Origin of the sequence: Mesorhizobium sp. M0601, assembly GCF_040320845.1 — a bacterium.
Classification (GTDB): Bacteria; Pseudomonadota; Alphaproteobacteria; order Rhizobiales; family Rhizobiaceae; genus Mesorhizobium.
This window is the reverse complement of the sequence record NZ_JAMYQK010000018.1, coordinates 57258-110939: the sequence shown is the minus strand read 5'-3', so window position 1 is coordinate 110939 and position 53682 is coordinate 57258. Positions and strand designations below refer to the sequence as shown.

Sequence of the window (53682 nt, the reverse complement as noted above, 5' to 3'; positions counted from 1 at the left end):
CGTTGATCAGGACGATCTCGTGGCTCCAGTCGAACTGGTAGGCCTCGCCCGGCGCGAAGAATAGCGGCACATAGGCGTCCGCCGTCGCCGACCCCTGCGCCTTCGCCCAGCTCTTCGCGTATCGGCGGACGGCGTCATAGCCTCCCTCGTAGCCGAGGCTGCAAAGCTCTTCGTAAATCCGGATCAGTGTCAGTTGCTCGCGCGCCACCTTGCCACGGTTGCCATTCAAAAACCCGTCAAGCTGATCCTGCCACGGACCGATCTTCGGCTTGGGCTGCCGCTCGCGTTCGTAGGAGAACGATGTCTCATCGGATCTGAGAATCTTGCGGACGGTGTTCCGCGACACATGCAGTTCGCGGCAAATCCGCTTGAGCGACCATCCCTGCACATGGAAGGCGCGCCGAACCCGGGCAATCGTATCCACCGACTTCATCCCCACACCATCCGCTCGCTACGACGAGCTGATGGTCGCAAATCAAAGCATCAGGGGGGTCAAAATTGGACGCCGATTCCCCGGCTTATGGGGTCAATTTTGCACGCCGATTCACACACCTGGGCCAGACCTGCTCCACCATCCGCAACTACATTGCGTCGCCCGAGGCGGCCGCCTTCTGCCGGCGGCCATCGACGGATCGCTGAAAGCCGGCCTTCTTTCTGCCGGGCCGGGTGCTCTCACGCCTGTTCCGACGATTGTACCTGGAGCGACCGCTACGAGCACCTCACCGGGCATACCCTCAGGCAATGCCCCGCCTGTCGTCAAGTCCAGATGACCATCATCGAAACATACCTGATGATGCTCGACGAAAGCCTGTAGACGGTACGCCGGAAACCGCCCGGAACTCGTTCGATCTTCGCGCCGACCGCGCAATCTGAACCTTACAAACGGGACCGTGTGGTTGGAGTGCGTCATTTCCTGGCTGAGAGAGGGGAGAACGGAAGGCAATCGCAGTTTTCGGACGCGCAGAAGGCTTTCGTGATCACGCCGGGCAAAGACGGTACGCCGGTGACCGAAATTTGTGGCAGGGCAGAAGGACGCGATCCCGAACACCCGTGAGTAGAACCGACGGCAAGTCGACCTATTCGGGCACTGCCTCCGCGACATCAGACAGCCGCATTGTAATAATGCCGTTCTTTGTTATAACAGATCAACGTTTCGCGACTTTTTGGAGGGTTTTACAATTCAATAATTCTGAATTTTAGCGCTTTTATAGCCGCTGTTGTTCTGCTGGCCGCATCCATTTTTCGCATTACGTTTTTTATGTGGAAGTTAACAGTATCTACTGATATTCCTAAAATCTTACCTATTTCCCACGACGATTTCCCTTTCGCCGTCCATAGGATGCACTCTTTTTCTCTAGGAGAAAGATTAGGCATCTCCTCGAAGTCACTCGAATTAGCGAACTTACCGACTCTCAGATGGAAATGTAACGCAGCAAGCTGCAAGTATGTGATTGCTCTATTTTGGAATTCACCGTCCCGCGCTTGAGCAAAGTTCATGATTGCAAAGCGGCCGTCGGGGCCGTGCAATGGAACGCTAATGCCCGATCTTAAGCCGAACGCCGCCGCCTCGTCGAAAACGCGCCGTTCGTCTTCGGTCGTGCTTTTGTCGTTGTACACGTCGCTCCACCGAAAGGCTTCTGCTCGCCTCCGACTCCTCTTGATGGTGGGGTCTATCCTGTCATAACCCATTTCGAAATAGCGCTCCTGCCATTCATGAGGATAATTCAGCATGACCGCCGGATCGCCTCGGACGGGCTTTAAGCCTTTTTGGTCTGGTGCAAGAGAGCCATACGCGATCCACGGACAATCAAAATTCAGGGCAAAATCAGATAACAGGTCGAACAAATGCTCGGATTTTGCAACACGATCGGTTTGGTCGAGAAATCGGCCAAACTCGAGCGCAAATGCCTGCCTGGCAGCCCCAGGGAAATGCATCGCCGGGACCGAAAAAAACTGGTCGGACACTCTGGTTGGGAGCCCTCGAAGTTGAGAGGCAGCAGTTATCCGTGGACGTTCCATAGTCTCTGCTCCGTAGCCATTTGCGATGGATGTTGTCCCCGCCGCACCATCTTCCGGCTGTGCGGCCACAGAGCCGCGCGCCGTCCTCGGGCAGGCCAACATCGTCAGAGCTCTAGCATCTCATTGCGACTGGCGGAGTTATTTTAAATTTGAATTTCTGTTTCACTACTGTAACGGGAGCGCAAAAAAAGAATTATTCCAGGTTATGATCTTTCGCCGGCTTTCATGTCAGGATTAAATCGGCGTTTTCAGACCGACATTCAGTCTCAACCTAGCGACTTCACATCGGCGTATCAAGCTACACTTGCAGCAGACAGTTTCTTGAAACTGCGTGCTTCTGCTGCGGGTGCATCAATTTGCATTGAGCTGCAAGAAGGTGAAGCAGTGCACTGCACATTGATCCATGTCCACCAGAGACGAAGTATATTTTACTCGATATTGTGATATGTCTCACATTGCTTTTGCTCAAATCATCTTCCGTTCGTGTTTGCCTCCGCACCGGGAACAATCGAACGCTGGGAGCTGTTAGACTTACGCTGAGGAAGGGCCCGAAAACAAAGAGTCTGTGGCTGATCTTGCCGGGTCCCTATATTTATGTGATCAAGCAGGGAGAAAAGAGGCTTATGTTACCTGCGCAATAGGCATTCACGCGGGCAGAAAATCGCCATCATGTCGGAGACCGCAGCGTTTAAAGAACCAAGGGCTTCATTTTGATATAGGTCTTTGGATCAGCCCAGCCCTGTGACCAGAGGGAGCTCGCCGTTTGCGTTCTCTCACGGCCGAAGCCGGTTAGTGGCTGCCACATCCAACTTCAGGTCCACCAGAGAACAAGATCCGGGCGAGCAAACCCGAAAAAGCTGTTCAGCACCAGGCGACGCTTTCCGTTGCCTGATTGACCGGTGACCCCGTGAACGAAACCGCCATCGATTAGGCCGATATCCCCCGCCCTGAGCTGGAAGTCGCGACAAGGAACGCCCTCGAGATAGGCTGCCGAATAGGGATAGCCCGTAGTCTCCACACCTTGAGACTTTCGGTCGTTGACTGTCGGCTTGTGGCTCCAGAGCCGCAGATTGCCACCTTCCTCGGGCATGCTGGGATAGAAGTTGAGTGCTGCGACGGTGTTGTGCGCCACCGCAGAAAGCTCGTAATCGTTTCCAGCACATAATACTTGAGCGACGTCGTCGTGGGGGTCCAAGGAGAACGTGCCGCTGCCAGACCAACTGAGAGCGCGACAAACATTAGCCTGACCGTGCTCCGAACGGGCCAGCCGCAATTCAATGCCCTGGCTGTGAAGCTCGCGCTTCAACGCGTCAAACAGTGCTCGGACGGGATCAACCAAATTGCCGAAAAGGGCGTCGACGTAGGGTCGCGCAGTTTCTGACTCTGCGAAATACGTTGCTGCATCCTTCCTGTAGTGGGATGCGCCGACATATTGTCCGGGAACGCCATCTTTACGCTCCCTGAGACCGGTGCTGTCAACAAAGTTCGCAGTGATTTCTTCGGCTATTTCAGAACTGAAAGCTTGCTTGACGTGCAGAGCGGTGATCTCACCTTTCAGGACTGAGATGATGTCCGCAGTGCTGATCGAGCCGGTTCGTTCTCTGATCGCAACAGGCGAGGTGGCTGGGGCTTGGGATACTTGATTAGTCTCCATTGGCTTGCTCCTTTAGTGCGTGATCAAGGATGGCGATGCCATGATCGAGTTCGTCATCGGTGATGGTTATCGGTGGGAGGAGTTTGATGACGTCGCGATTTGGTCCTGAGGATTCGATCAGCAGGCCATTTTCGAATGCGACATCGTGCACACGGCCGACAACGGCCTGCGAACCGCACTTGAGGCCGGCCATCAGACCGCGGCCGCGCTTTTGTTCGATGCAGTTGGGAAATTTCGCAACGAGCCTGTCCAGGTGTCTTTGCAGTCTCGCGGCTGTCCGCTCAACGCCTGCAGTGAACTGCGTGTCGGACCACAGTTTGCACATCGCTCCCGCAGTCACGAAGGCGAAATTGTTGCCTCTGAAGGTCCCGCTATGTTCGCCGGGATTCCAAATGTCCAAGTCGGGGCGAATCAGAACGATGGAGAACGGACTACCTGATCCGCTTAGGGATTTTGAAAGGCATATGATGTCGGGATCAATACCCGCGAACTCGAATGAGAAGAACTCGCCCGTTCGTCCCGCACCCGCCTGGATGTCGTCGACGATCATAACAACACCGTGCTTGCGGCAAATGCGCTGGATTTCCGTTAGCCAAGCTGCTGATGCGGCGTTCATGCCGCCTTCTGCCTGAATGGTCTCCAGAATGATTGCGGCGGGCTTTTCAATGCCGCTTCCCGGGTCGCCCAATGAGGAGTCTACGTAACTCGCGGAATCGAAATCTTGGTTCGGGTATCCGTCATAAGGGACACGGATCACATCGTGGCGAGCAACGCCGCCTAGTTCCCTGGTCGACGCCGAACCCGAGACCGCCAGAGAGCCGAGCGACATACCATGGAACGCATTCGTGAAGGCCATGACGCTTGAGCGGCCGGTATATTTTCGCGCCAGGGCCAGCGCCGCCTCGTTTGCGTTTGTGCCGGTCGGCCCAGGAAATTGTATCTTGTAGGAAAGCCCCCTGGGCTTCAGGATCGAATCCACGAACGCTTCAATGAAGTCACGCTTTGCCGCTGTATACATGTCTAGGGATAGGAGAATGTTCTCGCCAACCATATATTCGATTGCTGGCGCAATAATATCTGGATGGTTGTGTCCGTAGTTGAGTGCGCCGGACCCTACAAGGAAATCGATATAAGGGTTACCGGCCTCGTCCCAGATTGTCGCCCCAAGGGCCTTCGTAAAGACTGTAGGAAACGACCGCCCGTAGCGACGAACGTTGGACTCATGAGCCGTAAAAATTTCAGTGTTCATTTCAGGGTCCCTCTGCGTGTCGCGTTCAACGAGCAAGTGATAAAAATGTGTTTGGTTTGTTGCGGTTGTTTTCAGCTTCACTTCAAGGTCGGAACGGCCCAGGCGGAACTTTGGACGGTCGTGACCTCCCAAGAATGTGTTCGTAATGCCGACACGCTCCTCAAAAAGGTCCGCGCCAAAAGGGAGACCGCACTGGCGCGGCAGCTCAACTGCTGCACTGACGCACTTCGGAACCTCCACCGTAGTCACGTTGCTCTGCATGGCGATATCTCTCGTCTATGCGTTGGAACGAACTCAGTCCTAGAGTTTTCGGGGAGGCGTCGATACTACGGTATTTGGTAGTTGACGCACGTGTACTCGGCGAAACGCCCTACCAATCATATCAAGCTCAGCGCTAGCACCGGCTCATGGGTGACAGGCGCTTCTGCCATGCAGCAGCATGCTAAAGTGTTGCAGGCGCTCCGGCAGCAACACGAACCATCGTGCCCCTGGCTTGTGGTGTAGCTCGGCGGTAGCGAAGCCGCTCGCGAGCGCGCCCTCAACAGCGCTGTAGCAAGCGAGCGGCGTAGCGGCGAGGATCGGCGTTCTTCGATGTCGGGGCCGCTTTCGGACCGCTTCTGAAGCGTCTCGACCAATTGTCTCTGAATAAGGATCAGGGTCCCGAAAAGCCGACGGCGGAGGATATTGCGGTCTATATGTGGGACCAGACTAAGCCGGTTCTGCCCCCTTTTAGGCCAACAAAGTTTACCAGACAACCTTGTGCTGGGAGATGCGACCACAGGTCGGTCGGAGCCGCGTAAGACATAGGCGACTAGACTCGTCGACCGGGCCCACACGAGCCCGCCTTATGCAGTCTCAAGAGGATCGACATTCGCTCGCGCTTTAAGGCGGTTTGCCGACCTCCAGTCAGGATGCGGACGCCCTTGGATGGGCATATTCGCACATTCTGCAAAGCAGAAAGCCATCCGTCCCATTCATGCGGTCTACGATTTGGCTAAAAACTGGCCCTTCAAAAAGATCTGCGTATTCGTCGCGCAGAAGATTGCCCAATACGTGGCGCCGTTCAAAATCCATGCAGCAGAGCGTAACGTCACCGTTTGGGAGAAGAACATTCCGATACTGCCGTCCGTCAACGCATGTCAGCGCGCCGACGACTGGCTGCCGTGGTTCGACGACCTTCGGATCAACGCTTCCACCCCTGCTGCTCAGAGGCCGCGCGCGAACTAGCGCTTCGGCGGGGATTATGCCGGCGATATCCGGATGAACCTCGCCAAGGACTATAAACCAAATTGAGGCGATGTCTGTATTGACCACTTGACGAATCAAAGCGAGATACTTGTCTCCGACAAGACGGCTATTCATGTATGCGCCATCATCGAGAACATGGACCACGAATACCCTTGAGCGCAGCGCTTGCAAGCGGTGTAAATCCCGCCCCTTCATTCCTACAAGCGTCGTGAAAATCCGGATGCCATGGCCTGGGGCGTAAGCGTGCTCGACCATTTGGGTGCAATCCGGATTGAGCCAAGGCTCGGAGTACCCGGCGAAACTAATGTCGACGGAAGTTGGAACGCGCGCCAGACATCGCTTGAAATCTTCAATATGAAGATGCTTCACATGGGAGACCGCTCTTTGCCGACGGGCGAACTTGTCCTGCGGACAATAAGAACATCCGACGATGCAGCCGGTGGTCGTCGTTATTTCCAAAATGCTGCCGCCAGGGATGGCAGAGCCCAGTTCCTGTAAGATCATCGGATATGCCTCCACTTTTTTGGCACTCTTGGCGAATCCTTCATGTTCAAATAACAATTTACTTCTTTGGTTCAGACGGAAATTGTCGCATCCTAGGGTATATTTGGTTATTTCTCTCATCGTGGCAGACATATCAACCACGCCCCTAATATTCGATGATAATAGTCTGAGCGATTTTCGGTTTCCGCGGAATATCCATCGGTCAAACTTTCCAAATAAACTCCGTCAGCTTCGCGTTGGGCGGCAATCAACCCCCGGCTCCATCGGTTTGCTGGGCGGCCCTCGCACCTAGTTTGGGCGCTTCGCCGGCACGACAGGACGGCGAGATCGCAATCTGTCCAGCGTCAGCCGTTGCGGAAGGTGTAGCTGTACCCGTTGATGGCCGGCCCGCCGCCGAGATGCGCGTAGAGCACCCTCGATCCCTCCGGAAAGAAGCCTTTCTGGACGAGGTCGATCATCGCTTGCATGGATTTGCCCTCGTAGACGGGATCGGTGATTACACCCTCGAGCCGCGCACACAGGCGGATGGCCTGCTTCGTTGCCTCGGACGGAAGGCCATAACCGGGAGACGCGTACCCCTCGATCAGCACCACGTCATCGTCCACGATTTCCATGCCAAGCTTGACGAGCTTCGCAGTATCCCGGGCAATACTTAGCACCTGCGCCTTGGTTTGGGCGGGGGTGGCGGAGGCATCGATGCCGAGCACGTTGCGCTGTCGACCGTCCTTGGCGAAGCCAACGAGCATGCCGGCATGCGTCGAGCCCGTGACCGTGCAAACGACGATGTAGTCAAAGCCAAACCCAAGCTGTTTCTCCTGGGCGCGCACCTCCTCCGCGAACCCAACGTACCCAAGCCCCCCACATTTGTGAACTGAGGCCCCGGCCGGTATCGGGTAGGGCCTGCCGCCCCTTGATTTGACTTTATCGAGCGCCTGTTCCCAACTGCGGCGGATGCCGCCGATATCGAAGCCCTTGTCGACGAGGCGTACTTCTGCTCCCATGATCCGGCTCAAGAGAATGTTGCCGACCCGGTCGTAGACGGCATCCTCATGGGGTACCCAGCTCTCCTGAACCAAGAGACATTTCATGCCGATCTTGGCGGCGACCGCGGCGACCATGCGCGTATGGTTGGACTGCACGCCGCCGATGGAGACAAGCGTATCGGCATTTGACGCGATCGCGTCGGGGATGATGTATTCGAGCTTGCGGAGCTTGTTGCCGCCGAACGCGAGACCGGAGTTGCAGTCCTCGCGTTTGGCGTAGATTTCCACCTTGCCCCCCAGATGCTTGGAAAGGCGGTCGAGCTTCTCGATGGGCGTGGGTCCAAATGTGAGCGGATAGCGTTCGAACTTTTCCAGCATTTTCTCTCCGGCAACACGCGATGGAGATGAATGATCCATTCACGATTCATCTAGGGGCGTCTTTGATTTGACGTCATCTGCATTTTCCGGCGCCAGAAGAGTCCCATCACGATTCCAGCGCCTCATTCGTCATTGAGAGTAGCAACCGCACGCCGGCCTGCGAGAGAACAAATGCGTATGGGATTCAAGAACTGCATCTCCTGGATTAAGTAGAATGAGCGGATTGCGGTCACCAACTCAAGCACAGTATTCATTCTATATCTGCTCAATGTTTGTGTTGGTCCAAAGTTTGTCAGCTTGAGCACTGACCTTGTCATGGCGCCTCAAGGCAGCAGCAGCGATATGGCCAGCATTTGATCGCGCTGGAGCAAATTTGCAGATTCATTCGTCACCTCATCAAGGTCTGGCGGCTCGGACCCGACTTCCTTGCAACTGTCGAGATGCTCAGCCCTTTGGCCAGCTCGGCTAACGCGGCCAGACCGCCAGATCAGAAAGAGCACGCTTGCGAAATACGCCAGCTGAAGGAGCAGCGAACAAGCCAGCGTCGTGACGACTACTGTGCTGATGGAATGAGAAGCGAAGTAGACGGTCAGAGCGGTGCTGCAAAGCACCATTGCCAGGACGCGACAGAAGATTCTGAAGGGCAATGCCGTTCTCCTGGATTGTCCACCAGATCATGCAGCGACATTGTCGTCCGCAACATGGGTCTGGCAGTTCTTCGGGCAGACGCGGGCGCAGGCTCCGCAGCCAATGCAGCGGCCGGGATGGTCGACGACCATGATCATGCGATTGAGCTCGCCATCGAAATCGTCGTCTTCGCCGTCGCAGGCGCCGAGGATTTCACCCACGTCATCGACGCCGTAAAGATGCATGACCTCGCGAGAGCAGACTTTGAAACAGCGGCCGCAGCCGATGCAGGTCGTGCCGTCTATAGCGGTGAGATATTGCGGCACCCATCCGGAGCCGTCGCGGGTGGTGAATGTGCTCGTCATCGTAACTTCTTCATTGCAGCGAGCTCTCTCTTGGCACCATCCAACTCGGCAAAAACGGCGGACGTTTCCTCGGCAACTTCCTCTATCTCCCTCCATTTTCCCGGGAGATTCTCTGCAAGGTCGCGCAATTTCATCTTGGCAACTGCCGCGCGCAGCTGAAGCTTTCGGACTTTCTTCCCTATCTCATCTAGGTTTGACATAAATCCTTCCTCAAAATCGGTCTCATCAGGCCGGCGCCACGTCGGGATAGGCTTCGATGGCTGCAGTCGCATCGTCGACCAGTTCGTACCGGCCTCCGCGAGCTTCCTGAACGTCTCGAAGCCGAACCGTGGGATGTCTCGACAGAGCGACCAACCGCCCGCCAGTGAAGAGCAATCGTCCGAAGCCCCATGGGTCTCATCTCCATCGTTGGCGATGTCATCAGGCCGGAGCGCTCCTCGATCCTTAAGCCCGACGGCCGTGTAGAATATATCGACCCTCCACAGCACGTCCGGATCGGGATCGCCGATAATGGGATCGCACGGCGCTGTTTTCTGGTGATGCTAAGGTCGCCCAGCAGTTCGGCGTCCGATTTGCCTTCCCGTGACGCGGAGGCAGCCTGAGCACGGATCAGACGCACGAGGCATCTGACAAAAGGCATGGCAATGGCCCCTCGTCCCCGTTGACAGCAGGGCTGACCGCGGCTTCAGGCATTTCATATTCTCCTTATTTCAGTCCTCTTCCTCGAAGGACGATGTCTGTTTTCTGGGACGCCTACTTCGGGCACCCTTGCGCAGCCGACGCCCGGCTCGGGGCGGCCCATTCCACGCAATTGATGTCCTCGTGGCCGACCTTGAACACCTCCTCGACTGCGAGATCTTCCACGCGAACTCGCGTCGAACATTACTTCCGCCGCAATGCGGCCACAGGTCATGAAGATTCGAGCCTCGATCCCGCTGCAAACAATCGACCAAGTGCTGCATGGACCCTCCTTGCTGCGGCCACGCCAGGGAAATGGACGAATTGCCAAGTAAGCCATTTCGACCAATTACCCTTTTTTATCTTTCCTCCTCGGCTGACCGCGCTTTGGCACCTTCGGGAAATGGTTTTGCGGAGCCGCACAGACTGCGCCGCAACAAACCTTCCCACCCCTGTACTTGGCGAGGGCCTGCAGCAAATCCGGCAGATGCTGCTCTTTCAATTCGGCCGGGATAGGCTCCGGACCGTCCAGCGACGTCAGTGCCAGTTCGACCAACTCGATCGCGCGATCATTGTTGCCGTTCTCGTGATAGTACCGGGCGACCGCGGGATAGGACCGGAACTTAGGGCTGTCGCCTTGCGGGGGATTCAGCGCCAGGATGTGTTCGGACAGCTCCTTGCCCATCGCGAAGCGCTCAGCAGGGGGAAGGCGCGAATGGTCATTCGCCGGATGGAAAAGTTGGTCTAGCGCCGAAACCATCCAGTCCTCAGAGTTTTTGTCGATCGCGTCGCGAACCAATTGGCTCATCACGGGCAAGCCGGTCCACATGTCTTGAATTTTGTGAAGCAACAGATGCGCATGAGCCAGACGGAAATTGATGTCGTCCGGCATCAAGGCGATGCCTTCTTCGATCGCCCAGAGCGCCGTCTTCCAATCTTCTAACTTCACCGCCGCCCAGAATCTGTCATCGATCGGCTTCTTCAACGCTTGTTGGCGCGCCATGGGTTCGCTTGCGGCGATCCGCTCCGTATCGGCGGCTTTAGCTTTATCGCTGATGCGCCAGCTGCCGTTGAGCACTTCCGGCAAAACCTCATCGAGTTGGCTGGGATGACCGATAAAGGCGATATGGCCGTCTCGGTCGACCACGTACGAAGTCGGAATCCCGGCGGAAAAGCTGGGTTTCATCCAAAGCTTGTTCATTTCACCTGTGTGGTCGAACGCGATCCGATAGCTCAGATGCGAGCACTTTTCGGTCAACCACGCGTCCAACTTGGTGCGAGCCTCAACGGCCGTTGGAGCGTCTTCATTAGCCGCGACTCCGACGACCTCAAGTCCGCTGTCCCTGTATTTTTCCTGGAGCCGCATCAGCTGGAGCATCTCCGCCACACATAGTTCGCACCAAGTTGCCCAAAATTCGACGATATACACTTTGCCGGGTTCGAAATTCGTCAGGGGCTCGCCACGCAGCCAGGTGTCAACTTTGATCGAAGGAGCCGGTGACTTCATCTGCAATACCATGCTGCTATCCAAAGCTGTTGCCACAGGTTGCGCGACTTTACGCGCAAGCTTGTTTCCCTCTTTAGAGAGGGGCACACGGGCAGGAAAAGGAGAGCATCGCTCGTCTCGCGCGTCTGTGTGCAGTCAGCTTTCACGCAGTGTTGCCGCATCACAATCCGCAAAGGCCGTGCCAGCGCGCTCAGCGGGCAGTAAGCGCATCAATCGCTAGAAAAACCTTCAAATGCCATGATGGCCGGTTGTATTGAAGCCGACATGTTTTCTGCCGCTGTCAGGTTTTCGACAAGCATCACCCGCTTCGCGTCCGCAGAAAAGCGTGGCCCGGACGACTCAATATGCATTCGGGCCGAGGGACGAGGCCGATGGCCATCATGACTGCGTTGGCTATCGTGAGGCTCGTCATCATCGTCCGCTTCACGCCACCGGCTTGAGCGTCTTGCCGTTCCGGTCCGGAGGCGGTAGCGATCTCGCCATTTGCGATTGTAAGGGGCCGCTCCATCCGAGCGCAGCCTGTGCCCCCTCGCCCGCCTTGCGATTGAATTCCTGGGCTGGCGTCATGGGAGTTCTTCACGACCGAAGCCGGTCCAGCTGTAGCTCGCCAATACCGCTCCTCAGAACGACGATGATGATCATGGCGAAGAGGCCAGGATGAGTGCCGGCCGGTGAACTCTGCGGGATCCCTGCTTTGTGTTTATCTTCTGTGTTCCCGGTGCTCAGGTGCAACGGGACCTCGCGGTGCGACGTGAGCGTTGGCGGAATTGCAAACCCAAAGACCGCTCGGTCGCCACGCAGGTTGGGCCGGACCAGGGGAAACGCTGGAGAGGCGGCTGTCCGCCACTAACCCGGGCTACCATCCCAGAGATGACAAGGCGATTCATGCCATCGTTCGCGCCGACGCCGGCAAGAGCCCGACCGTCCCGACTCGAAGGTCGGTGCCTTGGCCACCGCACCGTCGTTGCGGTGGTCAGCTCCCGGCCAGTGGTGAGGGAAATCGTGATAACGCCAATACGATGCGGCTACGGTCCGAACGCGGCCTGCCGGGCTGAAGCGACTCTCTTTCTCGACCTGACGCCGACCTGAAGCGGTGGTTTTGAGTGCATTGAGGAGCGCCTGTACCTCTGCGCGGCCTTTGGGCTCCGCGTTACGGATCATCTCGGGCGAGGAGAACCCCCGAGCGCGCATTAGAGACGTCCGGGATGTCTCGGCGACGGCGCTTGTAGATTCGAGCCTCGCGAAATTTGCGCTTTGCGCGATCTTCCTCCGACTTGGCATCAGGATAGGTGACCCAAGGGGGGTAGAGCTTCGAACAGCGTCGGTGCTTGCTTGGAACCGTCAGCGAGCCAAAAACAACGGCAATGACGGCTTCCCAACTATCCATCTCGTCACGCCGCCGAAGAGTCGCTCACGTAGCCTGCGGTTGCCATAAGCGCCCATGACTATCATGTCGGCAGACGTGTCGATTGCGTGCTGCGCGAGCACCGTGGCCACTGGTTTGCCGGCGCTCGCCAGCCGGTCAATCGACACCCAAGCACCGTGCCGAGTGAGATAGGCGGCGATGTCGGCTCCCGGCTCGCTACCGTTTCCGGTGCAGGTCGCCTCCGGATCGACTAATGCGACACGAACTTCCTCAGCACCGGCTAGCAGATCCAGCGCTTCCCGAACCGAACGGGACGCCTCGACTCGCGAATCCCAGCCGACCAGCACGCGCCGTGGCGATAGAGTCGCCTCAGCGCCCTCCGGCACGACAAGCACCGGCTTTCCGGTATCGAACAGGCTGCCGTTGATAACAAGGGGTCCGAGATTAATGTCGTTGAGAAGTGCGGGGCCGACGATTGTCAGGTCGTTGCAGAGCGCCCGCTGTCGCACCGCGTCACCGACGCTGGCCTGATCGCAGTTGGCGATATCGACATCATAGCACCGCCACGTGGCTCTCAGCAGTTTGTGAATTTCCCTGAATGTCGTTTCCAGTCTGACCATGTCGTGTGAAAATCTCTCGATTTGCCTATATCGTTTTTCCAGTCTGGCAATGGCCTGTGCGCGTTGCGCAGGCCACGCGGGGATGCCATCGCCCAGCAGCGGAGGCGACATAACGAGCCGCGGAGGCGACATAATCAGTACGGAAAGATACGCGCCGACCTCGGCACACAGGCCGGCTGCTATTCTTATATCCTGATCGGAGTGCTCCGCTCCCGTCACACTGAGTACGCTTCTGAAAGCCATTTGACTGCTTCTTTCTGAATATGTCGTACCTGCCGGCGCGTTTCGAAGCCGCAAGACTTGCCCTCAGCACGGCGGAAATGCGGAGTGGCACCACATCGGTTATCTATTCAGCCGTCCGGCCACTCGAGCGAGTAGCCGGCCGACCTGACAGTACGAATGACGCTGGAGGGGGAGGCCGCCTTCAGAGCCCTTCTGAGCCGGCTGATATGGACATCCACGGTGCGTACACCGACATGGATATTGGCCGGCCAGGCCGCGCTGATCAGCTCGTCTCTGGTGAAGACCTTGCCGGGAGTCTCAAGCAAAAGCCGCAGCAGGTTGAACTCGATCGGCCCAAGGTGGACTTCGTGGCCATTACCCCGAACGCGGTGGGCATCGAGCCTTATCTCAAGGTCGCCACAGGAGATCCAGCCGCCGTTTTCAATCCCGTTCGAACCCGGCTTTGGCAGCGCCAGCTTCATCCGTAGACAGTCAAGTAGCTTGGCCGGCGCGAAGGGCCGCACAAAGCTTTCGTCAATACCAGCCTTCAAGAGATCGAGGTGCTGGTTCTCGGCGCCGGGCGCAATCAGCGCAATCACGGGCAGGCCGCCGGTCCGGGGCTCCCCCTTGAACCGGGCGCAGATTGTGGAGCCTGTCGCGCTTGCTGGCCCGCAGTCCAGCACTACCGCCTGGAGCTCCCGTTCATCGGCCAATGCAAGTGCTTCCTTCACGCCGCCTGCCGGCTCACTCGTGAAGCCGTCCACCCCCAGAATGTGGCTGAGGAACAGATACAACTCCGCATCTTGCGAACAGATCAGGACCAGTGGCTTCATCAGCGCTACCCCAAGAACCACATCGGCCTCGACCGCCTCGATTGAGAGGGCTGGCCATCGCATGTCCTCAAGACCTGACATGATCCCCTTGATCGAAAATCGGTTCCATCACGCCCGCGCCACCTCGGGATGAGCCTCAATGGCTGCGGTCGCATCGCCGGCCAGTTTGGTACCGGCCGCGGCGAGTTTCCATAACGTCTCGAAGCCGAACCGGTGGACGTCGCGCAGGGTCTTCGACAGAACGACCAACCGCCCGGCCGTGAGAAGCACGCGCCCAAAGCCCTCATGGCTTATCTCCATCATCGGCGACGCCATCAAGCCGGAGCGCTCCTCGATCGCAAGCCCGACGGCGGTGTAAAACATCTCGAGCCTCCACAGCACGTCCGGATCGGGATCGCCGATGATCGGGATCGCACGGCGCTGTTCCCTGGTGATGATGAAGTCGCCCAGCAGCTCGGCGTCCGATTTGCCTTCCCGAGACCCGTGGGAATCATGAGCCCGGACCAGCCGCACGAGGCATTTGACGAACGGGGTGGTAAGGGCCGCCTCGTCTTCGGCGACAGCAGGGCTAACCGCGACGTCAGACATTTCGCCCACTCCTCATTTCAGTCCTCGTCCTCGAAGGACGGTTTCTGTTCGGCGACACCTGCCTGCGCCAGCACCTTGCGCAGCCAAGGGGGAGGACAGGTCCTGAGCATCATCTGCGTGCGCAACAGCACCTCTTGGATGGTTTGGGGCTGCGGCACTTTGATCGGATGAATTTTTGCCGAAACAACCTTGGCTGCCGAAGGTCCGCCGATCGCCAGACAAAACAGCAGATGACAGCCCTTCAGCGCCTCCACCTTCGGGGTGATGCGGTCATCGCCCTCAGTTCGGTGCTTCCCGCTCTCGTCGGAAACGTCATCGAAGGCCACGGCTTCCACGAGATTCCACTCCTCGCGCGTCACGTCGTAGACAGCAAAGCGCCTGGCCGACCCGAAATGCGCGTTGAGGTTCTTCATGTCCTGCGTGGCGATCGCCACGCGCAATGCGCCGGCTTGGCGTTCCGGCGTCGGTGCGTGAACCTCGTCAGTGACGAGCGAGAGGCGACGAACGGAGCTCATCTGGCATTTCTCGCTTAGGGAGTGGATCAAGCGCCTCAGGCGTCGGCGCGTGCCGGTTGGCTTCAAAAATGTTGGCAACCTCGAAGATCAGGTCGCGGGTCCCCTGGTAGAGGATTGTGAGCTTGTGCTGGCTGCCGAGCCGGTCGAAGATCGGGAAGCCGACCCGCATGAGCGGAATGCGGAGGCGCTGCGCCGCCTGGCGGCCGTGGGAATGAGTAACGAGAAGATCAGCGCCGGCGCCAAGAGCTTCCAAATCGCCGAGATCGCCGATTTGAACCGACTGCGCCGGTACTTCCTCCAAAATTTTCGACACGTCGGTCGTGGTGACCGCCGCCGCGATTTCGGAGCCCATGCCGATGAAGAAGCTCGCGAGTTGGTAGAGTTGGTCTGGTTCAGCAGCGATCGCAATTTTCTTGCCTCCAAAGTGGAAATGTCCGTCGAGCAACGCGTCCTGCAACTGCGCCCGCCGACGGCACACCCCAGCCGGCGCCGCCGCGCCCGAAATCGCGGACAGCAGCGAGACGAACCGGTCGGCGTCCTTCAATCCAGTCAGCGACCGGAACAGCACGTAAGGGACGCCGGTCAACCTCTGCAGCAGCTCGGCCGGGCGGCGCATATGCTCACCGATGACGATGCATTGCTCGGCCGTGCCAAGCTCGCGGATATCCTCGACGCTGGTGCCCCCATAGGTGGTCGTTACCCAGCGGTCGGGCACCGTACCGTCGAGCGAGCCGGAGACGTCCGGCAGAATCACCGGCTTGAGTCCAAAGCTTTCAACCATCTCACGCAAATGCTCGATATCAGCCACAGTGAGGCTCCAGCCAGGCAGGATCACGATCTTCTTCGACTGCCGCGCCTGCTCGCCAGGACGCGTAATCCTTTCGATCATCGCGGTGACAGCCTTGGCCCAGCCCTCTTCGATCGCGCCGTCGAAATCCGGTGTGTTGGCTAGCACCACCTCCGTACCCGCGAGTTCTTCCGTGCGCTTCAGCCTGATATTGGCGATATCTCCCGCGCAGTCTTCGCCCCGGGTTTCCACCAGCGCCGTCGTGCAGACCCCGATCAGCGTTGGCTTTGTGCGGGCCTTGAGGTTGAGGATCGCCTCTTCCAGATGGTCTGCCCCGCCGAGGATCGTCGCCACCTCGTCCATCGCCGTTGTCTGCAATGGGATGGCTTCCTTGAAATGCCGCACGAACAGCACGAGCGCGAAGCTGGTGCACCCCTGGCTGCCGTGGAACAACGGCATCGCGCCGTCGACCCCAAGAAAGGCGAGGGCGGCACCCAGCGGCTGCGATGACTTCAGCGGATTGACCGCCGCCGCTTTGGTCTGGGGAAGGATGCGGACCATCGGCTTTCCTCAACACTCGCCGAAATCGTCGGCCGTCGTGCCGGCGAATTCCTGGACAACACGCAAGGTCGCGGTCTCGCTTTTCGTGCTCGGCAGTTCCTCCCTCCCCGCAGGCTGGCAATCCCATGGTGCCGGCTCCCGCACCTGGCGCCAGATCGGGTTATGAATGGCGAGGTCGATCTGGCGTACGAGTTCCACCATGCCGTCATAGCCGGCGTAAGGATGTTGGCGCTCCTGGTTGATATCGAGCCAGGGTGTCTTGGCCTTCAGCGCGATGAACTGCGTGCGCCCGCCCGACAGCATGATATCGGCCTTGTGTTCTGAGAGCATGGCGTAAAGCTCGCACGGCGCCATCTGCTCGAACATGTGGTTGTCGTCCTTGAGGATCTGCTTGATGCGCTCCTTGTCTTCGACGGTCGACTTCTTGACAGAGGTGCCGACGATCTCGATGCCGATCTCCATCAGCGCATGGACGACCGACCAGGACTTCACACCGCCGGTGTTGAGCAGCACGCGCTTGCCTTCGAGCCTCGGCCGGTAGGCCGCGAGCTTCTTCCAAGCGATCGCCTCCTCTTCTGCAATCAATGCCTCGGTGCGGCCGAGGATCTCCGGATCGGCACCCTTCTTCACGAGCAGCTGAGAGATCTGTCGGAGCGCTTCCGAGGTGTCGGTGATGCCGTAGAAGGAGCCCTCGAAAAACGGGATGCCCCAGCGCTGCTCCATCTTGCGGGCGAGATTGATGAGCGCGGTCGAGCACACCATCATAGCCGCCCGGGCGCGGTGCGCGCCGGCAATGTCGAAGTAACGTGCGTCACCCGGAATGCAGGCGCGCACCCGGATCCCGAGCCGATCCAGCAGCGGCTTCACCAGCCAGAATTCGCCCGAGAGGTTGAATTCGCCAAGAATATTGATGTCGTAAGGGCCGGCATCGTCGGGCTCCACCGTGCCGATGACATGATCGAGCAACGCCTCGCCGGCAAGCTTGTTGCCAAGATTCTTGGAGCCGACGAAGCCCGGCGCATTGACCGGCACCACCGGCAGACCGAACTTTTCCGCCGCGCGCTTGCAGACGGCCTCGATGTCGTCGCCGATCAGCGCCGTAACACAGGACGGATAGACGAAGATAGCCGGCGGCCCATACGCTTCCTTGATCTCGCGGATCGCTTTGAAGAGCTTCCGCTCGCCCTGCCCCATCACAACATCGAGTTCGGCGAGGTCGGTCGTGAAGCTCGTGCGCCACAGCGTTGGCCCGGACGAAGCCGCACCGCGGTTGTCCCAGGAATTGCCCTCGCAGGCGAGCGGCGCATGGATCAAATGCGCAACGTCGGTGATCGGCTGCAGCACGATCTTGGCGCCATCGAAGGCACAGCCGCCGGCCGCCGCCCCGGGGGTCAGTGGCTTCGAACAACCCTTTTTGCGCGCCTTGGCATCCTTGCCGCGATTCTGCTCGCAGGCGGGCTCGTCGAAGACATCCTGGATTTTGGCTCTGAGCGAGGACATTGCGTCGGTCTCCAAAGTCCCTCGGGAAGACGACCGGCCTCAGCGAAGAGCCGGCCGCCACTCTTAGCGGGTGAGGTCATACGAATAGTCCGTCACGCCCGTCTCGCTTGTCTCGCGATCGAGCTTGTCGAAGATCTTGTCGAGGATCGTCGTCAGGACGCGCAACCCGCCTTGGTAGCCCATAACCGCAAACCGATGGTGATGGTGGCGGTCGAAGATCGGAAACGTCAGCCGGATCAGCGGCGTGCCGGTGTCGCGCTCCAGATACTTGCCATAGGAGTTGCCGATCAGCAGGTCCACCGGCTCGGTGAAGAGCAGCGAGCGCATCGCCCAGAGGTCCTTGCCCGCCCAGACTTGAGCATCCTTGCCGAAGGGCGATGATGCAAGCAGTTCCTTCAACTCTGCTTCCCATGCCGAGGTGCCGTTGGTGGCGAGGCAATGGGTCGGCTCGCCGCCCGTCTCCATGATGAAGCGGGCCATGGCGTATACAAAGTCCGGATCACCGTAGATGGCGTATTTCTTACCGTGCAGCCAGGATTGGCTGTCCGCCATGGCGTCAACAAGTCGGCCGCGCTCCAGGCGGATTGTCTCGGGGATTTGCTTGCCAGAAATCGCGGAGACCTCCATCAGGAAGTCGTCGGTCGCTTGGACTCCGAGCGGGTAATGGAACGAGGCAGTGGCCTGCCCTACCCCCTCGCAATACTCCAGTGTTTTACGGGTATTGTAATGCTGTAGAGAAAGTGTCGCCTCGGCGTCGAGTGCCTTCCTCACGTCTTCGATCTTCGTGCCGCCGTCGTACATGCGGTATTCGCCGTCCGACGGCGTGTCGAACTGGTCAGAGGCGTCTTGGATGAAGGTATAGGACACGCCTATCAGATCGAGCAGGCGCTTGAATTCCCGGTTGTTGCCAACGCAAAAACCGTCGAAGCCCGGAATGATGTTGATGGTTCCCTCGGCTTCCGTGCGCTCCTCGCCTTTCCAGAAATGCTCCAAAATGCCCTTGACCGTAACGTCATAGCCGTCGACATGGCTACCGACGAAGGCCGGCGTGTGGGCGAAGGGCACGTCGAAGTCGCGCGGAACCGAGCCTTGGTCCTTGGCGTTCTCGATGAAGCTGTGCAGGTCGTCGCCAATGACCTCCGCCATACAAGTGGTCGAGACGGCGATCATCTTCGGGTCGTAGAGTTGGTAGGTGTTGGCGAGCCCGTCGACCATGTTCTTCAGGCCGCCGAACACTGCCGCGTCCTCGGTCATCGAGGAGGAAACTGCCGAAGCAGGCTCCTTGAAATGGCGCGACAGGTGCGAGCGGTAATAGGCCACGCAGCCCTGGCTGCCGTGGACGAAGGACATGGTTCGCTCGAAGCCCGCGGCCGCGAACACCGCGCCGAGCGGCTGGCAGGCCTTGGCGGGGTTCACGACAAGCGCTTCGCGAGCAAGGTTCTTTTCGCGGTATTCCCACGTCTTGGTGAATTCGCGTTGGTCGGTAATGACCTGGGCCGGGTGCGGACATTCGAAATTCAGCCTCTTCTCGGCGAGCATCTGCCTGTATTCCGGCTCGCGGAACAGGGGAGCGTGGTCGAGAACTTTTTCAGCCGACTGCGGCATGGGTGGTTACCTCTTTCCATCTGGCCCGCCATACGGCGGCACAGGGACGTCGAAACGTTTCAGGTCTCCCGCGGACAAAGCGCCACAGGCGTTCAACGGCCTCCCGGCTTCCGGGAGGCCAGGTTTTCATTCGGCTGCGATCGCCGCCGACGGCTCGGCTTTTTTCTTCCAGGGGGCGTCGTAGAGGTTCCAGACTGGGTTGTTGATGGCCAGATCCATGTCGCGGGCGAAGATGGCGAAGCCGTCGTAGCCGTGATACGGGCCTGAATAATCCCAGGAATGCATTTGACGGAACGGTATGCCCATCTTCTGGACCGGGTACTTTTCTTTAATGCCGGAGCCAACGAGATCAGGACGGATCCCCTCGATGAACTTCTCCAGCTCGTAACCAGTCACGTCGTCATAGATCAGCGTGCCCTTCTTCACGTAATGACCGGTACGCTGATAGTCGTCGTTATGGCCAAATTCATAGCCAGTGCCAACGATCACCATGCCTAGATCCTCATATGCCGTGACGACGTGACGGGGGCGCAGCCCGCCGACATAGAGCATCACCGTCCTGCCTTCGAGGCGCGGCCGGTACTTGGCAATGGCGGCATCGACCAACGGCCGGTATTTGGCGATGACCGCCTCGGCCTTGGCCTCGATTTCCGGCCCGAAATGCTTGGCTATCTTGCGCAGAGAGGCTTCGGTCTGGGAGGGGCCGAAGAAATTATACTCCATCCAGTCGATGCCATACTTTTCCTCCATGTGCCGGCAGATGTAGTTCATCGACCTGTAGCAATGGATGAGATTGAGCTTGGCCTTCGGCGCGCGCTCTATTTCGGCCAGCGTAGCGTCGCCCGACCAGTTGCCAACCACGCGCAGGCCCATCTCCTCGAGCAGGATGCGCGAAGCCCAGGCGTCGCCGCCGATATTATAGTCGCCGATCACATTGACATCGTACGGGCCGGCCTCGAACTCGATGTCCTTCTTTTCGAAGACCCAGTCGCGGATCGCATCGTTGGCGATGTGGTGGCCGAGGGATTGCGATACGCCGCGGAAGCCCTCGCAGCGCACCGGCACGATCGTTTTTTCGTGCTCCTTGGCCTTGTTGCGGGACACAGCTTCGGTGTCGTCGCCAATCAGGCCGATCGGGCATTCGGATTGCACAGTCATGCCCTTGTTCAGCGGAAAGAGTTCCTCGATCTCGTCGATGATCCGTTCCAGCTTCTTGTCGCCACCAAAAACAATGTCCTTCTCCTGGAAATCGGAGGTGAACTGCATCGTGACGAACGTGTCGATGCCAGTCGTGCCGACGTAGTAGTTGCGGCGTTGCGACCAGGAATATTGCCCGCAGCCGACCGGGCCATGCGAGATATGGACCATATCCTTGACTGGACCCCACACCACGCCTTTCGAGCCGGCATAGGCGCAGCCGCGAATCGTCATCACGCCGGGGATGGACTTGATGTTCGATTTTACCTCGCATTCGGAAAGGACCTCGCTTTCCTCGCCAGCCTCGTCGCCGCTCTTTGCGACGCTCAGGTGCTTTTTGCGGCGCTTCGCCGCCTTGTCAGGATATTGCGACAGCACCTCCTCGATAAGCTTCGCATGGAGGGCGCCGTCATTCTCGTATTCCAGGCTCATGGGACCCCTTTCAAGGTTCAGGGTGACGCCTCACCAACGAGGCGCCGTTCTTTGAAAGGCGCGCCAAGTCAAGGCCGCGCCTCGTTCGGCAGCGGTCGTTACTGTGCGGCCGCCTTGGCCGCTTCCTTGACCTGAAGCTCGGCAAGCATCTGCTCGTCGGTCTTCATGATGCCGAAGTCGAGCAGCATGTCCTCGAGCTCCTCCATGGTGATCGGGGTGGGGATGGTGCCCTGGCCCGAATTGGCATGGATCTTCTCGGCCAGCGCCCGGTATTCCCCGGCCTGCTTGGAGTCCGGCGCATACTGGATGACAGACATCTTCCTGAGTTCGGCGTGCTGGACGATGTTGTCGCGCGGCACGAAGTGGATGAGCTTGGAATTGAGCCTAGAAGCCAGCGCTTCGGCGAGGTCGAGCTCGCGATCGGTTTGGCGCTCGTTGCAGATCAGGCCGCCGAGCCGCACGCCGCCCGAATGGGCGTATTTCAGGATGCCCTTGGCGATGTTGTTGGCGGCATAGAGCGCCATCATCTCGCCGGACATGACGATATAGATTTCCTGGGCCTTGTTCTCGCGGATCGGCATCGCGAAACCGCCGCACACCACATCCCCGAGCACGTCGTAGGAGACATAGTCGACATCGTCGTAGGCACCGTTCTCCTCGAGGAAGTTGATCGAGGTGATCACGCCGCGGCCGGCGCAGCCGACACCCGGCTCAGGGCCGCCCGACTCCACGCATTTGATGCCTTTGTAGCCGACCTTGAGCACGTCCGCGAGTTCCAGGTCTTCCACCGAACCTTCCTCTGCCGCGAGGTGCAGGACCGTGTCCTGCGCCTTCGCGTTCAGGATCAGGCGGGTGGAGTCGGCTTTGGGGTCGCAGCCGACGATGAGGATTCTCTGCCCGAGGTCGACAAGGGCGGCGAGCGTATTTTGGGAGGTGGTGGACTTGCCGATGCCGCCCTTGCCGTAAAAGGCGATCTGACGCAAACCTGACATGTAGCTTTCCTTCCTTCGTTCCATTCATCGCGGCTGCCGCGACATGAATGCCGGTCGGGCAGCTGTCGCCGCCTCGCACCCAAGGATCTCAAGACTCGTGCCAATTTGGCTGATCGAACCGAAGAATAATTTCATGGTTGCTTTTCAGGGATTTAGCTTGAGGCCAAAGAAAGGATCGTCGGAACAAGCCGTGTAGCGGACCCGACAATGGCGACACAAAGCGTCGGATCGCGATCCTCAGTCACCACATCCGTTCGAACCGCATCGTTGTGTTGAGCTGGGCGAACAGCATCTCGACCCTCTTGCGTAATTGCGGGATGCTGCGAACTCTTCTGTTCCGGCGAGCTGACGTGCTTGGTCTCGCGTGTCCTCATCGACACTGCGCGGAATCTTGCGCTCCACGCTGGCATACCATCGATCCACGGCCATCCATCCGGGGCCACGGGCGGATAATTCCGCCATATCACCAACCCAAGGGGACTCGGCTCACTTATCGGCGCAGGAGTTCAGTATCGGCGTTATCGCCTTCACATGTTCGTCGATCCGCTCGAGCACTTTCGCCGCAACAACGTCGCGCTCAGGCAGATGCCACCAGTGCTCGTTGACGAGTTCGACGGTCTCGACCACTGCCTTCAGGACTGCCGGCTCCGGAAGCCTTGCACGGTTCGCAAATGCTTTCCATCGCGGTGCTGCTAGCGCCTTGAACGAGCGCTCCCCTCCAAGCGAAAGCGCCATGGCGTCGGCGGGAATATATGGGACGGTCGACAGAACGTCGTAGATTGGTGCAAGCACCGGCTTGTCGCCGTTACCGGGATAAATCAAAGACCAGTTCTTCAGGTGCATGTCGCCATTGCCAGTGATGACCGTCAGCGCCAGGCGGCGGACGAATTCGAGAGCCGCCTTAGGCGAGACGGCCACGCCAAGGGCCAAGGCTATGTCGTGATAAGCGGCCCCCTCATATTTGCGCGAGGGATAGACACCGAAGACCTGAGCGAAATCCTCGATGTGTATCCTCTCGCCATCAGCGCCGCGATCGAAGCGTTTGACGAGAAGGACCTTGCCCTCTGACAGCGTGTTGAATTCTTCGGGAATATCCTCGAAATCGGACTTCTCGACAAGTTCGCGTTCAGGCACCTCCATGCCGATCGCTGCGGCCAGCGCGAGGTTGGCGAATTCATTTTCGGAAACGCCTGGAAACGCCGTCGAAGGGAACTTGGCGATGTATCGGCCTTGCTCGTCGTCCATCGGCAAGGTCAGGCCGCCGCCTTTTCCAGTGTTCTTCATGACCGACAGCTTCATCTGCACGCCGGCAAGTGAGAACCGTGCCTTGGGCTTATCCTTTGAAGCATCCTGCGAAACCGCTATCGCGCCGTCACTGGGCAACGCCCGTACGGCTCCCGGCAAATCGGCGCCCAGCGCCGCTAAAAGATCGAAATCATTGCCTGGCCGCACATTGCCTTCGTGGTGCCTTTCCATCGCCTCGCGCAATTTCTCCTCCGGTAGGAGGTTCGCGAAGAAAGCGGGCAAGGCGCCCGCCAGAGGCTTCGGATCTTTCCGCAATCCTCCCGTCGCTGCCCGGAACGACAGGCTGAAAACCGGAAAGCCGCCCGTCGCGCGGTAGGCCTCATCGAAGTTGAATGCATTGAAATCGCCCGGTGTCCTAACGATTGTGCCGATCTTCAGTGCGTTCAAGAGCACGTCCAGCGACGGGATCGCCTTAGGTGCGCGAAAGACTGGAGCCATGATCGTCATCGTCAGGTTGAGAAACAAAGGCGGGTCGATCGTCATCATCATGCGGACGCAATAGAGCCTGGACAGCCGGCACCATGACTTGCGGAACCAGCATCATTTCCAGACCGAGCGCGCGAGCGATATTCATGAGCGTCGTCGCACGCGCCGCTGCGGCTCCCTTTTCGATGTCGCGATAGCGGGGACGGGATATACCCGCCAACTCAGCGACCTGCTCCTGCGTCATGGCAGCGGCCAGCCTCGCCTGCCTGAACAGCCCACCGATTTCGCGCAGAACTTCCGATTCAGAGTCCATCATGATACCTATACGATCTATTCCACTGCGCGATGATACGCAAAGGTATCTCATCCAGCGAGCAAGTCAAAACTTTTAGATCTGTTCGCGTATCATATGTAAAGATAATGATATGCAAAGGGGTCAATCCTCCTTCGAGGATCTCAGGCTTTGGCGCCGCACAGCGAACGGCGTTCCTCGAGAACAGCTGCTATGGCCACCGGGCTCCTCTGATGGCGCCGCCGCCGGTTTGCCAGGCTTCTTGCGGCCTGCGGCCTGGTGCTGCTCTTCTTTTTCGGCCTCGATCCGGCGCTCTTCGTGCGCCGCCAGCTTGGCCTCGGCTTCCAGCGACGCCATCGCCTGCTGGATCTTGGCCAGCCGGTTCTGCTTGTCGCCGGCCCAATCCGGCATCTCGTCGCCGCGCTTGTCCTTGCCGAAGTCACGTCCCTCCTCGCCATCCGCGGCCTCGGCCGCAGTCAGCATGCGAGCGACCTCGGCTTTCAATTCCAGCTCGCGCTTCTTCATGCGCTCATAGCTCATCGCCTTGTGTTTCGACGCGTACGCCTTGATCTACTTGCCATCCAGCGCGACATGGCCGAGTTTGACCAATCCTGCCGTCTCACACAGCTTCAGAACCTGCACGAACAGCGCCTCGAGCGCCTTAAAATGCCGCTTGCGGAAGTCGCTGATCGTCCGGAAATGCGGCGGATCGAGCGCCACGATCATCACAAAATCATTTCGTTCGCGGCAGGCCCTGGCCGGCTGTTTTCGCCAGCTTTGGGCCATCGACCGCCTGTCGCGTTCCTTCGCGCCCCTCTGTCCCTCCAGCATCAAAAGGACCGTCGCGGCGCACCCGCCCTGCCTGCTCAAATCACATTCAATTCCCTGAAAGCCCGCCCCTCAGCGACACGGCTGTACCCGAACGCCGAGCAATCCACCGTGCGATAGCGGCCATGCACGATCAATTCGGCCAGCGCCTTGCCGACCGCCGGAGCCTGCTGCAAGCCGTGGCCGGAAAAACCGTTGGCGAAGAGGAAATTGCCGACTTCGGAATGCGAACCGATCACCGCGTTCTGGTCGAGCGTGTTGTAGTCGTAATGGCCGACCCAGGCGCGTGTCGGCTTGATCGCCTCGAAGGCCGGGATGCGGGTCGCCAGCACCGGCCAGATCACCTCTTCGAACAGCGGCCAGTCGGGGTCGAAGTCGGCGGGATCGGCGGCTCCTTCGCCCTCTTCCGGCTCGGCGCCGCCGGTGATGTAGACCGAGCCTCCCGGCCTGACATAGATGCCTGAGGGATCGACCAGCAGCGGCATGTCGGCATATTTTTCGCGCGCCTCGAAAACGAAGACGTTGCGCTTGCGCGGCTCCACCGGCAGCGCCAGCCCGGCCATTTCAGCCACCTTGCCGGCATTCGGCCCGGCGGCGTTGATGACGATGCCGGCCTCGAGCCGCTCGCCATTGTCGAGGGTCACACCGGCGACGCGCTCGCCCTGCCGTTCGATGCTGGTGACTGACGCGGTGATGAAGTCGATGTTCTTCGTCCGCAGTGCCTTGCGGAACAGCATCAGCATCGCATGCGCGTCGAACCAGCCCTCGCCGCTGCGGCCGTAGGCCCCGGCAGTGATACCCTCGGCCGACAGCCACGGAAAGCGGCGGGCGAGCGCCTCGGCATCCTCGAGCACGATGTCCGCGCCCTCGGCCATCTGCGCCGCGTGGTTGGCCCGCAGGATCGGCAGCCCGTTCTCGCCGGCAAGGATGAGGTAGCCGCCTTCGCGAAAGCCGATATCGGCGTCGGCCCCAAATTCTTCCCTGAGCCGCCGGAACAGTTTCAGCGTGAATTGCGACAGCCGGATGTTTTCCGGGATCGAGAACTGCTGGCGGATGGAGGCGCAGGACAGCGTCGTCGCCGCATGGGAAAATTGCGGGTCGCGCTCGATCAGCGCGATCGAGCCTGAAAACCCTTCCTCGCGCAGATAATAGGCGACCGAGGAGCCGACGATGGCTTCGCCGATGATGATGATGTCGTAGCGCACTTTTTCGCTTCTCCAGTTCTAGGGCCCGCCGCCACGTGCGGGCGATGCCGGCATCAACCGGCGGGCAGATGTGCCGAGGGCAACAAGCGCGCCTGACGCAACGCCGCCAGATCAGCCGAGCCGGTGCAGAAGCAGGCGACGGCCAACTGGCGGATGACGATCTCGAAATGCGCGACAACCGCCTCGGTGGATATCGTAGCCGCGCGCAGCACGCCGGCCGCCTGCCCGGCGATGTCCGCGCCCAGGCGGATGGCCTTGGCCACGTCGACGCCGTCGCGGATCCCGCCCGACGCGATCAGCTTCACCATTGGCAGCGCCCGACGTACCGCCTGCACGCTGGCCGGGGCCGGAATCCCCCAATCGGCGAACGCCATCGCCACTGCACGGTCGGCGGCATCGCGGGCGCGCTCGCCCTCCACCGCGGCCCAACTGGTGCCGCCGGCGCCGGCGACATCGATCACCGCCACGCCCGCGTCGACGAGCGCACAGGCCACTGAAGCGGACAGACCCGACCCCACTTCCTTGGCCACGATCGGCACGCCCACGCTGCGCGCTGCGCGAGCGATCTGCGCCAGGACGCCGCGCCAGTCGCGGTCGCCCTCCGGCTGCACCGCTTCCTGCAGCGGATTGAGATGAACGATGAGTCCATCGGCCTCCAGCGCATCCACCGCCCGGCGCGCCAGGTCCAGGCCGTCGGCCTCGCGCAGTTGCGCGGCGCCGATATTGGCCAGCAAGGGAATGTCTGGGGCCAGGCGGCGCAGCGCGCGCGTCAGCCCCTGGGAGTTGCGGGATTGCAGGCTCACGCGCTGCGAACCGACGCACATGGCGATCCCCAAGGCTTGCGCTGCCTCGCTCAGATGCCGGTTGATGGTCTCGGCGCGTGGCATGCCGCCGGTCATGGAGCTGATCAGCAGCGGCGCGCGCATGGTCTTGCCCAGCAGCGAGGCGCGCAGGTCGATCTGCGTCAGGTCCAACTCGGGCAATGCGCAGTGTTCCAAACGGATGTACTCCCAGCCGGCGGCGACCGTGGCCGGCGCCGTTCGCCGATCCAGCACGATGTCCAGATGGTCGTCCTTGCGCCGGCTCAGGGCGGTGTCGCCCACGCTCGCTCCGTCCGTCGCATCGGGCGACGGCGTTGCGTCGGATCGGACCGACGGCAGCGCGCGCACGCCGCCGCCTCCCGCGCGTTCAGGCCGGCGCACGCTGGTCTCCCCCCGCAGCGTCGCTGCGGTAGCGGCTGGTCGAGGTCTGGTAGTACTGCGCGCGGATAGCCGCCATGGCCTCGATCAACGGTCCCCACGGCGCGGGAAAGCGTTCTTCCGCCATCACCCGGTGCAGCATGCGCGTATGGCCGACCAGCTCGTCGTTGAGGAACTCTACCACAGGCATAGCCGGATAGCGCTGCAGCAGCAGGATCGCCGCGTTGTCGGCCTCGCCGGCCGACCTGTCCTTGTCGCGTCCATGCAGATCGTTCTGCAGGCGCCCTATCGCGGAGATGAGCCGCAGGACCTGGCGAAACGCCGGACGCGCGCGCAAGGTCGCCATGTCCAGCCCCCACAGCAACGACAAGCAACAGAACACGTTCGTGTAGGCGACCGAATCGATGCCGTTGTGCAGGTACTCGGCGTAGGACCAGCGTTCCGCCCCTGCCGCCTGCGCGTGTCCGGCGCGCAGCGCCGCGCAGTAGCACCGGGTATCGTCGAGAAGCTGAGCATAGTCGCGACGATCGTAGGCGAGCGCGGCCAGCGAAGCGCGCAGCACAGCGCAGCCCTCGAATCCGGGGACCGCGCACGGCACGCCCTGCCCCAGCGCCTGCTCCACCGCGGCGACCTGCTCCGGCGCGATCAGGCCAAGGTCGTTGCAGTCGTCGAGCCAGAACAGCAGCGCCAGTTCGCGATAGAACGCCACGATCAGCGTTTCGTCCAGCGGATCGCGGCCGGTGCGGGCGCTGGTGTCGCGCAGGCTCGGGTGGATGCGCTGCAGGATGTACTGGCCGCCCCTGACCGCTTCCATGGCATGCTCGTCGGCGAACCCGGTCAGGGAACGCCCCCACTCCAGCACCTGCTGCAGCACGCGTTCGTTCTGGATCATGGCGCCGCTCCTGCTCCCTCAGCCAGGACGCGCCGCCCCCAACGAAGCGCCAGCCACAAGCCGGCGAGTTCGGCGACGCGCACCACTCGGGTGGGGCAATACAGTTCCTTGCCGATCCACAGCGGCGTTTGCGGCAATGCATGCGCCGCATGGCGGGCGAGCATCCACTCCAGCGCACGCGCCACCGCCTGCGCGATGCGCCGGCGCCCTGTCGGCTCTTCGCTCCCGTCCAACACGTGCAACGCGAACAGCGCATAGGCGGTTTCCTCGAATGTGGACGCGCGACCGGCGCCCCAGCCGCCGTCGTCGCGCTGCGCCTGCAGCAGCGCCGCCAACGCGCGCTCGTCGCGCCACTGGGGCTTGCCTTGCGCCAGCGCAGCGACCGCATGCGCGGTGGGATACAGCCACGAAACGTGCCATTTCTCGTTGTCCCATAGACCGTGCGGGTTGCGATTGGCCTCGACGTAGGCGCTGGTGCCGGCGGCTGGCTTTCCCAACATTCGCAACGCATGCAGGGCATGGATGTTGGTCGACACCGAGGCATTGCGCTCGCCGGGGAAGGTGACGAACAGCTCGCCGATTTCGAAATGGCGCAACGCATCGACCGCCGGGTCGCGGCCTGCAAGGCGCAGGACGCACATCGCAACGGCGGTATCGTCCGCATCGGCCGCGAAGTGCAAGGCCGGGCCCAGACCGCGCACGCCCAGGCGGGCGTCGAGCTGCGCGACGATCACTTGCACCGCCTCGGCGAGCGCGGGATGCGCGAACAGACCGGCCAGATGCAGGGTGTACAGCGACCAGCATGGCTCGAATACATTGATCGGCCAGACGTTGGGAAAGACACCTTCGATGCCGCTGCGCGTCGCCCGCGATGCCGCCCGGAGATACGCGTCGGCGCGCCCGACCTGCGGCGTGCTTCCCTGTGCCACGGCGTGCGCACGCCACGCGGCGGTGGCCGCCGGACTGATGCCGATGCTGCCGTCGTCATCCGGGCATGCGGTGGTCGGCGACGTCCCCCAGGCTTCCCAGGAGTGCAGCAGCGGATGGCCGCTCGGCAACGTCGCCACCGCCCCCAGCTTGACTAGGCACGCTTGCCGCAACGGCAACAGCGCCGGGTGGCGCGGAAACGCCACGCCGCCCAGCAAGGATGCGGCCTCGCCGCACAACTGCGGCAGGATCAGCTCCGCGCCGATCGGCGCGTCTTCCGGCACCGCATGCGCGTAGGGATCGGGCTGGCGCTCGAGGAACCGGGTTGCAGCCTGGACTGCGTCGGCAGCGCCGGGAAGAGGATCGGCACGCTGCAATGCCAGCAACGCCGCCCACGTGGGCGCATGGCGGAACAGCGGGAAGTCCGCGCTTCCCCATCCGCCATCGGCCTGTTGCTGCGCCATGAGCCACGCGTATGCGTCCTGCCGACCGGTGACGTTGCCGTGGAACTGCAGAGCTCGCGCCGTGTCGTAGACGGACGGACCGACGCTGCCGCCGTCGCTCATCTCGCTCAGCAGGTGGCGCAATTCGGAAAGGATCTGTTCGGACAGCGCGCTCACGCGGGATGTTCCTTCTGCAGAGGGCTAACGAGAACCAGGATCGGCAGACGCCGCGCACATCGCCGCGGACTCGGACACAGTGCAGCATGCACCGCTGCCGCCGGTGGATCGCAGCGGCACAGGGGCGACTCCATGCGGACGGGCGTGCTCATGCGCGTGGCGCGTGCTTGAACAGATACCCGTTGGCCCGCTGCAGTATCTGCGCCAACCGTTCCGCACGCGGCCCCAGCGGGGCGATGGCTTCCCCGGCGTCGCGCAACAAATCCAGCGCGAACTGGCGCGCTGCCTGCAGCCCCATGATCGACGCGCAGGTCGGCTTCTGCGCCGCCGCGTCCTTGCCGGGGGTCTTGCCCAGCGTCGCGGTATCCGCTGTCGCGTCGAGAATGTCGTCGACCACCTGCAACGCCAGGCCGAAACAGGCGGTGTAGCGATCGAGCGCACCGTACAGCGCAGCGTGAGCGGCATCCTCCGCGATGGCGCATAGCGCGCCCATGCGAACGGACGCGCGCACTAGCGCTCCGCTCTTCATCCGGTGCATCGCCACGATCCTGTCCAGCTCGGCGTGCTTTCCGACCAGCGACAGATCCATGGCCTGCCCGCCTGCGGCACCCTCGGCGGACACCGCCTGCGCCAGTTCGCGCACGAGCGCGATACGGTTGTCGCCCGGCGCATCCAGGCTCGCCAGGGTCAGGAAGGCGTGCGCCTGCAGCGCATCGCCAACCAGGATCGCAGTGGCTTCGCCGAACTTGACGTGCACGGTCGGAAGGCCGCGGCGAAGCACGTCGTCATCCATCGCGGGCAGGTCGTCGTGGACCAGGGTACAGGCGTGCATCATCTCGATGGCGGCGCCGACGTCGTCGAGCATGTGCGCCGGCGTGTCGGCCAGTGCGCCGGCAGCCAGACAGAGCAAGGCGCGGGTGCGCTTCCCGCCATGCAAGGTGGCGTAGCGCATCGCCGCCATCAGCTCTGTCTCACTGTCGTCTTCGGCGCAGAGAAGACGCGCCAGCGCCTGTTCGACCCGCTTTGCGCCGTCCTGCATCCAGATCTCCGGCAGCAGCCTGCCGGATGCGCCGCGCGCCTGCGCACCCAATCCGCCGAGGGCGGAAACGCCAGTTCGGTCGTCGTGTAGCGTGGAACCGGTCTGCATGTTTTTCATGTCCTTGTACCTGACACGAGATGGCCACGGCGGGCGCCAAGCCGCCGCGGTGTTGCCGGCGTCGCACCGAGCGCGTGCGCTGAGTGCAGCAATGCCGCGCCTCGCTGGCGCCGCCGCTGCGTCGCCACACGAGGCATGCGATGCCAGCTCATGAGAAGCCTATGCGGATTGCCATGGACGGATGTGCGGTCGGGTAATAGCGCCGGCCTTTTTCGACGTCGCTCAGCAACTGCGGCCGCACCCCGGCCTTGTGCATGGTCAGCGCCAAGGCGATGCAGAACTGCACCATTTCCAGCCATACCAGGTGGTAGCCGATGCAGACGTGTGGGCCGGTACCGAACTGCAGCATGTCCACCGGCCGGATCGGCTCCGTGCGTTGCAGCCACCGCGCCAGGCGGAACTGATCAGGCGCCTCGTGCAGCAGCGCCGAGGTCGAGAAATGCAGCAGCGGGATGCACAGATGGGTGCCCGCGGGAATGCGCCGTTGGCCGAGTTGCAATCCCTGCAGCGCGCGACGCGGCAGGAGCGTGGTCGCCGGATGCAGGCGCAGCGTCTCGCGGAACAGTGCCTCGGCGACCGGACACTGCGCCAGGTCCGCGTGCCGGGTCGGCACCGCGCCCACGCGTTGCGCCTCCTCGACCAGGGCGTCCCACAGAACAGGCTGCCGCGCCAGCTCGATCACCATCCAGGCCATCGTCGAGGCAGTGGTGTCGTGACCGGCAAGCAGCAGCAATCGGATATTGGCGACCAGGACGTCATCGGAGAGCCCATCGTCGCTGCGGTCGAAGGCGCTCACCATGTCGTTGATCAACCCGGTGCGCGCGGCGTGCGCGCGCGCGTCGCGGACGAACTGGCGCAACTGCGCGTCGATCCAGTCGCGGGCGGCGCGGCCGCGCCGCAAGGGCAGTCCGGGGAGGTCGACCGGGGGCGCGACGATCAACTGCAGCAGTTGCCGGTACTTGCGATGCCATCCCGGCAGGTCCTGCGCGGGGATTCCCATGAGGCTGAAGATAAGCTTGAGCATCAGGTCACCGGTTTCGCGCAGGATGGTTACCTCGCCGCGGGCGCGCCATGCCTGCACCCGCGCCCGGATGACGGGCGCGAACAGGTCGCCGATGCCGGCCTGGGTCAGCCCCTTGGGCAAGAACGCTGCCTTGATGGCATCGCGCGCCTGCCGGTGCGCGCCGCCGTCCAGGGCAACCAACGTTCCGCCAAGCAATTCGGGCGCGATTTCTTCGATCAGGGCCGAGGACACGTCCTTGTGCTTGAGCAGTGAGAACGCATCCGGATCCACGCAGGTCATCAAGTGTCCGGCAGGGCCGAAATCCAGCCAGAAGTGGCTGCCCAGCGTCCGTTCTGCGCGCTGCAGCAGGCGCGGCAGGTCGCAGACAATGGCGGGAAGATGCCCGACCAGGGGGAAAGCGCCAGGCATGACCGGGATGTCGCAGCGCAGCCGGTGCCGACGGTTGAGTGGGTTGAGCAGCATGTCCATCAGCAGCGCGCCGCCGCCGCCGATTCGGTGTCGCCGGCAGGGCGCGCGGCGCAGCTGTTGCCACCGTCGGCGTATGTCGGCACATGCGCCAGCATGCCGCCATCGATGCACACGACCTGGCCTGTGATAAACGCAGCATCGTCGGAGAGCAGGAACGCCACGAGCGCGGCCACGTCCTCGGGGCGGCCGACGCGCTGCAGGAGCTGGTGCCGGCGCAGATGCCGTTGCATGCACTCGTCCAGCTTGGCGAGGAGACGCTCGGTCATGACGAGACCCGGCGCAACGGCGTTGCAGCGGATCTGCGCATGACCGTATTGGGTGGCGAGCGAAGCCGAGAGCATGTTCATCGCCGCCTTCGACGCGGCGTAGGACGTCTGCGCCGTGTCACCGCTGAGCCCCTGGCACGACGACATGTTGACGATCGCGCCACCGCCGCGGGCGATCATCCGTGGGATGGCCTGCCGGCAGCAGAGCAGCGTGCCGCGCAGATTGGTCGCCATGGTCTGGTCCCAGACTGCCAGGTCCAGGTCGAGGATCGCGCGGTCGCGCGGGGTCAGATGCATGGCGCTCGCATTGTTCACCAGCAGGTCGACCCCCCCGAAGTGCCGCTCCGCCGTCTCGAACAGCGCTGCCACCGCCTGCTCATCGGCGATATCCATGGCTATGGGCAGCGCGTGGCCTGCTTCGGCCGCGATCTGCGCGGTGCAGGCGATGGCCGCCGAGCCATCAATGTCGGCCACCACCACTCTGCCGCCCCCGCGCGCGATGGCGAGAGCGCATGCCTTGCCGATGCCGGCGCCGGCGCCGGTCACCACGGCCACCTTTCCTTCAAACCGTCCCATCGTGTCTCCTGAATTGCATTGGTCTTTCGCGGCATGCCGCTCGGCATCCGCCGGAGAGGGCGCATGGTCGGCGCCGGCTCGCTCGTCATGGCCAGCGTCGCTTTCGATGACCCGAATGGCGCCGACCGGGCACTGGTTGGCCGCAAGCCGCACGGCGGCGTGCAGCGCCTGCGGGACCGTCGCCACGCACACTTCGGCCACGCCGTCCGGTTCGCGCTGGCGAAAGGTGCCCGGCAGCGTCAGCACGCACTGCCCGGTAGTTCCGCACAGATCCTGATCGACCAGGACGCGCATCTCAGCCCTCCTGCCCATGCAGCCGCACCGGCAGCGCGCGGAACGTCCTAAGGAACGCGGAGGGCTCCCGGGTCGGCTGCTCGGCCAATGCCAGGGTGGGGAAGCGCGCCTGGATCCGCGGCAGGCTCTCGGCCAACTGCACCCGGGCCAGTTGCGCACCCAGGCAGAAGTGGATGCCGTGGCCGAAGGTCAGCATGATCTTCCCGTCGATCGACATGCCAGGACTGGTGCCGTAGAACCGCACGGGATCGAAGCGGTCGGGATCGGCGAAGGCGTCCGGGTCGCGATTGCCGGCCGCGATCAGCACACGCACGTCCGCGTTCTTCGGGATCACCACGCCGGCCAGTTCGATGTCGCGCTGGGCGATACGCGGAATGGAGCTGAACATGGCGGGCGCGTCGCAGCGCAGGACTTCTTCGACGAACGCCTTCACCCCCACGGCGTCTCCCTGCAGCCAGTGCCGCTGTTCGGGATACGCCAGCATCGCCAGGACCGCATGGTCGATGGCCGCAGCGGTGGTGGCGAAGCCGCCCAGCAGCATGCCCCACAGCATGCTGATCAACTCCGCATCCGACAGCATATCGGCATCGTCGTCGTGTGCGCCGACCAGCATTGACACGATGTCGTGGCGGGAATCGGTGCGCTTGCGCTGTATGAGGTCGCCGAAGTAGGCCTGCACCCTGGCGCTGGCCGCGTCCGCGGCGGCGAGCTGGGGATCGCTGGCGTGCGGGCTCAGGCCTTCCAGAATGGCGCTGATGCCGGTGACGAGCCCGAGAATGTCGTCCGGGGGCATGCCGAACAGTTCGCCGAAAACCAGCATGGGCAAGGCCAGCGCGAATTCCCGATGCAGGTCCACTGCCTCCCCGCGCTCCAGTGCGGGCGCCATGCCGTCCAGGCGCGCTGCGACAATGCGAGCGATGGTCGGCCTCAGCTTGTCGATCTGGCCGATTGTGAAATCGCGCGAGATCAGCCGGCGCAGACGCGTATGCGTCGGAGGTTCCTTCATCGCTAAAGTGGACGCCAGCAAACTTAGCGACAGGCTGGTCGCCGCACGCGGGAAATAGCGCGCCAGTTCGCCTGGCGCCGGCCCCCGAAAAGCATCGCCCGTGGCCTTGAGCGCCCAGTAGATGTCGGCGTGGCGGCTCAACAGAAAGAGGCCCGACGCCGCGCGATGCACCGGATCGTGCTCGCGCAACCACCGCATGAACGGATACGGGTCGTGGATGCACGCTGGCGCCGCCAGTTCGGCGAAGGCGTCCCGGCATGCTGCCGTGGTTTCTTGCACGTCCATCTTGGTCACCTGTTGGCTGGCTGATCTGATCGGCGCGGCAGGCGCGCCGGCAATTTGGAGAACATCGCGATTCCTGGTGGCGTCCGCGCATCACCAGAGCACCGGGAACTCCTCGAACCCGCCAGTGATGATCTCCTTGCGCAACTTCAGTTCTTCGAGCGCCACGGCCAGGCGCAGCGCGGGAAAGCGCTGGAAGATCGAACCGAACACCGCCTTGAGTTCCAGCCTGGCCAGCGCCAAGCCGATGCAGTTGTGCGGCCCGTAGGAGAACGCCAGGTGCGGGTTTTCGTCACGTCCGATGTCGAAGATTTCCGGGTCGTCGAAATGGCGCGGATCGAACGACGTCGCCGGCAGGCCGACAAGCACCTTGCTCTCCGCAGGAATTTCCACGCCCGCGATAGTCACGTCGGTACTCGGATAGCGCATGATGCCGTCCCAGCCCGCGCCCGGCGGGTACATGCGCAGGATTTCCTCCACCGCCTTGTCCACCAGGGATGGATCGCCGACCAGGCGTTCGCGCTGTTGCGGATGGCGGAACATGGCCAGCAGGCCGAATTCGATCTGCGCGACGGTGCTCTCGTGCCCCGCCACCAGCATGCCCGCCGCCAAGCCGATCGCCTCTTCCTCGGTCGCCTTGCCCTGGTCGACCGCCGCGAGCAGATCCGTCAGCAGGTTGTCGCCAGGATCCTGGCGCTTGTCCCGCATCTTGCCGCGAATGTAGGCGCGCAGTTCTTCCCAGGCCAAGCGCGACGCGCTGCGCGGGCCGCTTTCATGCTGGTGCGTCATCACCTCGTCGGACAGCCCGGCGAAAAAGGCGTGATCCTCGTAGAGCACGCCCATCAGCGCGCTGATGACCATGGCCGGAAGTGGAAAGGAGAGGTGCCGCCGCAGGTCGGCGGGCTGGGGCTGGGCCGCCAGTGTCTCGAACAACTGCGCGGCGATCGCCTCGACCTGCTGCTCGAGCAGCTTCACCCTGCGGTTGCTGAAGGCCGGCGCCACGATCGTGCGTAACCGGGCATGCTCGCCCCCCTCGTGCGAGACCAACCACCCCGGTGATCCGAGAATCACCGAATCCGGGGTGAATGCCGCCGGCGGCATTCCCGAGGGCCGGAACGCCGCGTCGGACAGCACCGCCTTGGCTTCATCGTAGCCTGTCACCCACCAGCCTTCGTGCCCGGACGGGAAGCGCACGCGGTGGATCGGACCGTTGGCGCGTTGCGCCAACATCTCGGGCGAGGGCTCGATGTGATCGACGCGCCACATCGGCAGCGTCGGCAAGGGTTGTTCGGACATGGTGGCACTTGATCTCTAAGCGATGGAAGGGCGGAAGGTGACCGGCAGGCGCTGCGGGCAGCGAATGGCTTAGGAAGGCATGTAGACGACGTCCTCCGCAGCGTAGCCGATTCGATTATCAAGGTCGGCCAACGTGTAACTGCCTAGGCATACCGCGCGGCGAGATGCAGAACGTTATCCTGCGCCTTCGAGTTCAGGATAAGGCGAGTGTGGCGGGCCTTTGAGTCGCAGCCGGCCATCAAGATTTCCTGCGCAAGGGTCGACAAGGGCGGCGAGCCTGTTTGGTAGGGGGCGGTTTCGCCGAGGCCCCCTTCCCATAGAATGCTATCTGATGCGGATTTGACATTTTGCTTTTCTTTCTTCGTTCCATTCATGTCATCCACGAAATGAAAGTCGGTCGGCGGCTCCCGGCCAGCAACGAAGGTGCTTCAAATCTCGTGCCAATTTGGCCGCAGCAGAAAAAAATTGTGGCAGCTTCTCAGCGGCCTAGCCTGAGGCCAGAGAAGAGCTAGGCGAAATAGGCCGGTGTCGCGGGCCAACAAAGGCGACGGAACAGTGTCGGACAGAACGCCTCGGGCGACCTTTAGGTCGGGCTTGCGACATTCTGGTCCAGTTTCGAACATAAGAGGGCGGCAAACAGACACGATTGGGAATTCGATCCTCACGGCGCCAGGGCGCTTGCCCAAGAGCGCGCGCTCATGTTGCTGCGACAGGCGCGTGTTCGCGATAGCCGGGCCTGCGCACCCATGAACGCTAGCGGCACACGCTACGCAATGACTGGAGTGCCCGCCAGCCTCAGGTAGTGCATCGGCTCCGCTTCCGGTTCTTCTTTGCCCAGCCGGGGCTGAAGCGCCGAATATCCGCACCCTACAGCATCGTTGTTGCCTGTGTGACGAGGCGGTATAGCGCGCGCCCGATCTTCTAAGACACGGCCTCCGAGAAGAAGGGGGCGGTCCAACAGCACCTCTATTTGAAATGGCACGCCGCTTGCTGCTCCTGGTTAGAGCACCCTCAAATCACGATGAAAGCGACTTGCACCATGCCCGACGCGCGAAGCTCTAGACAGTGGCCTGAGGAGACGATGCCCGTTCCCGCTGAACATCGGGACATCGTCTCCTCCGGAAGGCCGTTCTCGGTGGCCGCTTTGCGCATGGCTGGTCCGATGCCGGCACGCCAACACGGGCCGCTCGCGCAAATGCCGTTTACCGGTTCTGTTCAGCATGTGAGTGCCCAAGAGCCCCGTCAAAGGGTCACCCAAGCCAAGGCCGGCGGGTCACTGCCACATATCGACAACACGCTGAACCAGTCCAGTGACCCGAGTCTGCGTGAAGTGACATTTCAGGCCCCCACATGCTTGCGATATTGGCTACTTCCGGCCGCTATCCCTTTTCCAAACGCACGATCGCGAGTGACCGATCCCGCTTCCGGCGCCATAGCCGGGGGAACCAAGCGGCTCGACGGTGTCCAGCTCGCTCAGATCGATTGCGTTCGGGTGGCCAAGACCAGCCGCCAAGACCTTCCTATACGTCGGGAGGGAAAAAGGAGGTTGCGAGCCGCGAGGTCCTCATTCCGTGCCGGGCATACGAGCCTTTGCTCGGTATTGCGCCAGCTTCTGCCAGAATTCAGCGCCAGTTTTCTTCTTTAGGAGCAACTTGATGACAGTTCAAAAGAAAGTTCCCTTCGTCACCTTTCTCACGCGTGTTCACGATAAGTCAGTCCAGGGGACAAATCCATATCGCTGGCAAGAAAAGACATCTGACGACTACTTTGCCGGCAAGCGGGTCATCCTGTTCTCGCTGCCTGGCGCCTTCACGCCGACCTGCTCGACCTACCAATTGCCCCAGTTCGAAGAGCTCTATGATGAGTTTGAGAAGGAGGGAATTGACGCGATTTACTGCCTCTCAGTCAACGACGCCTTTGTCATGAATGCGTGGGGGAAGTCCTTGGGTCTGAAGCAGGTCGAGCTCATCCCCGATGGCTCAGGCGAGTTCACACGCAAAATGGGCATGCTGGTCGCCAAGGACAATCTCGGCTTCGGGATGCGCTCCTGGCGCTACGCCGCCCTGATCAACAATGGCGTGGTGGAGCATTGGTTCGAGGAGGAAGGTTTCTCCGACAACTGCGAGGCCGACCCCTATGGCGTCTCGTCCCCGCAAAACGTTCTCGAAACGCTGAAAGCCGCCGCATGACCTAGAATACGTCTCAGTGGTGCCATTGCCGGCCCCAAGAGGCTCCTCGACAGGATTTTCGCGCTCACCATGCAATCCTCAGCAAGCCTGCTTCAGCGCCAGAAGCAATCCATGGTCGCATCGCCTCAACTCATTGAGTCGATTCGCCTGCTGCAACTGGCGCATACTGAACTGCATCAGTTCGTGGAGCGGGAAATCGAGAAGAACCCGCTTTTGGAATCTGCATCAAGCGATGGCGGGCCTTTTGACGACGTCTCGATTTCGGGAGCGGATCAGCCTGTCGGCCCTGGCGCAAACGCCGTTGAAGGACCGACCGGGGTAGGGTCGGCTGAACGGCTCGGGCAATGGAAATCACTCGGCAACACGACCAACAACCCGCCGGGCAATGGCCCTTCCCTCGACGAGTTTGCCACCCTCGCCGAAACATTGCACGACCATGTCGCTCGTCAGATCGCCCTCACTGCGTTCACACCACAGGAGCGGCTGATCGCTGGCCAGCTTGCCGCCGATCTGGAAGACACTGGCTATCTTCGGGCAAACCTTTTGGAGCTGGCCGAGAGCCTGAATGTCCATGAGGCTGTTGTGGAACGGGTTCTCGGAACCTTGCAGCAATTTGATCCACCGGGAGTTTTTGCGCGAAGTCTCAGAGAATGCCTCGAGATTCAGTTGCGCCAGCGAAATCGGCTCGACCCGGCAATGGCAGCTTTGGTTGCCAATCTTGAAATGCTTGCGCGACGCGATTTTGAGGCACTGAAGCAGCATTGCGGCGTCGATGAAGAAGACCTTCTCGACATGATGCATGAGATTCGGGCGCTCGATCCCAAGCCTGGGAACCGATTCCAATCCGGTGCGTCTGAATCAATCATACCCGACGTCTGGGTCACGCCCTCGCCGCAAGGCGGGTGGCAGATCGAACTTGATCCCGCCACACTGCCAAAGCTGCTGATCAACCAAAGCTACTATGCCGAAGTGTCGCGTCAAACTCCCCAAAATTCGAAAGATAAAGCATTTCTCGACGAATGCTTGCAAAACGCGACCTGGCTGATCCGCAGCCTCGATCAGCGCGCCAAGACCATTGTTAAGGTTGCGGCTGAAATCGTGCGTCAGCAGGATGCCTTTTTGGAACATGGCGTCGCCCACCTGCGGCCTCTCAATCTCAGAACCGTCGCTGACGCGATCGGCGTGCACGAGTCGACGGTAAGCCGGGTGACCTCGAACAAGTACATGCTTACCCCGCGCGGAGTCTTTGAACTGAAGTATTTTTTCACCGTCGCGATCGCGTCCTGCCAAGGCGGCGATGCGCACTCCGCCGAAGCTGTCCGGCATCGGATCAAAGCGATCATTGCCGCAGAATCTCCCGGCGACGTGCTTTCCGATGAGGACATCGCTGTCCGGCTGAAGGAAACCGGCATCGATGTTGCGCGCCGCACCGTCACAAAATATCGCGAAGCAATGAACATCCCCTCCTCCGTGCAACGCCGCCGGGAAATGCGCTTGTGTTTTTAGATTTGGGTCAAGGCAGCCAACATCACGTTGCATTGCATGAAAGTGGAGACTTCGTTCATGACCCAATCCGCAGCAGGCGTCATGGACGCTGTTCTGCACGACCCAGAAAAGCCCGTCCCACCGTCTGGTCCCGCATGGGGTGCGGTCATTTCGCTTTCCTTGGGCACCTTCGGGCTGGTCACGGCAGAGTTTCTGCCTGTCAGCCTGCTCACGCCCCTCGCGCATGATCTCGGTATCAGCGAGGGAGCGGCTGGACAGGCGATGACGGCAACAGCTATCGTCGGGGCGATCTCGGCGCCGACGGTGGCCATCATCACAAAGCGCCTGGACCGCAGGACCGTCATGTGGACCATGACGCTGCTGCTGATCCTGTCGGACGTTCTGGCGGCCGGCGCGTGGTCGCTGGCGGCTCTCCTGACTGCACGCGTCGTGCTCGGCATAGCGCTCGGAGGCTTCTGGTCGATGTCGGCAGCACTGGCGATGCGGCTCGTTCCAAGCCACTTCCTGCCGCGCGCCATGTCGATCATCCTCACCGGCGTTTCCGTAGCTACCGTCTGCGCAGCTCCAATCGGCGCTTATGTCGGCGATATCTGGGGATGGCGAAGCGCCTTCGTGCTCGCCGCAGCCGGCGGCGCCGCTACACTGCTCGTGCAACTCATAACTATTCCGAGACTGCCTCCGATTGGAGTGGCTAGCTTCCGCAGCCTGCTGGATGTGGCCAAGATTCCGATGGTCAAAATTGCGCTTTTGGTCATCCTGCTGGTCGCTTCCGGCCACTTCGCCGGAATCACCTATATCCGCACCTTCCTCGAGAAGATTCCCGCGCTGGATGTCGAAACGATCTCGCTTGTGTTGCTTGCTTTTGGCATCGGCGGATTCTTCGGCAATTTGGCCGGCGGGCTTCTGGCCGAGTACAGTCTCAAGGCAGTCGCTGCCCTTGCACCGCTGCTCATAGCGATAGCCGCTGTTTCGCTGCTGACGGCGGGAGCATCGGCCTCGGCCTCGGCGATTGCGGTTGCCGCGTGGGGCTTTGCTTTCGGCGCGGTGCCGGTGGGATTGCAGACGTGGATGGTGCGGCGCGCCGCTCCCGAGCAGGCCGAAAGCGCCGGTGTGCTGATGGTCGTAGCGTTCCAAGTGGCAATCGCAGCCGGCGCGATTTTCGGCGGACTATTGGTGGACAATGCCGGGATTACCAGTGCCATTGCCTACAGTGCTGTTGCCACGTTCCTCGCCGCCCTGACAGTGTTCCTGCTCGGCCCGAAGCGGGAAACCTAGACCGCCTGACAGAAGAGGCCTCAGCAGCGCAGCGGGACGAGAGATGCAATCGCATGCACGGCGCGGCGCGATCCTCCGCATGATTACACATGGACCAGCGCAAGCGCCTCGCCGGCTTCACCTCCGGGCCACGCGACCGACACCGGTTGTCGACAAAGCACCTCGGTGCGCGGCATCTGCCGCACCGTTAAAGCCAACGTACAGCGACCTTAGAGGCTCGCGCATACGCATCTGAGACACTCAAGGGTAGAGATGTCCCAAAATGCAAGACGATAAGAAAGCCTCTCGGTTTGGCGTTGATCGTTGACACAAGTGCTATATCAGCGGTCTGCGTCACTGAGCTCCACGTCAGGAACATACTGTCGGATGCCAGACTATCCGAATCGACGGACGATGCAGTGTTCATCGAACTGCGCAGCAGACTGATTGAATCTACGGCGTGATATACGCTGAATTCGAGCAATCGTACAAAATTGGCCGCACTGAGCTGGCGCAAACATCGATGTCGTACGTAACGCGATACGATCTCAAGCAGGTTCGCGGAGGAAAACGAGTTCGTCACAGCTCTGCGCGCCGGCGAGTAAGGACTGATTGCACGATTGCGAAGCATGAGGGACCATTACTACCGACTTGAGCATCGTTTGGAGGACTGCGATATCCCCACATGAGAGATTGGGTTCGGCACCGAAAGCAGCAATGCCGATCCATCGCGACCCTGAGCTTTAGCCTCCGGACGTTCGGCGCTTGCTTGCCAATCAACCAGCGCCGTCGGGCCAGCGGATCTCGAATCCGCCGGTTCCAATGGGCCAGGCCAGGCCAAAGCCGTTGTCAAACGCCAGACTTAGATCGTTCTTGCTCGTCACCTTCGCACCGACGAGAATTACCTGTCGGCCAGTCCACCGCTGATGCTGGCGGTAGTCGAGCAACTGGCCGATCGCGGCGCGAATCGCGAAGCGCATCGTAGCCGCATCAGCAGGCTTGATCTCGACCATCACTTCCGGCATTGCGTCAACCGCAACCGAAGGTCGTCGCGAAAACAAGCGGGAAAATCAATCCGCGGATATCGCTCGCTGAGAAACGCTACGAACTGTTTGTGCAGACTGTCATGCTGAGGATGGACATTGATCTCGTACTTCCGCACATACCGTTTGTAGACGTCGGACGCTGCCGCTCCAGCCGGTCGGCCACGACCTCCATCATGATCGGGCGATGCCCCGACGGGAGCGACTGGCTCGCCTTCGATAAATGCCTTTACTCTCTTGACGAATGCTCTGGCGGATCGATCTGTCGTATCGTTCGCATACCACCAGCTTGCCTGGCCACTCCACCCTTTGCCACGGTGCCTATCCTCCGGGGGCAGCACGAATGCATTTTCGGCGAGTGTCCTAGCCCTGAACGACCTGATCTTATCCTTGTAGTGCTGGGCGGAAGGGTTACGCCCCTTGAAGTGCTGGCGGTGGCGATACAGTCGCGCACCGCGATACCACCCGACCACCACGCGCGGATCTTTGCCTTCCTCCGGAGCCGTCCAAACGATGTCGATCCCGTCGACAAATTCGTCGTGCTTGCCTGAACCCAGATTCTGGATGCGCACCTGCCGATCCAATTCGCCCTTAATCGTCTCGAAGCGCCGTAAACGTACCCGTCATCGGCTGCAACAAAGTTGCATTCTTCCGCGCAATAACCCTGCTTACTCGGAAATGCCCCGCCACCGAGAGGCGGGTCATCCGCGCTCCGCCCGGCGTAGTCGTTCATCCACGCAACATTGCAGAACAAAATAGGCATTTCTCAACCTCTATGGGACGTCATGACGGATTCGATCGAAAGTTCCTATGTCAGACGAGTTGGTTAGTTGAACCGTTTTGAGGCGAATTCTAATCGAGCCTAATCCAGCTGGTGAATGGTAGATTGTGGCACAACAGCCTTGGCGATTTCACATAGGTGCTTGTGGTGCGTGAGATAGATGACCTGACCTGTGTTCGCCATCTCCCCAAACAATCTGAAAACCTCCTCCGAGCGAATATGGTCAAAGGTTTCCATGATGTCGTCGGCGATGAAGGGAACCGAGGGCCGGAATTGCGCGAACTCGTAATAACCGGCGAGCCTCAGTGCCAGGTAGAGCTGAAAGCGCGCGCCCTTCGAAAGCGCGTCAGCGAGCTTGGATTGCCCGTCGCGCTGCACCGCGATGAGAACCTCCCCGCCTTTCACGGGCTGGGTTGTAAGGCCTGAATACTGCCCACGGGTCATTAGCTTGAATGCGTCTGATGCACGCGCCATCATCCCCGAACGGTGGTTCTCACGGTAGATCCGCAAAGCATTTCCAGCCGACATGATGCCGAGCTTCAGCTCGATGTAACGAACGGCCTTCTCCTCGATTTCCAACAGGGTTGTGCGCCGTTCGGCATCCAGGTGTGCAACCGCGCTGTCGCCGCCGATGGCGTCCAGCTTATCGGCCGCGCGTGTCTGCCGGATCAGCTGTTGCTGGATCATCTCATCGAACTGGCGAAGCCGCTGCTCGCCCTCAGCCTTCTCGACCGTGAGGCTGTCGAAATCGATCGCGTCCAGGATCGAGCGTGCCTCCTCGAATCCGTCGACTGCAAGTTCCGCCACTACCCCTTCCTCAAGGTCAGCGACGGCAGCGCGCAATCCATCCCGCTCGCGCAGCAGCTCATCGCGTTCGACTACTTCGGACAGAGTGGCGACGCCAAAAACGCCCAGCACTTCGTTCTTGCGGCGTTCGTGCGCCAAAATCTCATTGTCGAGGATGTCGCGCGCCTCCTTCAGGCGCTTCAGGTCGTGGCCGAGGCTTGCCTTCGTTTCCCGTGTCCGCTCGGCGCGCTCCAGGCGCTCGGCAAGGCGGATGGCCAACTGCTCCGGCTCGCTATCCTTCGTCGGCTCGTCGGCTTCAACCGCTACGGCGATGACCTCGACCAGAAAATTAGCCCTGTCGGCCGCCATCTTGTCGATACGCAGCTGCAGATCGTCCCGTTCCTGCAGGCTTCTTGACAGTTCGGCCAATTGATCGAGCACAGTGCCGACGCCGGATGCTGAGAGCCCGCTTTCGAGCCAAGTTCCCTTGAGTGCTTCGACAATGCCGGCCAGCCATTCCTCCTCGCGACGCTCCGCCACGCCTACGGCAACCCGTCGGGCCGCTAGATCCTCTTCTTTGGAGCTCACCATTCTGAGCGCCTCGGCATACTCTGCGTCCACCTTGCGCTGCCGATCCAGAAACAGCTCAGCGATGGCCATGATTGCTTCGAGGGTGTCGCCGGGCTCTGATACTATGCCGACGCTTTCCAGCGCTGCTCTCATTTCCAAGCGTATCTGCTCGCCGGCGTCAGCGGCTCGCTCCGCCTTCCTGCGGAGAAGTTCGATCTGCTCCCAGGCAGCGAGCGCATCGCTGCGCGCCTCGATCTGATCCTCGATCCTTTCGATCAGGCGCTCAGACGAAGGTTCCACGGCGTCTCCGAGCAGGTCTCTGGCGGCCGCGCGGATTTCCAACAATTGGGTATCCACATCCTTGCCGAGCTGTGTGCGTTGGATGCCGTTGCGTGACAGGTTGGCCGCGACCTCGGCCAGTTCGCGAGTCGTTGCCCGGATCTCGGCAAGATCCGCCGCGCCGGCCAGCCGGCCCGCGCTGGCAATGTCATCGCGCGCCAGTGCCACGGCGAAATCGTCAGCGGTGTCACCGGTCAGCGCTGCGCGGTGCGTTGCCCACGCATCATCGCGGACACGGCGGATCGCGGCAGCCCCCTCATCGTCGACAACGTCGACCGAGGCACGAAGGGCATCCAATCCAGCCTTGAGCATGGCATGGTTGCCCTCGTATTCGGCGAGGCGTTCGGCAAGTACGGCGGTGTTTCTTGCCAGTTCTGACGCTACTGTCTTCCAGGCGGCAATGTGCCCGGCGCTCGGAACCGCGACGTTGGCGAGAGCAAGGGCATCTCCTCTCCATGGACGCAAGCGCGCGAGCGACACCTCCCATCGAATTGTTCCCGCATCTTCTGCCTCGCGAGCCGTCCTGATCTCCGCCAGGTGTCCGCTTGCTCGCGCTTTCGACAAAGCCGAGCCCAGCCTTGCCCTGGCAGGTTCGGGCACTGCCCTTTCCTCGCCGACCCGCTGCCTTGCCGCCTGCAGCGCATCGAGTGCTGCCGCCGCCTCGTCGCGGGCGGCGCGCACCCCGGTAGCAATCCCGGACCTCTGCTCGACCATAGCGCGAACGACGCCAACGGTGACGGCAGGCAGAAGCAGCGCGGCAGGATCCGGCTCGGAAGATCGACCCAAGGCGGCTAGGCAGCTTGCCACGGTGTTGTTGAGGATTTGCAGCCCCATCCTGCGAGTGGGCAAGTCAAAGCCAGCCGCGGTATGGCGCACTTTGCTCTCCGCAAGCCCGCGGATTCGTTCGGAAATCGACAGGATCGATTCATCCTCATCGACCGCAGTGACTTTTGCCGCCAAGCGCTGGACCTCGTCGATGTTTGCGGACAGCCGCGTTCTGAGGCTGGCATCGTCATCGATGAGTCCGGTGACACTACCCGTCCACGTGCGAGCTGGGGAGGCGATGTCCGGCAGCTCATTCAGCCGGGCAATCTTGCGCCGGATATCCGCCCGCATCGGCGCAGCACGCACGTAACGAGCAATGGTATCCAGCCTGGCCACCAGCACCGCTCGGTCACTGATGGTCCGGTCGTATTGCTGCGCTGCATCGAGACGTTCGGCCTCCAGGCCCTCGTAGGTTGATGCAAGGGTATCGATCGCATCCCTGCGCGACTTCACGTCAACAAGGCGCTTCTTCAGGAGCGCCAGTTCGGTGCCATGCGCCTGCTTCCGATACAGAGCGTCTGCTTCGGCCTCGAGGGTGTTCAACGTATCACTTGCGTTCCCAAGACCGGCGCTTGCCGTGAAGAGGAGCTTGCCGAGGTCGCCCCGCGACTCCAGAATCGACTTCCCGCCCGCTTCCAGCGTCTCGTCATCGAGTGAGAACATCGTCGTGTAAGCGTCACGCGACAGTCCGGCGAGATGCGCCGTGATCGCCACGTCGCTCACCGGTTGGCCCGTCGCGTTCAATAGCGAATTAGTACGCTGTTTCGTACGCGTGAACGTGTGCTCGGAGCCGGCCAGTTCCAGCACGCCGCCAATGCGCATGGCGCTGTACTCGTGCAGGAAGTTGTAGCGGCTCCGTTCCTCGATGCCGAACAGCAAGTCTAAGTAGGCGGAAAGCGCGGTCGATTTGCCGGCCTCATTCAGGCCGAACACGATATGCAGGTCAGGTCCGGATTCCGGTTTGGGTCCGAAGTCGATCGTACTATTGGTGAACTTTCCATAGCGAATGAGGTCAAGTCGCCGCAACCTCATGACGATCCACCGGACTTAAGGCGGGCAGTGACCAAGTCCGCACCCTTGGAAAGCACCTGATCGAGGAACTGCTCCAGCCCGGCTTCGTCCTTCCCAGCAAAATCCCGTCCGTCGGCCGGAAGGTCGGCGACCATCTTTTGGACGAACGCCCTCGCCTCAGCGCGGAAGGCCTCCGAGGTGGCATCGGCACGCATTGATTGCCCGAGTTCGAAAATCGGATCAGCAATATCCTCGGCGGTCTCCGTCCGAGGCGGCGCGAGGTCAAGCTCGAGCTTCTCCACCCACGTATGGCCCAGCTGTTCCGCAGCCTGTTCGGCTTCGGCAAGAAGGAGGTCCCTGTCGCGGATCAGCGCCCATAACAATGGTGACGTCCCTCTCAGGCCAACGCGGGCCACAGCATGACGCGATCGGACGGTGGCCCGCATCTCTTCGAGCGCGAAACGAATACGCGCGACGGCCTCGGGCCACTCCACCGCCCCGGTAAGGTCGACGCTCACCCGTTCGAACTGCGCAACGCTGGTCAGCCGTTCCTCGATCTCCACCGAACGGTCGTCGCGCACCGTCACCAGGGTGACTGATTTCTCACCCGCCTCGTTAATATCCCTCCCCTGAGGTATTCCCGGCATCACCACGGTGCTTGCGCCGGAATAGACTTGACGAACATGAATGTGGCCGAGGGCCCAATAGTCGAAACCGTGGGCGTGCAGGTCAGCGATGCTGCAGGGCGCGTAAACGTCGTGACCGGGCGATCCAGCCAGACTGGTATGCATGATGCCTATGTTGACGGCCCCTTCACGAGCAGCCGGATATTTGGTCAGCAGGCTGTCCGGGGCCTTTGGGTTCGCAAAGCTCAAACCATGGAAAACGATGTCCAGACCGCCGGCTGTCTGCAATACCGACTGAGCACGACCGCCGAAGATGGTAACGGTGTCGGGAAACACCAGCTGTTTGGAAATCCGCGACAAGGCGTCATGATTGCCGCGGATCTTGAAAACCCTGATGCCGGTCTGGTGCAGGCGTGTCATTTGCGATGCCAGAAACCGCGCAGTTTTCATCGAGGTCTGCTCGCCATCGTATAGGTCGCCAGCAATGACCAACGCGTCGACTCGTTCCTCAAGGCAGAGATCCACTATCGAAACGAATGCCTGGCGGCTGGCGTCGCCCACGAGCCCGGCAAGATCGGGATTTCGCATCGCCAGCGAACGAAGCGGCGAGTCGAGATGAATATCGGCCGTGTGTACGAATCGAAATGCCATTCGGCCTTCGCCAGGGAAAGAGGTGTTCTGAGCTCGACTGAAATTGCAGCGAGGTCGCTGCAACGCCCCATTACACTTCGGCTAATTTCTCGCTCGTGGAGTCGCCGACCACCAACAAGCCGTCTTGGGACCGTAACAATCCCTTGGCAACTGAATCGGCGACCGCGGCCGAAATCAGCTGCTTCAATTGTGCGCTTGTGGCTTTGAAGCCCAGCATCCTCGCAACGCCTGTGGCAATTTCTTCCTCTGTCGCACCGAGATTGGATTTCACGACTTCCATAGCGCCTTGGGCGACCTCGTCCTGCGCAATCATTTCGGGCTTGCGCAATCCAGCGGACACGACCCCACTGCGATCCCTGAGACGAACAGGAACACTTGGCTTGAAGCAGAAGTTGCCTCGACGGGCTACTGCACCACCTCTCTGTGCTATGCTTATCCCCCGCTCGATTGCATCCTGTATCCTGCCACCGGCCCGCTGCAGACCCCAGGCGTCCCGAATACGCGAAACTATTTCGTCGACATGGATTGGCGTTTCTGTAGCCACGACCTGCTCGACCAGTCCGGCCATGATTCCGCTGGGCGTCTCGTGGAGTTCGAACGATCCCGGTCGCTTTAGTTCGGCCTCTTCGTAGGCTCGATTGGGTGTCTCGGATCCGTTTGTGCTTTCGAGACCGATTTCCGTCACGTTGCCTCTGTCAACCGTAACAACCTGCACGGCTACAGCTCGATTTCTCTGGACCCCCAATTCGGCCCGCTCATCGAGTTCCTTTCTGGCAGCCTCAATCGCTATTATGGTTCGCTCCAGCTGCTCACGAGGTCGTTGGAACCAGTCAGCGCTCCAGATCCGATGAATAATCCAACCATGGTCTTCCAGAACAGATTGCCGTAGCCGGTCACGATCTCTGGCAGAGCGAGATGAATGATATTCCGCGCCATCGCATTCGATGCCAAGAATATAGCGGCCTGGCCTCTCTGGATCCGCAACAGCGAGGTCGATGAAGAAGCCGGCAATGCCTACCTGAGCATGAACCTGATAACCCTTTTCGATCAGGGCGTTGGCTACCTGTTCTTCAAAGATTGAATCCATTTCGCGAACCGTGGCTTGGGCAAGCGAAATTCGCCCTGTTCTCGCGTAGTGCAAGAAGAGCTTGAAGGCGAAGATGCCTTTCCCTTTGCCACGCTCCAGGTCGATGTCCTCGTCTGTGATGGACGCGAATACTTCGCAGTTGCGCTTGGCGCGGCTTATGAGGACGTTGAGCCGACGCTCGCCGCCTTCCGCGCCAAGAGGGCCGAAACGCATGGCCATGTATCCCTGCGCATTCTTGGCATACCCCACCGAGATCATGATCACGTCGCGCTCATCGCCTTGAACATTTTCGAGGTTCTTGACGAAGAATGGCTCGCTTGGATGAGCGTGAAAGAATTCCTCGGTGTCGGGATTTAGTCGCCGCAGCGCTTCGAGTTCATCTTGGATCGCGCGGCGTTGGCTAACCGAAAATGTTGCAACGCCTAGAGTCTCTTGCGGGTTCACCTTCGCATGACGGATGATCGCTTCGGCTACAGCTCTCGCCTCTACCGGATTGGTTCCTGTGCCACCGGAATCGAAGACCCCCTCCGGCACATGATGAAACCGCAATCCCATACCTGCCTCTTGGGTATAAGGGCTTGGCACGATGAAAAGCCGGTTCTCGTAGAACTGGCTGTTCGATACTGCGATTAGAGATTGGTGACGGCTACGGTAGTGCCAGCGGAGCATACGCTGCGGCAAGCCGCGGGCCGTGAACAGGCCGAGGATGCTTTCAATGTCGGCGACCTGCGCGCCCTCACCCTCGTCATCGTCAGACTGCGAGCCTGTCATCTTCGCGAAGAAGGTCGTGGGTGGAAGTTGGCGTTCGTCGCCAACAACGACCACCTGATTGGCCCTGGCGATCGAGCCAAGCGCGTCCACGGGTTGTATCTGAGACGCCTCGTCCATCACGAGCAGATCGAAGGACATCCGGCCGGGCGACAGGAATTGCGCCACCGAAAGCGGGCTCATCATGAACACTGGCTTCAGTGCCTGGATGGCAGGGCCTGCCTTCTGCATCAATTGCCGGATGGGCATGTGGCCTCGTCTGCGCGCCATCTCAGAACGAAGCAGTCCGACAGGTCCAGCTCCGCCGTCTCTTGAAGGAATTTTCCGGTGATGAGCCGTTACAACTTCGATGGCGCCGGCCTTGATGCGCCGGCGGTCCAGATCTGCGAAGTCACGTACAGCCCTCGAATGCAGTTCTCCGTCGAACCTTGCCAGCTCCGGCTCATCGGTCGCCATCGCTAGAAACATTCGCTCGTAGTAGGCCATATCAAAAACTGATCGCGCCGATCCTGTTGTGATCTCGCCGTTGGCCAGGCCGTCTATCAACTGTCCCAGTCCGGCCTTGCGCGCTGTTTCAGACCGCTCTTCATAGGCAACCCATTTCGAGAGCTGCTCCTGATGATCGAGCCAACCCTCAAGTCGAGAAACGACCTCGCCTATCGCGACGTCCGGAAAATCGTCTACTCCAAACAACGAGGAAGCATCGGCTTTCAAATTGCTTGAAAGCGCCTTCAATTCCTGCGCTGCCGCTTGGGTCGCTTCACGTGCTGAACGAGCCGAGTTTGCGATCGCGATTCTTTCAGGCAACCGCGCAGCCAGATGTCGGATCGAGCCATTTTCTTTCAGCCAAAGCTCGGCTTGCGTGAGAGCGGCCCAATCGGATCCTCGACCCTGCCACGACGAGCCGAATGCGAACTTGCCAAGGCTTTCCCCGGCATCGATCTCTTGAGCAAGCGCTTGTAGTCTGCCTAGTCGGCGCAGTAACTCCACCCGCTCAGTGATCAGATCCGGAGCGTCAGTCAGAACCTGTCGTGACGCATCATCGGCTTGAGCTACAGTGCTCGCCTTCGCTTCCATCAGTTGCAGCGAGGCCCGCTCGGCGGAAGCCACGTCGCCTAGCATGGATGACGCGAGGTGCCCGAGATCGTTCCAGAAACCCTCGATAATCGGCCGACCGATTTCGATGACCTTGCGAACTCGCGCTGCACGCGCGCCGGCCTCGGTGCGTTCCGCCATCCGGCCGGCGATAATCCGAGGTTCGGAGCCCAGCCCCCGTAAAGTGCGCATCCATTCCACTAGCGCCAGCAGTGGCACAGATGGCGATCGCTCCCCACGCCAATCTGCCCCGAAGGCGGAACGGCCAAAAGCGTCGCCTTCGCGGACTCTTGCTGCGGCAGCCTGACCCTTCATCAACAGGTCGAGGAGACCAACTATCTGCGTCGCAGGCGCGCTGGGGTCGACCACAATAGTCCGCACAAGTGCAGTGGCGCGACGGTAGTCGCCGTTCAATGCTTTCAATATCCCGGTGTGTGTGGCGAGCGCTTGCCGCGCCGCGGCCACGTCGGTACTCCACGCGGCATCAACAACCTTGCCCTGAAGCTCGGCTCTGGCAGTCTCTAGCGTCGCTACGCTATCGGCAAGGTCGCCTGCCTGTTCCAGCCCAGAGTCCCAAACGGTGGCTGCGAATGCCTCAGGGCTCGCATCGGGGGCTGCCGCAACTCTCTCGCCAGTCACCACTAACCTGAGAAGTCCTGCAAGCGTGTCCGGTAGGACCGTAGACCCCAGTTCTTGATTTAGCCGCTCAGCTTCTTCCTGCAAGCGTGGCAGCAACACGGTTAGTTGGCGCGCACGATGGAAACCATCTTTCGGAAATTCCGAGGGAAGCTTTGCAAGCTCTGTCTCGAGACCTTCAATTGGCGTGTCGATAGCCATCGTCGCCAACTGCTCTGAAAGTTCCTCGGACTTGCGGGCGAAATCCGTTCCTGACCAGAGAAGCGATGAAGTGTCTTTCGGACGCTCATCCCATACCGGCGAGACGAGCGCCTCGGCAGGAAGCCCAGGCGCAGACGCAAGAAGTTCAGCGCGATCTTCTATCTCACCGCTGTCGCTGAGAATTTGCGGAGGCTCGGCCTCGATCCGCTCAGCAATATCGACCAGTTTGGCGTGCAGCGCCTTGGCTTGATCCAGCAACGCCGCGATGCGTGGGACGAGCCTCTCAATGGTCGTTGGAAGAACGACATCCAGGCCAACTCCCCTCCATGGGTGGTGGATGGGCAAGCCGATCTCGTTGATCCGTTGAGAGACCTCATCGAGCAATTTGCGACGTTGCGAAACGCCATCATTTGTCCAGCTTGTGGCGTCCGTAAGTTCGATGTCCACGGGTTTCTGACCGGCCTGCCTTAGGCGGGTCAGCTGACCTAGAACCTGATAAGCGGTGAGTTCGGAGGCTCCATACGGAACATGCATCCTTGTAGCATGTGCATTGAGTTTATCCCTAGCCTCCAGCAGGCGTTCAGTAAGAGAAGAAGCCAGCTGTCCGCGAGGCGATCCGAGTTGCCAGGTGCGCCGCAACTCCTCCAGCATCATGCGCTTGTTTGCCTTGTTGCTATGGAGCTCGAGGCAGGCGTCGCCCACCCCCGCAGTGTCAAGCCGTCGCTTCACGACCTCAAGTGCGGCCATTTTTTCCGCAACGAACAGCACGGTCTTTCCGTCGGCAACGGCCGACCCGATAATGTTCGCGATCGTCTGCGATTTTCCTGTCCCGGGAGGACCTTGGATAACGAGGTCGCGACCCTTTCTTGCATCATGGATCGCCAGCGTCTGAGAACTGTCACTGTCGACGATATGCAACATTTCGGCAGGCGCAATATGCGAATCAATCGCAATGTCGTCCGACATCAGCGGTTCGCGTGTTTCGAAACCATCTGAAAGAAGCGAGCGGATCTTCGGTTGTTCGATAATCTTTGCGCCATCCGGCCAGAGATCCGGATCCAGGTCACGGTACATCAAGAACTTAGCGAACGAGAAGAAGCCGAGCACCATATCATCGGCAAGCACCTGCCAACCCTCTTTGGTCGACACTGCTTCGGCAACGGCATCGAGATAGGCCGAGACGTCGAAGTCGTCTCCTACTTCAAAACGCGGCAGGGCGAGCTTGTGGATACGGTCGAGATAGAGTTCCAAGGAGAGGTTTGCGGTAAGATCTTCCGGACGAGCTCGCAGCCGAAACTTTTCTCCAGCGGCCCCTCGCTCAAGCCGTACCGGCACCAAAATGAGAGGAGCCTGACGGTTGTTTTCTTTGTTGTTCGGGTCAATCCACTTCAGCATGCCAAGGGCCAGAAAGAGGATATTGACGCCCTGCTCTTCCTCAAGTGTGCGGGCATCGTGGTAGAGATCAAGGAGCCGGCGCTGCAGCCCCGTTGGGGTCATCCTCGTCTGAAGCTTGGTGTCAGAATGTCGCGCAGATACCCCTCTATCGTCGAATCCTTCGTCCTCAGGCTGAGCAAGAGCAACGGGGGAATAGTCGATTTCCTCGTCTGGAGGGCTGCTTTCAACCTGGCCTGCCTTCGGCCGATCCGGCTTGCCGGCCAGGAAGGTAAAAGCCTTTCCTTCGCTCACCAGCAATCGATAGATCTCAGACGACCTCTCGTCGACAATATCGATCGTCTTCGCGCTCTTTGAAAACCGTGGCACATTCAAAAGTCGGTTGCGAGCAGAAAGGTCGAGCAATTCCATCCTGGCTCGCTCGAGCTTT

Annotated in this window: 40 protein-coding genes and 5 pseudogenes (1 of these 45 cut by a window edge); 5 read left to right on the top strand and 40 right to left on the bottom strand. The window is 60.8% G+C overall.

The window, feature by feature from the left end; all coding sequences use genetic code 11:
• The coding region (locus NKI41_RS18120) for a helix-turn-helix domain-containing protein (protein WP_352684342.1) at nt 1-433 on the bottom strand (433 nt) is incomplete at its 3' end.
• Between the two features lie 97 nt (nt 434-530).
• Between NKI41_RS18120 and NKI41_RS33295 the strand changes: the two are divergent.
• A pseudogene (locus tag NKI41_RS33295) lies at nt 531-702 on the top strand (transposase); the annotation flags it as partial.
• Nucleotides 703-1173: 471 nt separating this feature from the next.
• Here NKI41_RS33295 and NKI41_RS18115 read toward each other — a convergent pair.
• The 3 genes from NKI41_RS18115 to ectB form a co-directional block, all read right to left on the bottom strand.
• Nucleotides 1174-1965 (bottom strand): helix-turn-helix transcriptional regulator, encoded by a 792-nt coding sequence (locus NKI41_RS18115; RefSeq protein ID WP_352684340.1) that lies wholly within the window; start codon nt 1963-1965, stop codon nt 1174-1176.
• An 865-nt stretch (nt 1966-2830) separates the two neighbouring features.
• Nucleotides 2831-3673: a 2OG-Fe(II)-dependent halogenase WelO5 family protein gene (locus NKI41_RS18110; protein WP_352684338.1), complete on the bottom strand. Its 843-nt coding sequence runs from the start codon at nt 3671-3673 to the stop codon at nt 2831-2833.
• Nucleotides 3663-4922 (bottom strand): diaminobutyrate--2-oxoglutarate transaminase, encoded by a 1260-nt coding sequence (ectB, locus tag NKI41_RS18105; RefSeq protein WP_352684359.1) that lies wholly within the window; start codon nt 4920-4922, stop codon nt 3663-3665. Before ectB ends, NKI41_RS18110 begins: the two co-directional genes overlap by 11 nt.
• A gap of 602 nt (nt 4923-5524) precedes the next feature.
• Here ectB and NKI41_RS18100 point away from each other — a divergent pair.
• A pseudogene (locus NKI41_RS18100) lies at nt 5525-5722 on the top strand (hypothetical protein); the annotation flags it as partial.
• 106 nt (nt 5723-5828) lie between these two features.
• Here NKI41_RS18100 and NKI41_RS18095 read toward each other — a convergent pair.
• The 31 genes and pseudogenes from NKI41_RS18095 to nifH (NKI41_RS17950) form a co-directional block, all read right to left on the bottom strand.
• Nucleotides 5829-6806 (bottom strand): radical SAM/SPASM domain-containing protein, encoded by a 978-nt coding sequence (locus NKI41_RS18095; protein ID WP_352684336.1) that lies wholly within the window; start codon nt 6804-6806, stop codon nt 5829-5831.
• Nucleotides 6807-7018: 212 nt separating this feature from the next.
• Nucleotides 7019-8035: a 1-aminocyclopropane-1-carboxylate deaminase gene (locus tag NKI41_RS18090; protein WP_352684334.1), complete on the bottom strand. Its 1017-nt coding sequence runs from the start codon at nt 8033-8035 to the stop codon at nt 7019-7021.
• Nucleotides 8036-8358: 323 nt separating this feature from the next.
• Nucleotides 8359-8682 carry an exopolysaccharide production repressor protein gene (locus NKI41_RS18085; protein WP_352684332.1) on the bottom strand — a complete coding sequence of 108 codons (324 nt, stop codon included), beginning with the start codon at nt 8680-8682 and terminating at the stop codon, nt 8359-8361.
• 27 nt (nt 8683-8709) lie between these two features.
• Nucleotides 8710-9027: a ferredoxin III, nif-specific gene (gene fdxB, locus NKI41_RS18080; RefSeq protein WP_352684330.1), complete on the bottom strand. Its 318-nt coding sequence runs from the start codon at nt 9025-9027 to the stop codon at nt 8710-8712.
• Nucleotides 9024-9227 carry a CCE_0567 family metalloprotein gene (locus NKI41_RS18075; protein ID WP_352542107.1) on the bottom strand — a complete coding sequence of 68 codons (204 nt, stop codon included), beginning with the start codon at nt 9225-9227 and terminating at the stop codon, nt 9024-9026. Before NKI41_RS18075 ends, fdxB begins: the two co-directional genes overlap by 4 nt.
• 25 nt (nt 9228-9252) lie before the next feature.
• Nucleotides 9253-9720, bottom strand: a pseudogene (locus NKI41_RS18070) (NifX-associated nitrogen fixation protein).
• A 334-nt stretch (nt 9721-10054) separates the two neighbouring features.
• Nucleotides 10055-11224: a TlpA disulfide reductase family protein gene (locus tag NKI41_RS18065; RefSeq protein ID WP_352684327.1), complete on the bottom strand. Its 1170-nt coding sequence runs from the start codon at nt 11222-11224 to the stop codon at nt 10055-10057.
• A gap of 1329 nt (nt 11225-12553) precedes the next feature.
• Nucleotides 12554-13441 carry a universal stress protein gene (locus tag NKI41_RS18060; RefSeq protein ID WP_352684325.1) on the bottom strand — a complete coding sequence of 296 codons (888 nt, stop codon included), beginning with the start codon at nt 13439-13441 and terminating at the stop codon, nt 12554-12556.
• Nucleotides 13442-13548: 107 nt separating this feature from the next.
• The gene (locus tag NKI41_RS18055) at nt 13549-14334 is read right to left on the bottom strand and encodes a response regulator transcription factor (protein ID WP_352646356.1); all 786 of its coding nucleotides are present in this window, start codon (nt 14332-14334) and stop codon (nt 13549-13551) included.
• A 27-nt stretch (nt 14335-14361) separates the two neighbouring features.
• Nucleotides 14362-14841, bottom strand: a complete 480-nt coding sequence (locus NKI41_RS18050) for a NifX-associated nitrogen fixation protein (protein ID WP_352684323.1) — start codon at nt 14839-14841, stop codon at nt 14362-14364.
• Between the two features lie 17 nt (nt 14842-14858).
• On the bottom strand, nt 14859-15356 hold the full coding sequence (gene nifX, locus NKI41_RS18045) for a nitrogen fixation protein NifX (protein WP_352684321.1): 498 nt from the start codon (nt 15354-15356) through the stop codon (nt 14859-14861).
• The gene (gene nifN / locus NKI41_RS18040; RefSeq protein ID WP_352684319.1) at nt 15322-16704 is read right to left on the bottom strand and encodes a nitrogenase iron-molybdenum cofactor biosynthesis protein NifN; all 1383 of its coding nucleotides are present in this window, start codon (nt 16702-16704) and stop codon (nt 15322-15324) included. The genes nifX and nifN overlap by 35 nt, the downstream gene beginning before the upstream one ends.
• Before the next feature lie 9 nt (nt 16705-16713).
• On the bottom strand, nt 16714-18204 hold the full coding sequence (nifE, locus tag NKI41_RS18035; RefSeq protein WP_352684317.1) for a nitrogenase iron-molybdenum cofactor biosynthesis protein NifE: 1491 nt from the start codon (nt 18202-18204) through the stop codon (nt 16714-16716).
• Nucleotides 18205-18267: 63 nt separating this feature from the next.
• Complete coding sequence (gene nifK, locus NKI41_RS18030) at nt 18268-19809, bottom strand: nitrogenase molybdenum-iron protein subunit beta (RefSeq protein WP_352684315.1); 1542 nt, start codon at nt 19807-19809, stop codon at nt 18268-18270.
• Between the two features lie 126 nt (nt 19810-19935).
• On the bottom strand, nt 19936-21438 hold the full coding sequence (gene nifD, locus NKI41_RS18025; RefSeq protein ID WP_352684313.1) for a nitrogenase molybdenum-iron protein alpha chain: 1503 nt from the start codon (nt 21436-21438) through the stop codon (nt 19936-19938).
• Nucleotides 21439-21536: 98 nt separating this feature from the next.
• A complete protein-coding gene (gene nifH, locus NKI41_RS18020) occupies nt 21537-22430 on the bottom strand; it encodes a nitrogenase iron protein (RefSeq protein WP_023801970.1) in 894 nt (297 codons plus the stop codon).
• Between the two features lie 486 nt (nt 22431-22916).
• The gene (locus NKI41_RS18015) at nt 22917-24173 is read right to left on the bottom strand and encodes a type II toxin-antitoxin system HipA family toxin (RefSeq protein ID WP_352684311.1); all 1257 of its coding nucleotides are present in this window, start codon (nt 24171-24173) and stop codon (nt 22917-22919) included.
• The gene (locus tag NKI41_RS18010; protein WP_352684357.1) at nt 24148-24474 is read right to left on the bottom strand and encodes a helix-turn-helix domain-containing protein; all 327 of its coding nucleotides are present in this window, start codon (nt 24472-24474) and stop codon (nt 24148-24150) included. Before NKI41_RS18010 ends, NKI41_RS18015 begins: the two co-directional genes overlap by 26 nt.
• A 123-nt stretch (nt 24475-24597) precedes the next feature.
• Nucleotides 24598-24993 carry a hypothetical protein gene (locus NKI41_RS33290; protein ID WP_502901218.1) on the bottom strand — a complete coding sequence of 132 codons (396 nt, stop codon included), beginning with the start codon at nt 24991-24993 and terminating at the stop codon, nt 24598-24600.
• Nucleotides 24994-25023: 30 nt separating this feature from the next.
• On the bottom strand, nt 25024-25179 hold the full coding sequence (locus tag NKI41_RS33285; RefSeq protein WP_502901217.1) for a hypothetical protein: 156 nt from the start codon (nt 25177-25179) through the stop codon (nt 25024-25026).
• 140 nt (nt 25180-25319) lie between these two features.
• Nucleotides 25320-26486 (bottom strand): NAD(P)/FAD-dependent oxidoreductase, encoded by a 1167-nt coding sequence (locus NKI41_RS18000; RefSeq protein ID WP_352684309.1) that lies wholly within the window; start codon nt 26484-26486, stop codon nt 25320-25322.
• Between the two features lie 53 nt (nt 26487-26539).
• Nucleotides 26540-27589 carry a type 2 isopentenyl-diphosphate Delta-isomerase gene (gene fni / locus NKI41_RS17995; RefSeq protein ID WP_352684307.1) on the bottom strand — a complete coding sequence of 350 codons (1050 nt, stop codon included), beginning with the start codon at nt 27587-27589 and terminating at the stop codon, nt 26540-26542.
• A gap of 85 nt (nt 27590-27674) precedes the next feature.
• Nucleotides 27675-28577: a terpene synthase family protein gene (locus NKI41_RS17990; RefSeq protein WP_352684305.1), complete on the bottom strand. Its 903-nt coding sequence runs from the start codon at nt 28575-28577 to the stop codon at nt 27675-27677.
• A complete protein-coding gene (locus tag NKI41_RS17985; protein ID WP_352684303.1) occupies nt 28574-30124 on the bottom strand; it encodes a hypothetical protein in 1551 nt (516 codons plus the stop codon). The genes NKI41_RS17990 and NKI41_RS17985 overlap by 4 nt, the downstream gene beginning before the upstream one ends.
• 148 nt (nt 30125-30272) lie before the next feature.
• Complete coding sequence (locus tag NKI41_RS17980; protein WP_352684354.1) at nt 30273-31271, bottom strand: polyprenyl synthetase family protein; 999 nt, start codon at nt 31269-31271, stop codon at nt 30273-30275.
• A gap of 157 nt (nt 31272-31428) precedes the next feature.
• Nucleotides 31429-32772, bottom strand: a complete 1344-nt coding sequence (locus NKI41_RS17975; RefSeq protein WP_352684301.1) for a cytochrome P450 — start codon at nt 32770-32772, stop codon at nt 31429-31431.
• Nucleotides 32772-33614 (bottom strand): SDR family oxidoreductase, encoded by an 843-nt coding sequence (locus tag NKI41_RS17970; RefSeq protein WP_352578896.1) that lies wholly within the window; start codon nt 33612-33614, stop codon nt 32772-32774. The genes NKI41_RS17975 and NKI41_RS17970 overlap by 1 nt, the downstream gene beginning before the upstream one ends.
• 168 nt (nt 33615-33782) lie before the next feature.
• Nucleotides 33783-33908: pseudogene (locus tag NKI41_RS17965) on the bottom strand (ferredoxin); the annotation flags it as partial.
• A 1-nt stretch (nt 33909) separates the two neighbouring features.
• Nucleotides 33910-35199: a cytochrome P450 gene (locus NKI41_RS17960; RefSeq protein ID WP_352684298.1), complete on the bottom strand. Its 1290-nt coding sequence runs from the start codon at nt 35197-35199 to the stop codon at nt 33910-33912.
• Between the two features lie 90 nt (nt 35200-35289).
• Nucleotides 35290-36492 carry a cytochrome P450 gene (locus tag NKI41_RS17955; protein WP_352684296.1) on the bottom strand — a complete coding sequence of 401 codons (1203 nt, stop codon included), beginning with the start codon at nt 36490-36492 and terminating at the stop codon, nt 35290-35292.
• A gap of 152 nt (nt 36493-36644) precedes the next feature.
• Nucleotides 36645-36838: pseudogene (gene nifH / locus NKI41_RS17950) on the bottom strand (nitrogenase reductase); the annotation flags it as partial.
• Between the two features lie 1309 nt (nt 36839-38147).
• Here nifH (NKI41_RS17950) and NKI41_RS17945 point away from each other — a divergent pair.
• The 3 genes from NKI41_RS17945 to NKI41_RS17935 all read left to right on the top strand — a co-directional run bounded on the left by NKI41_RS17945 (nt 38148) and on the right by NKI41_RS17935 (nt 41462).
• Nucleotides 38148-38681, top strand: a complete 534-nt coding sequence (locus NKI41_RS17945) for a peroxiredoxin (RefSeq protein ID WP_352450770.1) — start codon at nt 38148-38150, stop codon at nt 38679-38681.
• A gap of 69 nt (nt 38682-38750) precedes the next feature.
• Entirely contained in the window at nt 38751-40187 is a 1437-nt protein-coding gene (gene rpoN / locus NKI41_RS17940; RefSeq protein ID WP_352684291.1) for an RNA polymerase factor sigma-54, read from the top strand.
• 57 nt (nt 40188-40244) lie between these two features.
• Nucleotides 40245-41462: an MFS transporter gene (locus NKI41_RS17935; protein WP_352684289.1), complete on the top strand. Its 1218-nt coding sequence runs from the start codon at nt 40245-40247 to the stop codon at nt 41460-41462.
• A 755-nt stretch (nt 41463-42217) separates the two neighbouring features.
• On the opposite strand, the gene NKI41_RS17930 is transcribed toward NKI41_RS17935, so the two are convergent.
• The 5 genes from NKI41_RS17930 to NKI41_RS17910 all read right to left on the bottom strand — a co-directional run.
• Complete coding sequence (locus NKI41_RS17930) at nt 42218-42466, bottom strand: hypothetical protein (protein WP_352491456.1); 249 nt, start codon at nt 42464-42466, stop codon at nt 42218-42220.
• Nucleotides 42454-43056, bottom strand: a complete 603-nt coding sequence (locus NKI41_RS17925) for a hypothetical protein (RefSeq protein ID WP_352491457.1) — start codon at nt 43054-43056, stop codon at nt 42454-42456. The genes NKI41_RS17930 and NKI41_RS17925 overlap by 13 nt, the downstream gene beginning before the upstream one ends.
• A gap of 290 nt (nt 43057-43346) precedes the next feature.
• The gene (locus NKI41_RS17920; protein WP_352684286.1) at nt 43347-46817 is read right to left on the bottom strand and encodes an ATP-binding protein; all 3471 of its coding nucleotides are present in this window, start codon (nt 46815-46817) and stop codon (nt 43347-43349) included.
• Nucleotides 46814-48073, bottom strand: a complete 1260-nt coding sequence (locus tag NKI41_RS17915; RefSeq protein ID WP_352517742.1) for a metallophosphoesterase family protein — start codon at nt 48071-48073, stop codon at nt 46814-46816. The genes NKI41_RS17920 and NKI41_RS17915 overlap by 4 nt, the downstream gene beginning before the upstream one ends.
• Nucleotides 48074-48143: 70 nt before the next feature.
• A protein-coding gene (locus NKI41_RS17910) for a DUF3320 domain-containing protein (protein WP_352684284.1) crosses the window boundary here: on the bottom strand, nt 48144-53682 show its 3' portion. 50 nt of this gene lie beyond the right edge of the window; 5539 of the gene's 5589 nt are visible here — the last part of the coding sequence; its start codon lies beyond the right edge, outside the window; its stop codon occupies nt 48144-48146.

Excerpts from the sequence above, each read along its gene's own strand:
- NKI41_RS18110 (WP_352684338.1), bottom strand. The coding sequence starts at position 3,673 with ATGGAGACTAATCAAGTATCCCAAGCCCCAGCCACCTCGCCTGTTGCG.
- ectB (WP_352684359.1), bottom strand. The coding sequence starts at position 4,922 with ATGAACACTGAAATTTTTACGGCTCATGAGTCCAACGTTCGTCGCTAC.
- NKI41_RS18095 (WP_352684336.1), bottom strand. The coding sequence starts at position 6,806 with ATGTCTGCCACGATGAGAGAAATAACCAAATATACCCTAGGATGCGAC.
- NKI41_RS18090 (WP_352684334.1), bottom strand. The coding sequence starts at position 8,035 with ATGCTGGAAAAGTTCGAACGCTATCCGCTCACATTTGGACCCACGCCC.
- fdxB (WP_352684330.1), bottom strand. The coding sequence starts at position 9,027 with ATGACGAGCACATTCACCACCCGCGACGGCTCCGGATGGGTGCCGCAA.
- NKI41_RS18075 (WP_352542107.1), bottom strand. The coding sequence starts at position 9,227 with ATGTCAAACCTAGATGAGATAGGGAAGAAAGTCCGAAAGCTTCAGCTG.
- NKI41_RS18065 (WP_352684327.1), bottom strand. The coding sequence starts at position 11,224 with ATGGTATTGCAGATGAAGTCACCGGCTCCTTCGATCAAAGTTGACACC.
- NKI41_RS18060 (WP_352684325.1), bottom strand. The coding sequence starts at position 13,441 with ATGGCTTTCAGAAGCGTACTCAGTGTGACGGGAGCGGAGCACTCCGAT.
- NKI41_RS18055 (WP_352646356.1), bottom strand. The coding sequence starts at position 14,334 with ATGTCAGGTCTTGAGGACATGCGATGGCCAGCCCTCTCAATCGAGGCG.
- NKI41_RS18050 (WP_352684323.1), bottom strand. The coding sequence starts at position 14,841 with ATGTCTGACGTCGCGGTTAGCCCTGCTGTCGCCGAAGACGAGGCGGCC.
- nifX (WP_352684321.1), bottom strand. The coding sequence starts at position 15,356 with ATGAGCTCCGTTCGTCGCCTCTCGCTCGTCACTGACGAGGTTCACGCA.
- nifN (WP_352684319.1), bottom strand. The coding sequence starts at position 16,704 with ATGGTCCGCATCCTTCCCCAGACCAAAGCGGCGGCGGTCAATCCGCTG.
- nifE (WP_352684317.1), bottom strand. The coding sequence starts at position 18,204 with ATGTCCTCGCTCAGAGCCAAAATCCAGGATGTCTTCGACGAGCCCGCC.
- nifK (WP_352684315.1), bottom strand. The coding sequence starts at position 19,809 with ATGCCGCAGTCGGCTGAAAAAGTTCTCGACCACGCTCCCCTGTTCCGC.
- nifD (WP_352684313.1), bottom strand. The coding sequence starts at position 21,438 with ATGAGCCTGGAATACGAGAATGACGGCGCCCTCCATGCGAAGCTTATC.
- nifH (WP_023801970.1), bottom strand. The coding sequence starts at position 22,430 with ATGTCAGGTTTGCGTCAGATCGCCTTTTACGGCAAGGGCGGCATCGGC.
- NKI41_RS18015 (WP_352684311.1), bottom strand. The coding sequence starts at position 24,173 with ATGGCTCCAGTCTTTCGCGCACCTAAGGCGATCCCGTCGCTGGACGTG.
- NKI41_RS18010 (WP_352684357.1), bottom strand. The coding sequence starts at position 24,474 with ATGGACTCTGAATCGGAAGTTCTGCGCGAAATCGGTGGGCTGTTCAGG.
- NKI41_RS33290 (WP_502901218.1), bottom strand. The coding sequence starts at position 24,993 with ATGAGCTATGAGCGCATGAAGAAGCGCGAGCTGGAATTGAAAGCCGAG.
- NKI41_RS33285 (WP_502901217.1), bottom strand. The coding sequence starts at position 25,179 with ATGATCGTGGCGCTCGATCCGCCGCATTTCCGGACGATCAGCGACTTC.
- NKI41_RS17990 (WP_352684305.1), bottom strand. The coding sequence starts at position 28,577 with ATGATCCAGAACGAACGCGTGCTGCAGCAGGTGCTGGAGTGGGGGCGT.
- NKI41_RS17980 (WP_352684354.1), bottom strand. The coding sequence starts at position 31,271 with ATGCAGACCGGTTCCACGCTACACGACGACCGAACTGGCGTTTCCGCC.
- NKI41_RS17975 (WP_352684301.1), bottom strand. The coding sequence starts at position 32,772 with ATGGACATGCTGCTCAACCCACTCAACCGTCGGCACCGGCTGCGCTGC.
- NKI41_RS17970 (WP_352578896.1), bottom strand. The coding sequence starts at position 33,614 with ATGGGACGGTTTGAAGGAAAGGTGGCCGTGGTGACCGGCGCCGGCGCC.
- NKI41_RS17960 (WP_352684298.1), bottom strand. The coding sequence starts at position 35,199 with ATGGACGTGCAAGAAACCACGGCAGCATGCCGGGACGCCTTCGCCGAA.
- NKI41_RS17955 (WP_352684296.1), bottom strand. The coding sequence starts at position 36,492 with ATGTCCGAACAACCCTTGCCGACGCTGCCGATGTGGCGCGTCGATCAC.
- NKI41_RS17945 (WP_352450770.1), top strand. The coding sequence starts at position 38,148 with ATGACAGTTCAAAAGAAAGTTCCCTTCGTCACCTTTCTCACGCGTGTT.
- rpoN (WP_352684291.1), top strand. The coding sequence starts at position 38,751 with ATGCAATCCTCAGCAAGCCTGCTTCAGCGCCAGAAGCAATCCATGGTC.
- NKI41_RS17935 (WP_352684289.1), top strand. The coding sequence starts at position 40,245 with ATGACCCAATCCGCAGCAGGCGTCATGGACGCTGTTCTGCACGACCCA.
- NKI41_RS17930 (WP_352491456.1), bottom strand. The coding sequence starts at position 42,466 with ATGCCGGAAGTGATGGTCGAGATCAAGCCTGCTGATGCGGCTACGATG.
- NKI41_RS17920 (WP_352684286.1), bottom strand. The coding sequence starts at position 46,817 with ATGAGGTTGCGGCGACTTGACCTCATTCGCTATGGAAAGTTCACCAAT.
- NKI41_RS17915 (WP_352517742.1), bottom strand. The coding sequence starts at position 48,073 with ATGGCATTTCGATTCGTACACACGGCCGATATTCATCTCGACTCGCCG.